Annotated in this window: 55 protein-coding genes (1 of these 55 only partly in view); 18 read left to right on the forward strand and 37 right to left on the reverse strand. The window is 62.5% G+C overall.

The annotated features are described in order from the left end of the window. The 5 genes from V1292_RS01405 to V1292_RS01425 form a co-directional block, all read right to left on the reverse strand. Positions 1–905 carry the start of a 3-hydroxyacyl-CoA dehydrogenase NAD-binding domain-containing protein gene (locus V1292_RS01405; protein ID WP_334369975.1) on the reverse strand. It extends 1,192 nt beyond the left edge of the window, so 905 of the gene's 2,097 nt are visible here — the first part of the coding sequence; its start codon is at positions 903–905; its stop codon lies off the left edge, out of view. A 2-nt stretch (positions 906–907) separates the two neighbouring features. Continuing rightward, complete coding sequence (locus tag V1292_RS01410) at positions 908–2,191, reverse strand: acetyl-CoA C-acetyltransferase (RefSeq protein ID WP_334369976.1); 1,284 nt, start codon at positions 2,189–2,191, stop codon at positions 908–910. After that, complete coding sequence (locus V1292_RS01415; protein ID WP_334369977.1) at positions 2,191–4,458, reverse strand: acyl-CoA dehydrogenase; 2,268 nt, start codon at positions 4,456–4,458, stop codon at positions 2,191–2,193. Before V1292_RS01415 ends, V1292_RS01410 begins: the two co-directional genes overlap by 1 nt. 253 nt (positions 4,459–4,711) lie before the next feature. Beyond that, positions 4,712–4,978, reverse strand: coding sequence for a hypothetical protein (locus V1292_RS01420; protein WP_334369978.1), 267 nt, complete (start codon positions 4,976–4,978; stop codon positions 4,712–4,714). Positions 4,979–5,243: 265 nt separating this feature from the next. After that, positions 5,244–6,482: an SMP-30/gluconolactonase/LRE family protein gene (locus tag V1292_RS01425; protein WP_334369979.1), complete on the reverse strand. Its 1,239-nt coding sequence runs from the start codon at positions 6,480–6,482 to the stop codon at positions 5,244–5,246. A gap of 378 nt (positions 6,483–6,860) precedes the next feature. Here V1292_RS01425 and V1292_RS01430 point away from each other — a divergent pair, with 378 nt between their 5' ends. After that, positions 6,861–8,075: a serine hydrolase domain-containing protein gene (locus V1292_RS01430; protein WP_334376908.1), complete on the forward strand. Its 1,215-nt coding sequence runs from the start codon at positions 6,861–6,863 to the stop codon at positions 8,073–8,075. 16 nt (positions 8,076–8,091) lie between these two features. On the opposite strand, the gene V1292_RS01435 is transcribed toward V1292_RS01430, so the two are convergent. The 9 genes from V1292_RS01435 to V1292_RS01475 form a co-directional block, all read right to left on the reverse strand. Continuing rightward, on the reverse strand, positions 8,092–8,868 hold the full coding sequence (locus V1292_RS01435) for a potassium channel family protein (protein ID WP_334369980.1): 777 nt from the start codon (positions 8,866–8,868) through the stop codon (positions 8,092–8,094). A gap of 89 nt (positions 8,869–8,957) precedes the next feature. Beyond that, positions 8,958–9,950, reverse strand: coding sequence for a L,D-transpeptidase family protein (locus V1292_RS01440; RefSeq protein WP_334369981.1), 993 nt, complete (start codon positions 9,948–9,950; stop codon positions 8,958–8,960). A 109-nt stretch (positions 9,951–10,059) separates the two neighbouring features. Then, positions 10,060–10,692 carry a flavin reductase family protein gene (locus V1292_RS01445; RefSeq protein ID WP_334369982.1) on the reverse strand — a complete coding sequence of 211 codons (633 nt, stop codon included), beginning with the start codon at positions 10,690–10,692 and terminating at the stop codon, positions 10,060–10,062. 174 nt (positions 10,693–10,866) lie between these two features. Beyond that, entirely contained in the window at positions 10,867–11,475 is a 609-nt protein-coding gene (locus V1292_RS01450) for a TetR/AcrR family transcriptional regulator (RefSeq protein WP_334369983.1), read from the reverse strand. A gap of 19 nt (positions 11,476–11,494) precedes the next feature. Then, positions 11,495–14,647, reverse strand: coding sequence for an efflux RND transporter permease subunit (locus V1292_RS01455; RefSeq protein ID WP_334369984.1), 3,153 nt, complete (start codon positions 14,645–14,647; stop codon positions 11,495–11,497). Between the two features lie 90 nt (positions 14,648–14,737). Beyond that, entirely contained in the window at positions 14,738–15,844 is a 1,107-nt protein-coding gene (locus V1292_RS01460; protein WP_334369985.1) for an efflux RND transporter periplasmic adaptor subunit, read from the reverse strand. Positions 15,845–16,066: 222 nt separating this feature from the next. Beyond that, on the reverse strand, positions 16,067–16,573 hold the full coding sequence (locus V1292_RS01465; protein WP_334369986.1) for a hypothetical protein: 507 nt from the start codon (positions 16,571–16,573) through the stop codon (positions 16,067–16,069). A gap of 68 nt (positions 16,574–16,641) precedes the next feature. Beyond that, a complete protein-coding gene (locus V1292_RS01470; protein ID WP_334369987.1) occupies positions 16,642–17,814 on the reverse strand; it encodes a winged helix-turn-helix domain-containing protein in 1,173 nt (390 codons plus the stop codon). A 78-nt stretch (positions 17,815–17,892) separates the two neighbouring features. Next, positions 17,893–18,123, reverse strand: a complete 231-nt coding sequence (locus tag V1292_RS01475; protein ID WP_334369988.1) for a hypothetical protein — start codon at positions 18,121–18,123, stop codon at positions 17,893–17,895. A 466-nt stretch (positions 18,124–18,589) separates the two neighbouring features. On the opposite strand from V1292_RS01475, the gene V1292_RS01480 reads away from it, so the two are divergent. Beyond that, the gene (locus tag V1292_RS01480; protein WP_334369989.1) at positions 18,590–19,222 is read left to right on the forward strand and encodes an OmpA family protein; all 633 of its coding nucleotides are present in this window, start codon (positions 18,590–18,592) and stop codon (positions 19,220–19,222) included. Positions 19,223–19,311: 89 nt separating this feature from the next. Here the strand turns inward: V1292_RS01480 and V1292_RS01485 are convergent, their stop codons facing one another. The 7 genes from V1292_RS01485 to ggt all read right to left on the reverse strand — a co-directional run bounded on the left by V1292_RS01485 (position 19,312) and on the right by ggt (position 26,002). After that, positions 19,312–20,571 (reverse strand): phospholipid carrier-dependent glycosyltransferase, encoded by a 1,260-nt coding sequence (locus V1292_RS01485; protein WP_442895485.1) that lies wholly within the window; start codon positions 20,569–20,571, stop codon positions 19,312–19,314. A 353-nt stretch (positions 20,572–20,924) separates the two neighbouring features. Next, positions 20,925–21,350 carry a VOC family protein gene (locus V1292_RS01490; RefSeq protein WP_334369991.1) on the reverse strand — a complete coding sequence of 142 codons (426 nt, stop codon included), beginning with the start codon at positions 21,348–21,350 and terminating at the stop codon, positions 20,925–20,927. A gap of 131 nt (positions 21,351–21,481) precedes the next feature. Further along, positions 21,482–22,219, reverse strand: coding sequence for an enoyl-CoA hydratase/isomerase family protein (locus tag V1292_RS01495; RefSeq protein WP_334369992.1), 738 nt, complete (start codon positions 22,217–22,219; stop codon positions 21,482–21,484). Between the two features lie 44 nt (positions 22,220–22,263). Then, positions 22,264–22,779, reverse strand: a complete 516-nt coding sequence (locus tag V1292_RS01500) for a cupin domain-containing protein (RefSeq protein ID WP_028349528.1) — start codon at positions 22,777–22,779, stop codon at positions 22,264–22,266. 130 nt (positions 22,780–22,909) lie between these two features. Further along, a complete protein-coding gene (locus tag V1292_RS01505; RefSeq protein ID WP_334369993.1) occupies positions 22,910–23,890 on the reverse strand; it encodes a D-2-hydroxyacid dehydrogenase family protein in 981 nt (326 codons plus the stop codon). A gap of 26 nt (positions 23,891–23,916) precedes the next feature. Next, positions 23,917–24,330 carry an FKBP-type peptidyl-prolyl cis-trans isomerase gene (locus tag V1292_RS01510; RefSeq protein WP_334376909.1) on the reverse strand — a complete coding sequence of 138 codons (414 nt, stop codon included), beginning with the start codon at positions 24,328–24,330 and terminating at the stop codon, positions 23,917–23,919. 85 nt (positions 24,331–24,415) lie between these two features. Next, positions 24,416–26,002, reverse strand: a complete 1,587-nt coding sequence (gene ggt, locus V1292_RS01515; RefSeq protein WP_334369994.1) for a gamma-glutamyltransferase — start codon at positions 26,000–26,002, stop codon at positions 24,416–24,418. 192 nt (positions 26,003–26,194) lie between these two features. On the opposite strand from ggt, the gene trhO reads away from it, so the two are divergent. Next, positions 26,195–26,947, forward strand: a complete 753-nt coding sequence (gene trhO / locus V1292_RS01520) for an oxygen-dependent tRNA uridine(34) hydroxylase TrhO (protein ID WP_334369995.1) — start codon at positions 26,195–26,197, stop codon at positions 26,945–26,947. Beyond that, positions 26,931–27,155, forward strand: coding sequence for a SlyX family protein (locus V1292_RS01525; RefSeq protein WP_334369996.1), 225 nt, complete (start codon positions 26,931–26,933; stop codon positions 27,153–27,155). Before trhO ends, V1292_RS01525 begins: the two co-directional genes overlap by 17 nt. Positions 27,156–27,224: 69 nt before the next feature. Here the strand turns inward: V1292_RS01525 and V1292_RS01530 are convergent, their stop codons facing one another. Then, positions 27,225–27,419 (reverse strand): hypothetical protein, encoded by a 195-nt coding sequence (locus V1292_RS01530; protein WP_334369997.1) that lies wholly within the window; start codon positions 27,417–27,419, stop codon positions 27,225–27,227. A 132-nt stretch (positions 27,420–27,551) separates the two neighbouring features. Between V1292_RS01530 and hemE the strand changes: the two genes are divergently transcribed. Beyond that, entirely contained in the window at positions 27,552–28,598 is a 1,047-nt protein-coding gene (hemE, locus tag V1292_RS01535; RefSeq protein WP_334369998.1) for a uroporphyrinogen decarboxylase, read from the forward strand. A gap of 137 nt (positions 28,599–28,735) precedes the next feature. Here hemE and V1292_RS01540 read toward each other — a convergent pair whose 3' ends face one another. From V1292_RS01540 to V1292_RS01550, 3 genes are all read right to left on the reverse strand, one after another. Further along, positions 28,736–30,349, reverse strand: a complete 1,614-nt coding sequence (locus tag V1292_RS01540; RefSeq protein WP_334369999.1) for a GMC family oxidoreductase — start codon at positions 30,347–30,349, stop codon at positions 28,736–28,738. A 107-nt stretch (positions 30,350–30,456) separates the two neighbouring features. After that, entirely contained in the window at positions 30,457–31,230 is a 774-nt protein-coding gene (locus V1292_RS01545; RefSeq protein ID WP_334370000.1) for an enoyl-CoA hydratase, read from the reverse strand. Then, positions 31,227–31,667: a MarR family winged helix-turn-helix transcriptional regulator gene (locus V1292_RS01550; protein ID WP_334370001.1), complete on the reverse strand. Its 441-nt coding sequence runs from the start codon at positions 31,665–31,667 to the stop codon at positions 31,227–31,229. Before V1292_RS01550 ends, V1292_RS01545 begins: the two co-directional genes overlap by 4 nt. A 174-nt stretch (positions 31,668–31,841) precedes the next feature. On the opposite strand from V1292_RS01550, the gene V1292_RS01555 reads away from it, so the two are divergent. Genes V1292_RS01555 through V1292_RS01590 form a run of 8 tightly spaced genes read left to right on the forward strand, consistent with a single transcriptional unit; the run spans position 31,842 to position 38,602 of the window. Continuing rightward, positions 31,842–32,606 (forward strand): GntR family transcriptional regulator, encoded by a 765-nt coding sequence (locus V1292_RS01555; RefSeq protein ID WP_334370002.1) that lies wholly within the window; start codon positions 31,842–31,844, stop codon positions 32,604–32,606. 53 nt (positions 32,607–32,659) lie between these two features. After that, positions 32,660–33,631: an ABC transporter substrate-binding protein gene (locus V1292_RS01560; protein ID WP_334370003.1), complete on the forward strand. Its 972-nt coding sequence runs from the start codon at positions 32,660–32,662 to the stop codon at positions 33,629–33,631. Positions 33,632–33,641: 10 nt separating this feature from the next. Further along, positions 33,642–34,397: an ABC transporter permease gene (locus V1292_RS01565; RefSeq protein WP_334370004.1), complete on the forward strand. Its 756-nt coding sequence runs from the start codon at positions 33,642–33,644 to the stop codon at positions 34,395–34,397. Next, a complete protein-coding gene (locus V1292_RS01570; protein WP_334370005.1) occupies positions 34,376–35,173 on the forward strand; it encodes an ABC transporter ATP-binding protein in 798 nt (265 codons plus the stop codon). The genes V1292_RS01565 and V1292_RS01570 overlap by 22 nt, the downstream gene beginning before the upstream one ends. Before the next feature lie 7 nt (positions 35,174–35,180). Then, on the forward strand, positions 35,181–35,981 hold the full coding sequence (locus V1292_RS01575) for an ABC transporter permease (RefSeq protein WP_247513737.1): 801 nt from the start codon (positions 35,181–35,183) through the stop codon (positions 35,979–35,981). A 12-nt stretch (positions 35,982–35,993) separates the two neighbouring features. Then, entirely contained in the window at positions 35,994–36,659 is a 666-nt protein-coding gene (locus V1292_RS01580) for a polysaccharide deacetylase family protein (RefSeq protein ID WP_334370006.1), read from the forward strand. Further along, positions 36,656–37,525 (forward strand): fumarylacetoacetate hydrolase family protein, encoded by an 870-nt coding sequence (locus V1292_RS01585; RefSeq protein WP_334370007.1) that lies wholly within the window; start codon positions 36,656–36,658, stop codon positions 37,523–37,525. Before V1292_RS01580 ends, V1292_RS01585 begins: the two co-directional genes overlap by 4 nt. 36 nt (positions 37,526–37,561) lie before the next feature. Then, the gene (locus V1292_RS01590; RefSeq protein ID WP_334370008.1) at positions 37,562–38,602 is read left to right on the forward strand and encodes a 5-methyltetrahydropteroyltriglutamate--homocysteine methyltransferase; all 1,041 of its coding nucleotides are present in this window, start codon (positions 37,562–37,564) and stop codon (positions 38,600–38,602) included. A gap of 132 nt (positions 38,603–38,734) precedes the next feature. On the opposite strand, the gene V1292_RS01595 is transcribed toward V1292_RS01590, so the two are convergent. The 7 genes from V1292_RS01595 to V1292_RS01625 form a co-directional block, all read right to left on the reverse strand. Then, positions 38,735–39,343: a nuclear transport factor 2 family protein gene (locus tag V1292_RS01595; RefSeq protein ID WP_334370009.1), complete on the reverse strand. Its 609-nt coding sequence runs from the start codon at positions 39,341–39,343 to the stop codon at positions 38,735–38,737. Between the two features lie 111 nt (positions 39,344–39,454). Beyond that, positions 39,455–39,724 carry a hypothetical protein gene (locus tag V1292_RS01600; RefSeq protein WP_334370010.1) on the reverse strand — a complete coding sequence of 90 codons (270 nt, stop codon included), beginning with the start codon at positions 39,722–39,724 and terminating at the stop codon, positions 39,455–39,457. Next, positions 39,721–40,722, reverse strand: a complete 1,002-nt coding sequence (locus V1292_RS01605) for a DUF2778 domain-containing protein (protein ID WP_334370011.1) — start codon at positions 40,720–40,722, stop codon at positions 39,721–39,723. The genes V1292_RS01600 and V1292_RS01605 overlap by 4 nt, the downstream gene beginning before the upstream one ends. Before the next feature lie 189 nt (positions 40,723–40,911). After that, positions 40,912–41,337: a DOPA 4,5-dioxygenase family protein gene (locus V1292_RS01610; protein ID WP_334370012.1), complete on the reverse strand. Its 426-nt coding sequence runs from the start codon at positions 41,335–41,337 to the stop codon at positions 40,912–40,914. A gap of 63 nt (positions 41,338–41,400) precedes the next feature. Further along, positions 41,401–41,961, reverse strand: coding sequence for a carboxymuconolactone decarboxylase family protein (locus tag V1292_RS01615; RefSeq protein ID WP_334370013.1), 561 nt, complete (start codon positions 41,959–41,961; stop codon positions 41,401–41,403). 94 nt (positions 41,962–42,055) lie between these two features. Next, positions 42,056–42,589: a VOC family protein gene (locus V1292_RS01620; protein WP_334370014.1), complete on the reverse strand. Its 534-nt coding sequence runs from the start codon at positions 42,587–42,589 to the stop codon at positions 42,056–42,058. A gap of 54 nt (positions 42,590–42,643) precedes the next feature. Next, on the reverse strand, positions 42,644–43,441 hold the full coding sequence (locus V1292_RS01625; RefSeq protein ID WP_334370015.1) for an SDR family NAD(P)-dependent oxidoreductase: 798 nt from the start codon (positions 43,439–43,441) through the stop codon (positions 42,644–42,646). A 211-nt stretch (positions 43,442–43,652) separates the two neighbouring features. Between V1292_RS01625 and V1292_RS01630 the strand changes: the two genes are divergently transcribed. Beyond that, entirely contained in the window at positions 43,653–44,690 is a 1,038-nt protein-coding gene (locus V1292_RS01630; protein WP_334370016.1) for a LacI family DNA-binding transcriptional regulator, read from the forward strand. 94 nt (positions 44,691–44,784) lie between these two features. Further along, positions 44,785–45,753 (forward strand): Bug family tripartite tricarboxylate transporter substrate binding protein, encoded by a 969-nt coding sequence (locus V1292_RS01635; protein WP_334370017.1) that lies wholly within the window; start codon positions 44,785–44,787, stop codon positions 45,751–45,753. A gap of 146 nt (positions 45,754–45,899) precedes the next feature. Here the strand turns inward: V1292_RS01635 and V1292_RS01640 are convergent, their stop codons facing one another. Together V1292_RS01640 and V1292_RS01645 are read right to left on the reverse strand one after the other, a co-directional pair. Next, positions 45,900–47,120 carry a cytochrome P450 gene (locus V1292_RS01640; protein ID WP_334370018.1) on the reverse strand — a complete coding sequence of 407 codons (1,221 nt, stop codon included), beginning with the start codon at positions 47,118–47,120 and terminating at the stop codon, positions 45,900–45,902. A gap of 64 nt (positions 47,121–47,184) precedes the next feature. Continuing rightward, complete coding sequence (locus V1292_RS01645; RefSeq protein WP_334370019.1) at positions 47,185–47,394, reverse strand: ferredoxin; 210 nt, start codon at positions 47,392–47,394, stop codon at positions 47,185–47,187. Positions 47,395–47,549: 155 nt separating this feature from the next. Here V1292_RS01645 and V1292_RS01650 point away from each other — a divergent pair, with 155 nt between their 5' ends. The 3 genes from V1292_RS01650 to V1292_RS01660 all read left to right on the forward strand — a co-directional run bounded on the left by V1292_RS01650 (position 47,550) and on the right by V1292_RS01660 (position 50,508). Further along, on the forward strand, positions 47,550–48,188 hold the full coding sequence (locus tag V1292_RS01650) for a TetR/AcrR family transcriptional regulator (RefSeq protein WP_334367310.1): 639 nt from the start codon (positions 47,550–47,552) through the stop codon (positions 48,186–48,188). After that, positions 48,185–49,363, forward strand: coding sequence for a Na+/H+ antiporter NhaA (gene nhaA / locus V1292_RS01655; RefSeq protein WP_334370020.1), 1,179 nt, complete (start codon positions 48,185–48,187; stop codon positions 49,361–49,363). The genes V1292_RS01650 and nhaA overlap by 4 nt, the downstream gene beginning before the upstream one ends. Positions 49,364–49,641: 278 nt before the next feature. Then, on the forward strand, positions 49,642–50,508 hold the full coding sequence (locus V1292_RS01660) for a hypothetical protein (protein ID WP_334370021.1): 867 nt from the start codon (positions 49,642–49,644) through the stop codon (positions 50,506–50,508). An 18-nt stretch (positions 50,509–50,526) separates the two neighbouring features. On the opposite strand, the gene V1292_RS01665 is transcribed toward V1292_RS01660, so the two are convergent. Genes V1292_RS01665 through nirB form a run of 3 tightly spaced genes read right to left on the reverse strand, consistent with a single transcriptional unit; the run spans position 50,527 to position 55,988 of the window. Next, on the reverse strand, positions 50,527–53,184 hold the full coding sequence (locus tag V1292_RS01665; RefSeq protein WP_334370022.1) for a nitrate reductase: 2,658 nt from the start codon (positions 53,182–53,184) through the stop codon (positions 50,527–50,529). Between the two features lie 12 nt (positions 53,185–53,196). Beyond that, positions 53,197–53,532 (reverse strand): nitrite reductase small subunit NirD, encoded by a 336-nt coding sequence (gene nirD, locus V1292_RS01670; RefSeq protein WP_334370023.1) that lies wholly within the window; start codon positions 53,530–53,532, stop codon positions 53,197–53,199. After that, positions 53,529–55,988, reverse strand: a complete 2,460-nt coding sequence (gene nirB, locus V1292_RS01675; RefSeq protein ID WP_334370024.1) for a nitrite reductase large subunit NirB — start codon at positions 55,986–55,988, stop codon at positions 53,529–53,531. The genes nirD and nirB overlap by 4 nt, the downstream gene beginning before the upstream one ends. Positions 55,989–56,487 lie beyond the last annotated feature (499 nt).

Here is a 56,487-nt window from a genome sequence, read left to right on the forward strand (position 1 = left end):
TTCTGCGCGGTCGGCGTCACCATTAGTCTGGCGAAAGACGCTTTCTCCGCATTCAGCATCGCCCGCCGGTCGCCGCCGTGCTTTTCCCAGAGATCGATCAGCGCATAGGGCGCGGGATAATGCTCCTCGCGCGCCGCCTTGCCGGCTTCGCGGCGCATGCGCGAGGCGAGAAAGCCCTTGATCGGGCCGAGGCTGAGAACGGAATTGAGAAACGCGGGCCGCGCGCGGTTCAAGCGGCCGGACACGGCATCCTTCACGGCATTCAAGACATGCCGCTCCTGCGTCACGGCATCGACCAGCCCGAGCGATTTTGCGCGGCGGGCGTCGATGGTCTTGCCGGTCAGCATCAGCGGCATCGCCTGCATCGGATTGACGAGCTGCGTGAAGCGCACGGTGCCGCCGAGACCGGGGTGCAGGCCGAGCATCACCTCGGGGAAGCCAAACCGCGCGTCCTCGATCGCGATCCGCATCTGGCAGGCCAGCGCCACCTCTAAGCCGCCGCCCAGGCAGAAGCCGTGGATCACGGCCACGCTCGGAATCCGCAGGGCTTCGAGCCGATCGATCACCGCATGCGCGCGGCCGATCTCGGCCTCGACGGCGGCCGCATCAGAGGCGCCGCGAAACGCGTTGACGTCAGCGCCGGCGATGAAGCCGGATTTTTTGGCGGAGCGAATCACGAGACCGGTAGGCCGCGCGGTTTCCAGCTCGGACAAGATCTTGCTGAGTTCCTCGATTAGGTCAGCGGACAGCGTGTTGGCGCTGGTGCCTTCGCGATCGAACAAGAGCCAGGCGACGCCGTCGCCATCGCGGGTCAGCCTGAAATTCTTATACGGGCTCTCAGCGTCAGGCTTCGGCCCGAGTTCGAGCACGCGATCGCCGAGAACGTTCATGATCTGGCTATCCATGCTCACACCGTCTCTATCAACATCGCGCCGCCCTGCCCGCCGCCGATACATTCGGTGGCCATGCCGCGCCTGGTGCCCAATCGCTTCATGGCGTTGACCAAATGCAGCACGATGCGGTTGCCGCTGCAGCCTACGGGATGGCCGAGGCTGATCGCGCCGCCATCGACGTTCAACTTTGTCTGATCGAGCTCGCCCGCAGCGCCGTCGAGGCCGAGAATCTCCTTGCAGAATTTTTCGTCGTTCCAGGCGGCGAGACAGCCCAGCACCTGCGTCGCAAACGCCTCGTTCAATTCCCAGCTCTCGATATCCGAAAGTGTCAGCTTGTTTCGCTTGAGAAGCTCCGTCGCCGACAGCACCGGCCCCAGGCCCATGATGCCGGGATCGAGCGCCGACCACTGGCTGTCAAGGATGACCGCCTTCGGCGTCAGGCCGTGCTTGGCGACGGCCTCTTCGGAAGCCAGGATCACCCAGGACGCGCCGTCGGTGATCTGCGAGGAATTGCCGGCGGTGACCTTACCCCAGGGACGCTCGAACACCGGCTTCAGCTTTGCCAAGCTCTCCGGTGTCGAGTCCGGCCGCACGCCGTCGTCGTAATCGTAGAACTTTCCGTCGCGCGCGAACGCGGTTTCGACCTCGCCCTTGAGCCAACCTTGCGACTGCGCCTTTGCGAGTCGCTTGTGACTTTCGGCAGCATAGGTATCCGACTGCGCGCGGGTGATGCCGAAGAGATGGCCGACCACCTCGGCGGTCTGACCCATATTGAGTTCGGTGATGGGATCGGTCAGGCCGCGCTCAAGCCCGATGATCGGCTTGAAATAGCCGGGCTTCACTTTCAGCGCCGCCATGACTTTCGCGCCGATGCCTTTTGCCCCTGCAAGCCCTGCGAACCAGCGCACGCCCTGTTGCGGCCAGACCAGCGGGGCATGGCTTAGCGCTTCGGCGCCGCCTGCCAGGATCAGGTCGGAGACGCCCTCGCGGATGTAACGATAGCCCGTGTCGATCGACTGCATGCCGGAGCCGCAATTGATCTGCACCGTGAAGGCGACCATCTTCTCGCCCATGCCGAGCCGCAGCGCGGCGACACGGGCCGGATTCATCTCGTCGGCGATGACGTTGACGCAGCCGAGGATGACTTGATCAAAGGCGGTCGGTGCGAATGGCTGCCGCGCCAGAAGCGGCCGGCCGCATTGCACGGCGAGATCGACCGGCGTGAAGGGTCCGGGGCCGGAGCGCGCTTTCAAGAACGGCGTCCGGCTGCCGTCGACGATAAAGACCGGTCGCGCCATCAGCTTGCCGCCCTCTGTTCACCCAGTTCCTGGAAGAACTGATGCACGTCGGCCCCCTTGCTGTAAATCGGCGACAACGCCTCGGGCGCGAAATCGTCGACCTCGATCACCTTGGCAACGGCTTCATGTGCAGCCTGCAGCTTCTCGCCCTGGGCCTGAGTGATGACACCCTTTTTCACCGCCTCTTTCCAGTCATGCAGCCGCGCGGCGCGCATCTGCTTTGCGACGTCGTCCGCAGCCGTCACCAGCCGGAACGCCTTCTCCAGCCGGGCGATGCCGCCGTCATCATCGACGGCTGACAGATCGGAGGTGAGCCGGTCACGCGCGGCCGATGGCTCCAGCACGAGCTGCGCGCATTGGTGCACGATGCGGTCGGAGGGGCCGAGCACGCGCGCACCGAACGGCTGGATCAGGAATTTCAGGATCACCGCCACGAACCGGTTCGGCAGGTTGGCGAGGATTTCGGCAAAGCGGTTCTCGATGGTGCGAAAGCCCGTCGCCATGCACCATTCAAGCGCTGCGAAATCGGCTTGCTGCCGTCCCTCGTCCTGCCAGCGTTTCAGCGCGGCGGACAGCAGATAGAGTTCGGACAGAATGTCGCCGAACCGGGCCGAGAGCATTTCCTTGCGTTTGAGCGCGCCGCCAAGCGTCAACAGCGCCATGTCGGCGCACAGCGCGAACGCCGACGAGTAGCGGGAGAGCTGGCGGTAGAACCGCGTCGCCTCGCCGGCATCGGGCGCTGGCGCAAACAGGCCGAAGGTCCAGCACCTGGCCCAGGCACGGAACATGGTCTTGAAGCTGTGGCCGACATGACTCCAGAATGCCTTGTCGAAGGCTTCCAAGCCCTTAGGCCGGTCGGCTTCACCCAACGCATTCATTTCGTCGAGCAGGAATGGATGAGCGCGGATCGCACCTTGCCCGAACACGATGAGATTTCGCGTGAGGATATTGGCGCCTTCAACGGTGATGCCAACCGGCACCGCGCGATAGAGGCTGCCCATGTAGTTCTGCGGTCCGTCGATCACGGCCTTGCCGCCATGGATATCCATGGCGTCGTCGATCACGGTACGCATCCGATCGGTGGCGTGCAGCTTCATGATGCCGGAGATGACGGCGGGATGATGCCCCTGGTTCAGCGCCGCGCAGGTCAGCCGCCGCGCGGCATCGAGCAGATAGGCGGTGCCGGCGATGCGCGCGAGCGGCTCCTCGATGCCTTCGAACTTGCCGATGGAGATGCCGAACTGTTCGCGGATGCGGGCATAGGCGCCGGTGGTGCGTGCCGCATACGCCGCCCCCGCGGCCGACAGCGACGGCAGCGAGATGCCGCGGCCGGCAGCCAGCGCGGTCATCAGCATCTTCCAGCCCTGCCCGAGCCGCTCTTGCCCGCCGATGATGTAATCCATCGGGATGAAGACATCGCGACCCCAGTTCGGACCGTTCTGGAACATCTGCATCGCCGGCAGATGGCGGCGGCCGATCTCGACGCCGGGCAGATGGGTCGGGATCAGGGCGACGGTAATGCCGAGCTCTTCCTGCTGGCCCACGAGATGATCGGGATCATAGGCCTTGAACGCGAGGCCGAGCAGCGTCGCGACGGGACCGAGCGTGATGTATCGCTTGTGCCAGTTCAGGCGCAGGCCGAGCACTTCCTTGCCTTCGAAGTTGCCCTTGCAGATGATCCCAGTGTCGATCATCGAGGCCGCGTCCGAGCCGGCCTCCGGGCTGGTCAGGCCGAAGCAAGGAATGTCGGTGCCTTCGGCGAGCCGCGGCAGCCATCTATCCTGCTGCTCCTTGGTACCGAAGCGCATCAACAACTCGCCGGGGCCGAGCGAATTCGGCACCATCACGGTGACGGCCGCGGTCAGCGAGCGCGACGAAAGCTTTCGCACCACTTCCGAATGCGCATAGGGCGAAAAGCCGAGCCCACCAAACTCCTTCGGAATGATCATGCCGAAGAACTTGTGGCGCTTGATGAAGGACCATACCTCCGGCGGAAGATCGCGCCATTCCCAATTGATCTTCCACTCGTCGAGCATGGCGCAAAGTTCGTCGACGGGACCGTTGAGAAAGGCCTTTTCTTCTTCGGTCAGCGTCGCCGGCGCGACAGCCAGAAATTTCGACCAGTCGGGATTGCCGGTGAAGAGATCGGCATCCCACCAGACGTCGCCCGCCTCCAGCGCCTCACGCTCGGTATCGGACATCGCGGGCATAGCTCTGCGCGCGAAGGCGAAGATCGGTTTGCTGATGAAATCGCGGCGGAAGCTCATGGCGACCTCCTCATGATCAAGGCGCGACGTCTCGCCTCACCTATACCAAACATGGGTTCATCCTAGCTGAAAAGCACGGGTTTCGGAGACGCTTCGCATCGGGAAATGAAGCGAAACTGAACTTGGAGATAACGGCGGAGGCCCGGGCCCGTTCCCAAAATGCCTGCATTGTCCAGCGCTTAGAGACCGGCAACGTTGCCGGACGGATGCCGCTCCGGAGTGCCCACCGGTCTCAACCGCGAGCATACCGGTGTTATGAATCACGCTTGTTGCGGCGTCGCTCATTGGGGACGAACACGGCAAATACTTCCCTGACGCGAACGGCAGGCGTGACATCGCGGGTAAAGCGAAGCTCCGCGGTCGCTCGGGTTTCTGCCACACGAGGCGCGTAAAGCGCGCTCCCGTACAGCGATCCATCGAAGCGCAAATTGCTTTCGTCGTCAGTGAGGTAAGCGTTCGAAACAAACAGGAATACGAGCAGTGTCGATCCCACGACGGCAAAATATTTGAATATGGGCATTGGTGGACGGGCCTCCCTTCTTGCGAAGAAGGGTGGACCGTTCGCAATAAACGCTCAGTTTAAGCGTGCCCAACTTTCGCCGGAGCGGTTGGTTGGCGGTTGCGAATTTGTAGCTAATTTTAATGAATCGCCTTCTTCGTCATTCCGGGCTCGCGAAGCGAGAGCCCGGAATCCATCCCGACGCGGGTAATGCGGCCCAATGGATTCCGGGTCTGCGCCCATGCGGGCGCATCCCGGAATGACCGAGCGGCGAGGCAAACCCAAGCTAGCCCGGTCCGGCACCCTGCGTTGCCGTGTACACGGCGTAGAGCGACTGGCTCGCGGCCATGAACAGGCGGTTGCGCTTGGGGCCGCCGAAGCAGATGTTGCCGCACACTTCGGGCAAACGGATGCGGCCGATCAGCTTGCCCTCCGGGGACCATACCGTCACGCCGCTGTAGCCGACGGCGCGGCCGGCATTGCTGGAGCACCAGACATTGCCGTTGACGTCGCAGCGCACGCCGTCCGGTCCGCACTTCACGCCATCGACCATGAAATCGCTGAACCGCTTGTGGTTGGTCAGCTTGTTGTCGGTGCCGACGTCGAACACGAACATGTCGCCCTTGCCGCCCGGACCGGTGTCGCCCGGCCCCTTGCCGGTAGAGGCGACATACAGCTTTTTGTAGTCGGGCGAGAAGCAGAGGCCGTTGGGATCGGGCACCTGTTCCTCGGTCACGACGAGGTCGACGCGGCCGGACGGATCGATGCGATAGCAGTTGGTCGGCAGTTCGCGCTTGCCCGGCACGAAGCCTGCCGGCTGGCCGATCCGCGGATTGAGCTTGCCGGCAGAATTGCTCGGCCCACCCGCGACGTCAGGCTCACCCTCATAGAGCATGCCACCATAGGGCGGATCGGTGAACCAGTAGCTGCCGTCCGGATGCGCGACGACATCGTTCGGCGAGTTCAGCTTCTTGCCGTTATAGGAATCAGCCAGCACGGTTGCGGTGCCGTCATGCTCATAGCGCACGACGCGCCGGGCGAGATGCTCGCAGGAAAGCTGTCGTCCCTGGAAATCGAACGAGTTGCCGTTACTGTTGTTGGACGGCGCACGGAAGACGCTGACATGACCGTCATCCTCCGACCATCGCATCTGCCTGTTATTGGGAATGTCGCTCCACAGGAGATAGCGCCCCTGCGCGCTCCAGGCGGGGCCTTCGGCCCACAACAGGCCAGTGTAGAGGCGCTTGATCGCCGTATTGGGTTGGGCGAGATTGTTGAAGGATGGATCGACGGCGATGATGTCGGGGTCCCAGAAATAGGTGGTGGGGGCACCGCGCGGACTGAAATCGCGCGGCGGGCTGGTGACTGTTGACGGGGGCGCCACAGGACCGGTCTGGGCCAATGCGCTGCCGGCCCCCGCGACGGTAGCACCAGCGCATACCGCCAAACCCTGGACAAGCGTTCGTCGTGAAATCGCGACTTCTGGATCATGCTGTGGTGAATCGCGCCGCTCCTGGCGTGTCATCGCATCCTCCCAATCTGTTCGCCGGCCGTTGATCCGGCCTGGCAACTTGAGGTTAGTCCGGTCCGTGCCCGGTTGCGAGAGCTGCTTTTGATTTCAGCCCCGGTTCAAGCTTGCAGCCGATAATGGCATCAACTCGTCCAATGCATGTCTGTCAGGAGGCTCCGCCCATCATCGCGCTTGGGGGCAATTGCCCACGTGGCGACAAGGTGCGCAACATGCTAGTCATTCGAGAGTTGGTCGAATTCTCCGGCAAATCAGTCGGTCCGCAGGGCGCAAATCAAAATGAAGACGCCGACCCGGCAGATATTGCATTGCACCGCTGGATCTCGCGGCAAGCGACTTTTTGCTGCGGCCTTGTCATTGGCAATCTGGACGGACATGGCAGCAGCCAACCAAGCGGCCAAAGTCCCCGCGCCATCGCCGAGCAAGCTCGAACCTATCACCGAATTTTTCAACAACGAAGTTGCAACGGGGCGGTTGCCGGGCGCCGTCGTATTGATTCAGCAACACGGCAGGCCGGTCTATCTGAAATGTTTCGGCGTTCAGGACGTCGAGACCAAGGCTCCGATGACATCAGATACGATCTTTGCGCTTCATTCGATGACGAAGCCGATCACCAGTGTCGCGGCGATGATGCTGATCGATGCAGGCAAGCTCTCGCCCGCCGATCCCGCGTCCAAATTCATTCCGGGGTTTGCTGACGCGAAGGTACTTGTCGATTCTGACATTCTTGACGGCAAGAACGTTCTAACGCTTGTCCCGGCAGATCGGCCGGTGACCATTATGGATCTACTACGCCATACGTCGGGCATCACGTACGATTACATCGGCGGCAAGCTGATCATGAAGGCCTATTCGGAATCGGGCCTTTTCGATGGGCGTTACACCAACAAGGTGTTTGCCGATCGCATCGCCAGATTGCCCCTGGCACGACAACCCGGAACGCTTTGGCGTTACGGACATTCAACCGACGTCCTCGGACGCATCATCGAGATCGTATCCGGGCAGACACTCTATCAGTTTGAAAAGCGGCATATCTTCGATCCGCTCGGCATGACCAGCACGAAATTCGTGCTGGAAAGTGCCGACGAACGCGCGCGGATGGCGGAGCCGCTGCCAAGCGATACCATCCTGAAACTTTCGGAGGCTGAACGCCGTGCCCATCCGGAATGGGAATCCGGCGGCGGCGGGTTGCTCTCGACGCTGAACGACTATGCCCGTTTTGCCCAGATGATCCTCAACGGCGGGCAACTCGATGGCAAACGGTACCTCAGCCCGGCCGCATTCAAGTCGATGACGTCAGACCATATCGGGCCTGGCTCCGGCGTCGCGCGGGATTATTACTACTTTCCAGGAGATGGCTTTGGCTACGGCTATGGCTTTGCCGTACGCACCGATCCGGGAAATGCCAAGCCGCCGCCGCCAGGTTCGATCGGCGAACTCAAATGGGATAGCGGCAGCGGTACCTATTTCGGTGTCGACCCGAAGCTGGACATGATCTACATCCTGCTGGAGCAGACCCAGAACGAACGTGGACGCATCACACCCGCGTTCAGAAAACTGGTTTACGACGCGTTTGCCACGGACGAATGATCCGGTGGCAGCCGCGCTACGTCAAACCTTCATCGGGAATATTCAACACCGTACCGCAGGCCTTGCAGTGAACCGCATCGCTGTCATGGCGCTGTAATCCGCAGGTGGGACAAGCAAACCGCACCTTGTTGGGCGAGAGCAGCGCGCGGGCAAGATTGAAAAACAGGGTGACTCCGAAAATCATGATGACGACCGAGATCATGCGGCCGACAGTCCCGTGCAGGGTGATGTCGCCAAAGCCGGTCGTCGTGAGCGCGGTGACGGTGAAATAGAGCGCGTCGGCATAATTCGATATCTGAGGGTTACGGAATTTTTGGGTCTCATAGACGATCGCAGTCATCACGAAGATGAAGACCGCCAGATTGGTCACCGCGAAGATCACTTCCTCGTTGCGCCGGAAGAATGAACTATCCTGGCGCAGCCGCACCAGCATCTGGTAGTCGCGCAGCAGCCGCAGCGTTCGCAGTATCCGCAGAAAACCACCGGCCTCTCCGGCCAGCGGCGCCAGGAATGAAATGATCGCGACGACATCCGTCCATGTCGAGAAGCGCGTGAACTCCAGCATTCGATGCCGGCTGACGAGCAGCCGCGCGGAAAAATCCACCAGGATCACGATGCCGAACAGGACATCGAGTATTTCAGTGATATTGTTGGAGGGGAAAAACGACGTCGCGATGATGAACAGGACGGTTACGGTATCGAACGTCAGTAGTGCGTAGCGAAAACGGACGCCTTCCGGCGTTGCACCCACGTAGAGCTGTCGGACATCGTTCTGGAACGAGGCAAATGACATGGCGCATATTCACCGCTCACATGCGTCATTGCAAATGATGTTGGTGGCGACCATGAAAAACTGCGTGCCAGCCCTCCTCCCACCAGACGTCACTTCCTGTTGGCCGCCTCGCGCTCGATGAAAGCAATCTCTACGCCTTTCTTCAGCAGCTTGGCCAGCTTGTCTGCATCCCAGTTGGTGAGACGAACGCAGCCGTGCGATTCCGCCTTGCTTATTTTCGACGGATTTGCCGTGCCGTGAATGCCGTAGCCTTCCGCGGAAAGTCCGATCCACTGCGTTCCGACGGGATTGTTCGGCCCGGGCTTGATCGTGAAGGCGCGCCTGGATCTGACTTCCTTGAACTTATAATCCGGGTTGTAGCGGTAGTACGGGCGGGCATCGATCGAGATCACCTTGAGCACGCCGCTCGGGGTCGGCTTTTCCTCGCTTCCGACGGTTGCGGGAAAGAAGGCGATCAGGTCGGAATTCGCGAACGCCTTGACGGTCTGGGAGCTCTTGTCGACCTCGACACGGGTTGCAATTGGTTTCGTCTCTTTCGCCATCACATTGATTACCGAGATCGTTTGGTCGGCCTGGTCGAATTTCTTGCCGGGGTTGAGGGCCGCGAGCAGTGCCTCGCTCATGTGAAATTTTTCGGCGATGGCCTCGCGCGGGCTGGTGTAATTGAGCGCCTTCAGCCCTTTCATGTTTTCCATCCTGGCGGGCAGCTTCTTTAGGAACGGCCCCTTCACGTCTGCCGCTGCGATCTTGTAGTCGACGACGATGGCATCCGCGCTGGTCGCGATCAAAGCGCGCCAGACCTCCGGGGTCAGTGGCTGCTTGTTGACGATGAGGCCTTTGGCTTCGGCGAACGCCCGCAAGGCTTTCTGGGCGTTCTCGCCGAGCTTGCCGTCGATCTCGCCCGGCGAAAAATTAGCGCGGTCGAGCAGCACCTGGGCCTTGACGACAATGGGATCGATCTTGTCGTTGGCCGGCGGCTTGCCCCTGAACTCCGCGTTGTTGACCGCCGCCGCATCGGGGCCCGCGAAGGCTGGGTGGACAAAGCAGGCGAGCAGGATCAGCCCGGCAAACAAGCGGATCATCGGCAATCTCCGAAATACAGACGATAAGCATTTCGGCGCGTCAGAGTTCCGTGTTGCCGAGGGGGCGCGCATCCGCGCGACCTATAGGCTGCTGCATCCGGACATTCGCTTAATCAGGCCGGATCATCTCGAACATGTTTTCCGGCTTGATCTCGAAATAGTCGCCGCGGCGGCCGGCGCGGACGATCGGATGGGCAAGCCCGGTCTGGTAGACGCCGTCCTTGATAAAAGCCTTGTCGATATGGACGGCAACGACTTCGCCCAGCGTCAGCCAAGCCTGCGCCTTTTCGCCGTCCTTGCCCTGCAACTGGATGATCTGCGTCAGCTTGCATTCGAAGGCAACAGGGCTTTCCGCCACCCGGGGCACGTTGACGAGCTTGCAAGACGCGGCCGTAAGGCCTGCGAGCTTGAACTCATCGACTTCAGGGGCAACGTGGGCCGCCGTCGCGTTCATCTGCTTCGCCAGATCCATCGTGGCGAGATTCCAGACGAACTCCCCGGTCTCCTGGATATTACCCGCGCTGTCTTTCCAGTTGGTGGAGGAAAAGCCAATGATCGGCGGGTGATAGCAGAAGGCGTTGAAGAAGCTGTAAGGCGCCAGATTGATGTTGCCCTTGCCATCGCGCGAGGAAATCCACCCGATCGGGCGCGGCGCGATGATGGCGTTGAAGGGGTCGTGCTTGAGGCCGTGGCCGTTCTTCGGCTCGTAGAAATGCAGGTCTTTTGGGCTCTTGGCGTCCATTCCGGCTCTTCCTTTTCCGTCATTGCGACGACTTGTCCGCCGAAGCTCAACGAACGAAGGCGGAAGCAATCCATGTCACGGCACGCGGCGCGATGGATTGCTTCCGCCTTCGCTAAAGCTACGGCGGACAAGTCGCTTCGCTCGCAATGACGGTGGAGTCAAGTGGCGAAGAGCTCAATTCGCCTTGGCGCGTGGCGAGAGGCCGGCAATGACGAAATCGATCATTTCGTCGATCGTCGGGCCGGGCTTGGTGGCGCATTGCGCGATCATCTGCGGGTGGAAGAACCGCATCATCGCGGTGCAGGCGCACAGCGAGGCGAGCTGCAAATCGACAACCTCGAACTCGCCGGAGGCGGCGCCCTGCCCGATCACCTGGCCGATGGTCCGGGCAACCATCTCCATATGAGCGACGCAGACGCCCCAGTCCTCCTGCATCGCGATCTCGACCATCTCATGCAGCTTGGAATCGCCGACATAGCGCTCGGTGTTCATGCGATTGATGGTCTTGATCATCTGGCGGAGGCGGACCGACGCCGGCCCGGCCGCCTGCGCGATCCGTTGCGCCTCGACCTCGACCTCGCCCATCAGGGTCCGCGCCACGCCTTCGTGGATCGCCTTCTTCGAATCGAAGAAGCGATAGACGTTGGCGGGGCTCATCCGCAATTCCTTGGCGATGTCGGCGACCGTCGTCTTCTGGTAGCCGATCTGCCTGAACAGACGCTCCGCCACCACGAGGATCTTCTCGCGGGTGTCAGTCTCGATGTGTTCCGAAATCAGCGTCATGTCAGCTCTCAATGTTCAATTATTCTGCGGCGTCGGCAAGCGGAATTGCGTGCGGTACGGCCGGATGCAACTTGGGCTCATGTTGCGCCGCAAGATCGGATTGATCGGCCTGGCCGCTTTCATCCAGGCTCTTCCTGAACCACAGGGCGTAAAGACCCGGCAGGTACAGCAGGGTCAGGAAGGTTGCAACGAACAAGCCGCCCATGATGGTGATCGCCATCGGCCCCCAGAAGGCGGAACGCGACAGCGGGATCATGGCCAGGATCGCCGCCAGCGCCGTCAGCACCACCGGCCGGGCGCGCCGGACGGTGGCTTCGACGATGGCCTCCTTCCGCGTCAGGCCTTGGGAAACGTCGGCCTCAATCTGATCGACCAGGATGACGGCGTTGCGCATGATCATGCCGGCCAGCGCGATCAGTCCGAGCAGCGCCACGAAGCCGAACGGCTGGTTGGCAATGTTGAGACCGAGCGAGGCGCCGACGATGCCGAGCGGCGCGGTCAGGAACACCAGGATCAGACGCGAGAAGCTCTGCAACTGGATCATCAGCAGGGTAAGCATCACCAGCGCCATCAGCGGAAACAGCAGGGCGATCGAAGCGTTGCCCTTCTCGGATTCCTCGAACGCGCCGCCCGGCTCTATCCGGTAGGCCGGCTCGAGTTGGTCGCGGATTTCCTTCAGTTTCGGCCAGATCTGGTTGGTGACGTCGGGCGCCTGCACGCCGTCGACGACGTCGGTACGCACCGTGATCGCCATATCGCGGTTGCGCCGCCACATGATCGGCTCCTCATGGGAATATTCGATCCTGGCAATCTGCTGCAGCGGGACGGCGACGCCGTTGCGCGACGTCACGGTCAGTTCGCCGACGCGGCCGAGGTCCAGCCGCTCCGACGGTACCGCGCGCGCGACCACGCCGACCTTCTCGATGCCGTCGCGGATGGTGGTGACCGGCGCACCGGAGATCAGCATGGCGAGCGCCTGCGAGACGTCCTGCGGGGTGAGGCCGAGCGCCCTCGCCCGGTCCTGATCGACCACGAGCTTCAGGTAAGGCGACTGCTCGTTCCAGTCGAGTTGCGGTTCCACGACATTGGGATTTTGCTTCATGACATCGCGGACCTTGTAGGCGATGTCACGCACGGTGTTGGCGTCGGGGCCGATCACGCGGAACTGGACGGGGAAACCGACCGGCGGGCCGAAATTGAAGCGGTCGATGCGAACGCGCGCTTCGGACAGTTCGCCCTCGGTGACCGCCTTCTCCAGCCGCGCCTTGATCCGCTCACGGGCCTCGACGTCCTTGGAGACGATCACGATCTCGGCAAAGGCCTCGTTGGGCAGTTGCGGATTGAGGCCGAGCCAGAAGCGGGGCGAACCCTGACCGACATAGGCGGTGTAGGTCGCGATATCCTTGTCGTCCTTCAAGAGCGCCTCGGCCTTCTTGACGGACTTTTCCGTGACGTTGAAGGCGGTTCCTTCCGGCAGGCGTAGCTGCAGGAACAGCTCAGGCCGTTCGGAAAGCGGGAAGAACTGCTGCTGCACATTGCCGAAGCCCACGATCGACAGCGCGAACACGCCGACCGTCGCTGCCACCACCTTGATACGGTGGTCGACGCACCACTGCACCACGGCGCGCAAGCCGCGATACATCCGCGTCTCGTAGATCGCGTGCGGATCGTGGTTGTGGTGGACCGCAATGTTGGGCAACAGCTTCACGCCGATATAGGGCGTGAAGATCACCGCGACAAACCAGGAGGCGACCAGCGAGATCGCCACGATCCAGAAGATGCCGCCGGCATATTCGCCGACCGCCGAATTGGCAAAGCCGATGGGGAGGAAGCCAGCGGCCGTGACCAGCGTTCCCGTGAGCATCGGAAACGCAGTTGATTCCCAGGCAAAAGCGGCCGCGCGAACGCGGTCCCAGCCCTGCTCCATTTTTACTACCATCATCTCGACTGCGATGATGGCGTCGTCGACCAGAAGGCCGAGCGCGATGATCAAGGCGCCAAGCGTGATGCGGTGCAGGTCGATCGACATCGCGTTCATGACGATGAAGACGATCGCCAGCACCAGCGGCACCGACGTTGCCACCACGATGCCGGTGCGCCAGCCGAGCGCGACGAACGAGACGAACAGCACGATCGCCAGCGCCTCGATGAAGGAATGCACGAACTCGCCAACCGCGCGCTCGACCACCTTTGGCTGGTCGGCGATCTGTTCGACCTCGATGCCCTGCGGCACGGCTTTCATGAAATCGTTAGTCGCCTTCTCGACATCCTCGCCGAGCTGAAGGATGTTGGCACCCTTGGTGGTGACGATGCCGATGCCGATCGCGGGCTTGCCTTCCTGGCGGGCGACGAAGGTCGGGGGATCGACGAAGCCGTGGGTGACGGTCGCGATATCGCCGAGCCGAAACACGCGGCCGTTGCTTTCAACCGGGGTTTCCGCAACTGCCTTGACGCCATCGAGCGCGCCGGTGACGCGCAATGGCACGCGCTGCGAGGAAGTCTCCACGGTGCCCGCGGGCGTGACGTTGTTCTGCTTGGCGAGCGAATCGAACAGCGCCTGCGGCGTGATGCCGAGCGTTGCGAGCTTGGCGTGGGAGAATTCGACGAAGATGCGCTCGTCCTGGGTGCCGTAGAGATTGACCTTGGTGACGCCGGGAACCTTCAACAGGCGCTGGCGCATGCCTTCGGCAGCCTTCTTCAATTGCGCGTAGTCGGCGCCGTCGCCGGTCATCATGTAGAGAATGGAATCGACGTCGGAGAATTCGTCGTTGACGTTCGGCCCGAGCAGCCCTGCGGGCAACTGGCCCTGCACGTCAGCGAGCTTCTTGCGCAACAGATAAAACAGATAGGGCACGTCCTTCGGCGGCGTCGAATCCTTGAAGGTGACCTGCAGCGCCGTGAACGACGGCTTGGAATAGGTCTGCACCTTCTCGAAGAACGGCAATTCCTGCAGCTTCTTTTCGATGGGGTCGGCGACCTGGGTCTGCATTTCGTGCGCGGTCGCGCCCGGCCAGATCGCAGAAACGTTCACCACCTTCACGGTGAAGAACGGGTCCTCGGCGCGGCCGAGCCGCTGATAGGAGAAGAAGCCGGCGACGCCGAGCACGATCATCAGGAACAGAATCAGGGTCGGATGGCTTACCGCCCAGCCCGAAAGATTGAAGCGCTTCATGTCACTCTCCAACTTCGAAATACGTTTGCACTTCCACCGTCATTGCGAGCGTTCGCTCCTCGCAATGACGGCGCGGGTTAATTGACGGGGCTAGAACGACAGCGACGAGACCACCCGAACCTTCTGGGCTGGATCGAGCTTCTGCACGCCGAGCGCAACCACCTTGGCGCCTTCGTTGACGCCGCCTGAAATCACGACGGCATTGCTCTCGTAGGATTTCACGACGACCGGCTTCAGTGCGATCGCGCCGGAATCGTCGACGATATAGAGCGCGGGATTGCTGCCCTGGCTGAACAGCGCCGACAGCGGCAGTTTTGCCACACGCTCGCTGGCGGCATCGGCAAGCGTCAGGGTGGCGGTCATGCCAAGCGAGACCTTGTCGTCGGCTTCCGGCAGCGAGAATTTGGCAAGATAGGTCCGCGTCGCGGGGTCTGCGGAAGGCGCGATCTCGCGCAACTTCGCGGCATATTTCTTTTCCGAATCCGTCCACAGCGTCACGGTGGCGGTGCCGGACTTGGCGCGGCCGACCAGCGTCTCGGGAATCGCGACCACGGCCTCCTTCTCGGCAAAGCGGGCGACGCGGACTGCGGTCTGGCCGGCGGCGACGACCTGGCCGGGGTCGATCAAGGTCGCGGTGACCACGCCGCGGGTATCGGCGACCAGCGTTGCATAAGACAGCGAGTTCTTGGTGAGTTCGACCTGCCGCTCGGCCCGATTGAGGCGTGCGCGCGCTTCGTCGGCGGCGGCGCGGCTCTGATCCATCTGGGCGTCGGTGGTCCAGCCCTTGGCGCGCAGATCCTTGGCGCGCTGCTCGGCGGCGCCAGCCTGCGCCAGCACGCCGGTGGCGGCGCGGAATTCGGCCTCCGCCTGCTCGGCCTGCAGCTTCAGATCGACCTCATCGAGGGTGGCGAGCGGCTGGCCGACATCTACGGTCTGGCCGACCTCGACCAGACGCCGGGCAACCTTGCCGGGGACGCGAAAACCCATGTCGGTCTCAATCCGGGGACGGATGGTGCCGACGAAACTGCGTTCCGGCGTCTCGGCCGCATAGTGCACGGTGGCAACCAGAACCGGGCGCCCGGGAGCGGCCGCCTCGGTCGCCTTTTCATTGCAGCCAGCCAGCACGAACACCGCAAGCGCCAGAAAGGCTCCCGTCAAGAGCCTGTAATAGCTAGAGAAAATGGACCGGGCGAACATTGAACTCTCCATCGCGGAAACTGATGAGGAGTATCGAATGGCGAATGACGAATGTCAATATTCGTCAGCGATCATGAATTCGTGAGGGAACGTGAGGTTAAGAGTTAATGGCGTCCTAAGGGGAATTGGCTCCGGACCGGCCTGCTCCTCAGGCAGTCCTCGCGCCGAACGCCGCACTGGAGCAGTCCCCGACCCGGCCATGCGGCTTTCGCCCCGCCCGCATTAAGCGCGTCGAGCTTTACTGCGAGACTTCTTTGCGGTGGCCTTCTTCGCGCTTCTCGCGGCCTTGCTCGCCAGCCTTGATTTCTGGCTGCTCGATTTCCTTGCGGCCGACCTTTTCGCCGTCTTCGTGGCGCTCCGCGCCTGTGCGATTCGAGTCTTGGCGGCTCCGGCCTTCGCAGCTCGAGTCTTCGCAGTCCGAGTCTTGGCTGCTCGAGACTTGGCCGTTCGAGACTTGGCAGCTCTGGCTTTCGCGGCCCTGGCCACCGGCGCGCTGCGCCGTTGTTTCGTTGCGCGCTTCCGCCGTGCAGGCGCGGCTGCGGTCGGCGGCACCATCAGCGGATCGGACACAAGACCGTCGGCGGCAAGCGGCACGTAGGCCGCCGCGCGTTCGTCGACCTTCACGCCCGGCTCGTCGGCTTTCAGTGCCTGGCTGGCAGCTTCCGTTGCGGTGTTCGCAATCTCCTTCACCGTGTCGGTGAATTTCTCCAGAACCGATTTCTTGCCCATGTCGCCCTCCCGGGCTGTGGCACATGGAACTAACCGATGAGACAAAGTCGGGTTCCCGAACGCAAACGCTACTCCCCCAACTGAAAGCGCTCGAAGCGATCCAGCTCTTCCTCGATACGCCGCTTGTAGTCCTTGCGCGCCGCCCTCACCGCGCCCTTGCCGACCCAGCTCCATTTCTGCATCAGGAGTTTCTTGTTCTGGCGGTCGGTTTTGAGATCGATGGCGGCGACGATGTCTTCGTCGACCAGCACCGGCAGCGCAAAATAGCCGAACAGGCGCTTCTCCTTCGGCACATAGGCCTCGAAGCGGTGGCCGTAGTCAAAGAACAGTTCGGTGCGCTTGCGCTGGATGATCAGGGGATCGAACGGCGAGAGGATGTGCACCGGGCCATCGCTTACATCCGCCGTCCCATTCGCCTCCAGCACTTCCGGCCGGGCCCAATGCTCCTGCTTGCCTGCGCCTTCGAGCGCGACCGGTACCAGTTCCTTGCGCCGCACCCGCGCCTCGATCAGGCGCCGCACCGCGGGCTTGCTCGGCGCGTCGAGATGGCAGACGGAATCCAGGCTGACGACGCCTTGGGAGCGAAGCGCGCGGTCGAGCAGATAGGCGGTGATGTCAGCGGAGGGAGCCGGCTTTGGCGGCTTGTCCCAACCGAAATGCCGCGTCATCAGCTCGTAGGTCTTGAGCATGCCGGTGCGTTCGGAGATCGTCACCTCGCCGGTGTAGAACGCAAGCTGCAGCGCCCGCTTCGAGGGTTTTCGGCTCTGCCACAGATGCTCTTTCTCGGTCAGAATGTCGTCCTCGATGTCGCGGATCGTGAGTGCGCCGTCGCGCCGCAACAGCCGCATCACTTTGCGGGTGTCCTCCGGCTTGACGGAAGCAAACCACCGGTGGCCTTCGCGCCGGTGCTCTCGCATCGCCGGAACGAAGAAGCGAAAATCCTTCGCCGGCACATAGGAAAGCGCGTGGGTCCAGTATTCGAACACGCTCTTGTCGACGCTCTGCGCCTGGCGCAGGTCGGCGCGGGCGTAGGCCGGGATGCGGCTATAGAGAATGTGGTGATGACAGCGCTCGATGACGTGGATGGTGTCGATCTGCACATAGCCCAGATGGTCTACCGCGGCCGCGACCGCCTGCGGTCCGGCGCCGAACGGTTCGCTGGTATCGAGCCGTTGAGCGTGCAGCCAGATTCGCCGGGCTTCCAGCTTGGTCAGGGGATGGGGTTTAGTCGCGCGGGGCATCGCACGGCAATGTAGCGGGATTCGCGCGCGTGGGGAGTCCCGGGTTCCCTGACCGCCGCCTCGCGGCGCGGACTCACCTCACCGCTTCTGCTGGTCTCCGACGCTGCCGGTTGCGATCTCGGCCTCGCAGGAGGCGCGACCGGGCTGCGGCGCGTGGCATTTGTAGACATGGCCGGTCAGACGATCGACCAGCCACGCGCTCTCCTCCGTCGGGCTTTCGAACCCGACATAGCGGCTGCCGAGCGCGTTGAGCAGCGTCGACAGCAAGATTGCAGCGGCGATCATCGCCGCGCCGATCAGTGTTGGCATTGAACTTCCGGAACCGGCTGGCTCCGATGCGCTGGTGCGATGACTCAGATACTCACGCTGACGTTTGACTGACTGTAACACCCGGCCCGCCCGTTTGGTTGCCCCGAACGAATTCTTCTTCAGATTTTTTGCGAGTAGTTTTGCTAGACGCGCATCTGGCCGATTTGTTGTCCACAGATCGGCGCCGGCGCGACGAGCCGCTTTTTCTTTTCCGAAGTCAGCGGTGGGAAGTGACGGAGCGGTCCGTTATCCGGCGGAGCGTCGTTGCCACCTGCTTGGACCGTTCAGTCCCGACAGCGCAGCTAGCGCGCCGCGACCTCCGCCGTCACCGGCCTCGACTTCGACATCAGGCAGCCTTTACCAATGTGATTTGAATCACATTGCCTGCTTTGAACCCGTCCTATCGTCGCAGCATCAAAACGTCATGCACGCCAGTTTGCAGGCGTTAACAGTGAGGATTACGACAATGACCCGCTTTCTCTCGATCATGACTATCGGCGCCGCGCTCTCGATGACGGCGGGGCTAGCCGTCGCCGGCGAGACCGTCTCGGCCGACAAGATCCTGGACGCTCTGAAGCCGAAGCCGGGCGCGACCCGCGGCCTTTCGAGCGGCTCGCAGCAGCCGGTGGATGCTGCCGCAAAGGCCAAGGAGATCGGCTTCGTCGATACCCTACGCAACCGCAAGACCCGGTCGCTGTCGCTCGGCGAGCGCCAGGAAATCGCGGAACTTGCCGCGAGCAAGCCGAAGATCGATCTCGAAATTCAGTTCGACTACAACTCGGCCGACATCAGCAAGAACTCGGTTTCCGCGGTGCAGGAACTCGGCAAGGCGCTCTCCGATTCGAGCCTGAAGGGTTCGACCTTTGTGGTCGCCGGTCATACCGACGCGATCGGCAGCGAGGCCTACAACCAGGATCTTTCCGAGCGCCGTGCCGATACGATCAAGAAGTACCTGACCGAGAAGTACGGCATCGCCGGTTCCAATCTCGTGACGGTCGGTTACGGCGAGACCAAGCCGAAGGATGCGAACGCGCCGATGGACCCTACCAACCGCCGCGTTCAGGTTGTCAACATGGATAGCAAGACCGCCTCCAAGTGAGGTTTTGAAAGGTGAGGTCTTGAAAGCCGATCCGCCTGCCGCCAGCGGCAGGCGGATTTTCCATTGGCTAAACAGCGCGAATGGCCGCCTCAAATCCAGTTCTGGAAGATCATCAGGCGGCTGAACGTCGCCATCGAAGTACCTATGAACGCGGCCGATATCGGCAACATTGCGACAAAGCCGGCAAAGCCGATTGCGACATAGGCCCATAGCACCCAACCGGGCATGCTGCCGCGTTTCAAGGCATACACCAGCGCAAAGCTCGCCGTGGTCGCCGCCGGCATATAGTAGTAGATGAAGCCGAGCGTTCGCGGCAGCAATGCCCATGCGAGGTATGGGCCGAAATAGAACGCCAATATCAGGAAGGCATCGACCCGTCGCGTCACGATCCAGTCGCGCAGGCAGATCGCGACCGCAATCAGCGCCGGCCACAGGATCAGCGGGTTGCCGAGGAAGACCACGGCGGCGATACGGTCTTCGTCGATCTTGTCGAACAGATACCAGACCGGACGCACCAGGAACGGCCACGACGGCCATGAACTCATGTAAGTGTGCCCCGCGATCGCGGTCGTCGTGTTGTCGCTGAGGATGCGTCTCTGGGCTTCCAGAATATCCGCGATCGATAGTCCATAAAGCGGAATGAAGGTCGCGACATAAACCACCGTCGGAACCAAAACGAAGCACACGGCGAAATGCCAGGCGTTGAAGCCGGACCAGAGATCGGGCCGGTACCAATCCTCCGGCCGGGCATCCGCGAAGTGAGTGCGCCAGCTTTGCAGCAGTCGGATCACGGCGACGATGACGATACAGACCGCGAGCGCGAACATCCCGCTCCATTTGCAGCCTGTCGACAGACCAAAGCCGATCCCGGCAAGCGCGAACCACAGATGCGGCCGCTCTCTTCGAAAGCCATGCATGAATGCCGCGATGGCGAACAGGCCGAAAGCGAGCGCGAAAATATCCAGCATCGCGATCCGCGATTGCACGAACAGCATCTGATTGAAAAAGGCGAGCAGGCTCGCCGCAATCGCCGGGCCCTGAGCGGCGAACAGCGCCAGGCCGCACAGATACACCCCTACAACAGCGAGGGATCCGAACAGTACGGCGGGATACCGCCAGCCCAGCGGTCCGTCGCCGAATGAATGGATCGACAGAGCGATGAACTGCTTGGCGAGCGGTGGATGCATCGGATTGAGCATCGGCTCTCGCATCACCGGCTCAAGCATCTGCCGCGCCGCCGGAACGTAATGCACCTCGTCGAAGTAGAATTTTTCCGGTGCGGTGACGCCGATCAGCATCGCAAAGTGCGCGAGAACAAAAAGAAGTCCCGCGGTGATGCCCGTGCGCATCATCGAATCGGACAGAACAGAATGCGATGGGGCCAATGGCTTCACGGACAATCTGGCACGGAATCACGGAACGACATTGCGGCACAATTTAGTGTGGCCGCTCCAGACTTTTATGTCCATCGCGTTGAACGCATTTCGATCGCGACCACCAACCGGCGGCCGAGGAGCCGCGTGCGCCTTCCGTCGTCATGCCCCGCTTCAAGCGGGGCATCCAGTATTTCGCGGCGTCAGTTCCTTCGCAACAATCGGCGGCACGGCCTACTGGATCGCCCGGTCAAGGCCGGGCGATGACACACTGGGGCGAGCTACGAGACGGAGAGATTTGCAGCCTGATTGCTGAGGGGTTCTACTTGTCACGCAGTGGCGGATTGCGCGGCGGTTGCGGCGGCGACATCCATCCACATCACTTCCCAATGGTGGCCGTCGGGATCTTCAAAACTGCGGCCATACATGAAGCCGTAATCCTGCTTCGGACCCGGATCGGCTCCGCCGCCTGCGCCTTGTGCCTTGCCGACCATGTCGTCCACCGCCTCACGGCCGTCGGCGGTAAGGCAGAGCAGGACCTGGCTGGTGGCCTTGGCGTCGGCGATCTTCTTCGAGGTGAACTGGCGATACTTGTCGTGGGTCAACAGCATCACGTAGATGCTTTCGGACACCACCATGCAGGATGCGGTGTCGTCGGAGAATTGCGGGCTCTTTTCAGCGCCGATCGCCTGATAAAAGGCTGTCGAGCGGGCGAGATCGCTGACCGGCAGGTTGACAAAGATCATTTTGGCCATAAGGGGCTCCTTTTTTCGTGGGGTTCGTGCCGAGGACGAGCGGGCGAGAGCGGACCCGACATCCCTTCTCGAATTATTTTTCGCGCTGGGAAAGGGCGCGTGGTTCGCCAGCGTCCGGCGGCGAATGGCCGCTACTTGCCCTTGAAGTCAGGCTTGCGCTTTTCGGCAAACGCCTTGACGCCTTCCCGGAGGTCGTCGCTGTCGCGCACGACGTCAAGCAGCCGGCGCACCTCGGCGACCGTCTCCAGGGGTCCCTTCGGCATCGCATCGCGGGCGAGCTTCTTCAGGGCCCGAACCACCAGCGGCGCGTTGGCGGCGATTTTTGCGGCCATCTCCTGGGCGAGCACGACATGCTGCCCCTTCGGCGCGACCTTGTTGACGAAGCCAATCTGATAGGCCCGCTCCGCCGACATTTCCTCACCGACCAGCAGGAATTCCATGGCGATCTTGTGCGGCATGCGCGCCATCACCGAGGAGACGCCGCCGGCGGTGGTGCCGATCTTGCCCTCGGGGTAGATGAAGCGCGTCGTCTCCGAGGCCACGCACATGTCGGCCATCTGCACCAGCACGAAGGCGCCGCCGACGACCCATCCGGATGTGGCGGCAATGACCGGCTTGTCCAGCTCGACGCCCAAGCCGGGCACCGCGTGCCACATGTTGACAGGGAGATCGTTCACGTCGGCGCCGACCGAGAAATATTTCTCTTCCGATGATGCAAGGACCGCCACGCGGTCGTCGCTGTCGTGAAAACGCTGCCAGGCCTGCCGCAGTTCGTCGCACAAGGCGTTGTTGAGCGCGTTGTGTGAAGATCTGCGATCCATCGTGATGGTGGCGACGTGGCCCGTGCTCTCGTAGCGAACAAGCGTCATGGGATTCTCTCAAGCAGCGGCGATTCCAGGTAACGTTGCAATCGTCACTTCTTCTCGGCGGGATCGCGGTGCACGGGATCGACCCACAGCACGGTCTCCGGCTTTTCCACCGGCTCGATGTCGAGATTGATCGCCACCGCCTCGCCGTCAGAGCGCACCAGCACGCATTCCAGCACCTCGTCGCGGCTGGCATTGATCTCCTGGTGCGGAACGTAGGGCGGCACGAAGATGAAATCGCCGGGGCCGGCCTCTGCGGTGAACTGCAGATGTTCGCCCCAGCGCATCCGTGCCTTGCCCTTCACGACATAGATGATGCTTTCGAGATGGCCGTGGTGATGCGCGCCTGTCTTGGCATCAGGCCGGATCGTCACCGTGCCTGCCCACAATTTCTGCGCGCCGACGCGGGCGAAATTGATCGCGGCCTTGCGGTCCATGCCCGCGGTCGAGGGCACGTTGGGATCGAGCTGATTACCGGGAATCACGCGGACGCCGTCATGCTTCCAGCGCTCGTCGTGATCGTGGGAGTGATGTGAATGGGTGTGGTCATGCGTGCCGGTCATTGGGCGCCTTCTCGAAATATCGTTTGTCCCGGACGGTATCGAAAACCGGGGCTGCAAACCAGAAGATTAAGGGAGCCGGCGGCGCATAGGCGTCCCGGTTTTCGTCATGGCCGGGGCTCACCCCGCCTATTCAACGCCGTCCGGACATCACATCCGGATTGACGACATTCGTCGGTGTTCCGGCGGCATACGCAACGATCTGATCGAAGATATCGGTGAACTGGATTTCGTATTCGTCGCGCGAGACGTAGCCGAGATGCGGCGTGCAGACCACGTTGTCCATGTTCAGGAGCGGATCGTTGACGTCGCGGAGCGGCTCTTTTTCATAGACGTCCACGGCCGCCATGCCAGGTCTTCCGGCGCGCAGTGCGTTGACCAGCGCGTTCGGCTCGATCAGCGGCGCACGGCTGGTGTTGACCAGAAGCGCCGACGGTTTCATGCGCGCCAGATCTTCTGCTTTCACGATGCCGCGCGTGGCATCGACGAGCCGCATGTGCAGCGAAAGCACGTCGCATCGTTCGAAGAAATCAGCCTTGCTTGCGGCAGTCTCGTATCCGTCGGCGCGGGCCTTCGCCATGGCCGGTTCTCGCGCCCATACCAGCACGTTCATGCCGAACGCCTTGCCGTAGCCGGCGACAACGGCACCGATCCGCCCATAGCCATAAATGCCGAGCGTCTTGCCACGCACGGTGTGGCCGACGCCGATCTGCCATTTGCCGGCCTTGAGCGCCGCCATCTGCTGCGGAATGGCGCGCATCGCCGCCAGGATCAGGCCCCAGGTGAATTCGGCGGTCGCATAGGACGGCGTATCGGCATGCTGGCTCGACGACACGATGATGCCGAGCCGGGTGCAGGTATCGATGTCGATATGGGGATAGACGCTGCGCTGGCTGATCAGTTTTAGCTTTGGCAAGCGTTCCAGCAGCGGCGTGCGGATCTGTGTCCGCTCGCGGATCAAAACCAGCGCTTCGGTATCGCGCAGGCGCTCCCCCAGCACGTCGACATCCTGGACATGATCGTTCCAGATCGTGACGTCGTGTCCGGCCAGCTTGCCGAAACAATCGAGGGTGCGCAGCGTGTCGAAATAGTCGTCGAGGATCGAGACCTTCACGATGCGCTCCCTCGTTCAGTGTGCGGCTACTTCACCGCCAGCAATTCGACGTCGAACATCAGCGTCGCGTTCGGCGGAATGACACCGCCGGCGCCACGCGCGCCGTAACCGAGCGCGGGCGGAATGATAAGCGTGCGCTTGCCGCCGACGTTCATCGACGCGACGCCTTCGTCCCAGCCGGCGATCACCTGGCGCTGGCCGATCTTGAACTCGAACGGCTCGTTACGGTCGACGGAGGAATCGAACTTCTTGCCCTTCTGGCCGTTCTCGTAGAGCCAGCCGGTGTAATGCATGACGCAGGTCTGGCCGGTCTTGGGCGAGGCGCCGGTGCCGACCTTGCTGTCGATGATCTGCAAGCCTGAAGCTGTGGTCATGGGTTTTCCTGCAGTCTGGGCCGATGCCATTCTGATGGCAGCGGGCGTGGAAACCGCGGCTGCCATGGCGGCAAATGCGGTCCGGAAGATCGTGCGTCGCGAGAAGCGCATCTATTGAACCTCTTTCTGGAGAGACGGAGCTTCTAGACGCTCAGTAACCCAGCGCGCAACCGTCCTTGCGGGGATCGGAACCGCCGGTCAGCGTACCCTTGTCCCAGTCGATCCAGATAGCCTGGCCGCCGCCGAGCGGACCGACCACGCTCGTGGTCTTGTGGCCGATCTTCTTCAAGCCCTCGACGATCTCGGCCGGCACGCTGTCCTCGAGCTGGTAGACGCCTTCGTAATGCAGGCCGCGCGGCATATCGATGGCTTCCTGCACATCGCAGCCATAGTCCAGAATGTTGGTCAGCACATGGGTCTGCCCCACCGGCTGATACTGTCCGCCCATCACCCCGAACGGCATCACCGCGCGGCCGTTCTTGGTCGCGAGCGACGGGATGATGGTGTGCAGCGGCCGCTTGCCCGGCGCGATGCAGTTGGGATGGCCGGGCTGGATCCGGAAACCGCCGGCGCGATTCTGCAGGAGGATGCCGGTCTTGTTCGAAGCGATCGCCGAACCGAACGAATGTGCGATCGAGTTGATGAACGAGCAGACGTTGCGGTCCTTGTCGACTACGGTGATGTAGACGGTAGATGGATTCATTGGCGGCGCGACGTTCGGCAGGTCGAGCAGCCGGTCCATCTTGATATTCTTGATGTGCTCCTCGGCGAACTCCTTGGCGAGAATTCCGGCTACATCGACATGAACATGCTGCGGATCGGCGACGTGCTGCTCGCGCATCATGTAGGCGATGCGCGCGGCTTCCGCCTCCAGATGGAAGCGCTCCACGCTGAGCGGCGCGAATTTCGTCAAATCGAAGCGGGAGAGGATGTTCAGCATCACCAGCATGGTGATGCCAGGACCGTTCGGCGGGCACTGCCAGACATCGTGACCCTTGTACATCGTGCCGATCGGCGATGTCGTCTCGGTCGAATGTGCGGCGAAATCTTCCAGCGTGTGCAGGCCGCCGATGCCGCGCAGCGTCTCCACCATATCCGCGGCGATCTCGCCGGTATAAAACGCGTCGCGTCCGTTCTTGGCGATCGCACGCAGGGTCTTTCCCAGTTCGGGCTGGTGGATCACGTCGCCGGCAACCGCGGGCTTGCCGTGCGGCAGCAGATAGCGCTCGGTGTTGGTGCCGTTTTTCAGCTTCTCGAACTGGTTCTTCCAGTCGAAAGCAATACGGGGCGCGACGACATAACCTTCCTCGGCAGCCTTGATCGCGGGCTGCAGAAGCGTGTCGAGTCCCATCTTGCCGTGGTCGCGCAGGATGGTCTCCCAGGCGTCGATCGCGCCGGGAATGCTCACCGCATGCGCCGAGGTCAGCGGCACCGAATGGATCTTGCGTTCGAGATACCATTCGGCCTTGGCCGCCATTGGCGCGCGGCCGGAGCCGTTATAGGCAACTATCTTGCCCTCGCCCTTGGGCTGGATCAGCGCGAAGCAATCGCCCCCGATGCCAGTCGATTGCGGCTCGATGACGCCGAGCAGCGCGCAAGCCGCGACCGCGGCGTCCGCCGCCGTGCCGCCCGCCCGCATCACGTCGATTGCGGCCAATGCGGCCTCCGGATGCGACGTTGCTACCATCGCGTTCTGGGCATGGACCGTCGAGCGGCCGGCGAAATGGAAATTCCTCATCGCGAGTGCTTTCTTTTCAGCGTTTCTTGAGCATCCCGCGGGAGCATCGGGCGGGTTTACAGACGGTTCTTTGGCATATTCATCCCCGGCAGGGCAATGGTTGGCATGCCAATAGGACGTCAGGGGCAATGCGCGGAATATGCAAGGCTTTACGGGGTTTCCCCTGCGCGGCCCGCCTGATAAACGATCGCCATGCCGCTCAAGGTCGCCGCCTTCTATCAATTCGCCGCGCTACCGGACTTCCGGGAGTTGCGCGAGCCGCTGCGCTCGTTTGCTGCAGGCCTTGGGCTGAAGGGCAGCGTGCTGCTGGCGCATGAGGGCATCAACGGCACGGTTGCGGGCGGCGATGCGAGCATCGACGCGTTCGTCGGCGAATTGCAGCACGGCGCCCTATTCGGGGGGCGGCTCGGTAATCTCGAACTCAAATTTTCGACCGCTTCCGAGATGCCGTTTCGGCGGCTGAAGATCCGGCTGAAGAAGGAAATCGTCACGCTCGGAGATATAGCGGTCGATCCGACGCAACAGGTCGGCATCTATGTCGAGCCGTCCGACTGGAACGAATTGATCGCAGCGCCCGACACGCTGGTGATCGATACCCGCAACGCCTTCGAAGTGGCGATGGGGACGTTTGAGGGCGCCGTCGACCCCGGCATCAAGAGCTTTGGGCAGTTCAAGGAATTCGCCGCACAGAAGCTCGATCCGGCGAAGCACAAGAAGATAGCCATGTTCTGCACCGGCGGTATCCGATGCGAGAAGGCCAGCGCCTATCTGCTGGCGCACGGATTTGACGAGGTCTATCATCTCAAGGGCGGCATCCTCCGTTACCTCGAGGGCGTATCGGAGAATGAGAGCCGCTGGCGCGGTGAATGCTTCGTGTTCGACGAACGCGTGGCGCTGGGCCACGGCCTGCGGCAGCGGCGAGGGAACGATGGCGCGCACGAATGACGTCACCGCACTGAGCGAGCGCCTCGACGCACTGGAAATACGGGCGACGTTCCAGGATGAGACGATCGAGGTGCTGAACCACACGATTACCGCACAGTGGCACCAGATCGACGCGTTGACGCGCCAATTGGCTGAACTGAAGGAGCGTCTGCGGGAGGCCGAAAGCAACTTGCCCGGTCCGGCGAACGAGCCGCCGCCGCATTATTGAAGTACAAACAGAAGCGGGCCTCCCTTGGGGAGGCCCTTCGCCACGTGAGACATTCGCGCCATCCTTGCATTAGCGCGATGGCTTCTGATGTTCGTGATCGGCTTTCGACGGCGCCGGTTGCGCAGCGCTCACGGGGTCCGATGCAGGAAACGTGTCGACCAGCCCGGCCTCGAGTTCTTCATGGATTTCCCGGTCGGCCTTCAGCGCTTCGCGGGGATCGTCGGCGTGCTTGTCATGCGCAGCAGGATTGAACTTCTGGGCCATAGGAACCTCCATGAATGAGATAACGGTCCCGTTTTGCGCCGGTTCCACGTTTGCCTTCGCTATCCGTCCTTGGCCTCGAGGGAACCTGCGTGTATCAGAAGCGCATCAGCCGCGCCCGCAGGAATCCACGTTTTGTCTCAGAAATCCGTCGTGAAACCTTTTGTCGAAGTGCTCTCCGGTCGCAGGCAGAAAGTGCCGCCCGTCTGGATGATGCGACAGGCCGGCCGCTATCTGCCGGAGTATCGCGAGCTGCGCGCCAAGGCGGGAAGCTTTCTCGACCTGTGCTTTACGCCGGAATATGCTGCCGAGGTAACGCTGCAGCCGATCCGCCGTTTCAACTTCGATGCTGCGATCATCTTTTCCGACATTCTCGTAATTCCCTACGCGCTCGGCCGCTCCGTGCGCTTCGAGGCCGGCGAAGGTCCGCGGCTCGATCCGCTCGATACTCCGGAGCAAGTGGCGGCGCTCGCGCGTCATGCCGATTTCGGCAAGCTCGAACCGGTCTACGAAGCGCTACGCCGCGTGAAGCGCGAGCTCGCACCTGAGATCGCGCTGATCGGTTTCTGCGGCGCGCCCTGGACGGTCGCAACCTACATGGTTGCAGGACAGGGCACGCCGGACCAGGCGCCGGCGCGGATGATGGCCTATCGTCATCCCGAGGCGTTCGCTGAAATCATCGACGTGCTGGTGGAGAATTCGATCCAGTATCTGCTCGGCCAGCTCAGGGCCGGCGCCGATTGCTTGCAGATCTTCGACACCTGGGCCGGCGTGCTGCCGCCGCGGGAATTTCAGCGCTGGTCGATCGAGCCCGCGAAGCGCATCATTGCCGGCGTACGCGCGCAAGTGCCGGACGCCAAGATCATCGGCTTTCCCCGCGGCGCCGGTGCGCTGCTGCCGGCCTATGTGGAGGCAACGGGCGTGAACGCGGTGAGTATCGACTGGGCAGCCGAACCTTCCATGATCCGCGAGCGCGTGCAGAACCGTGTCGCCGTGCAGGGCAATCTCGATCCGCTGGCGTTGATCGCAGGCGGCGCCGCACTCGACCGCGCCGTCGACGACGTGCTGGCGAACTACGCGCAAGGACGGCTGATCTTCAACCTCGGCCACGGCATCCAGCCGGAAACCCCGATCGCCCATGTCGAGCAGATGCTCAAGCGGGTGCGGGGGTATAGGGGATAGCGAAAGTCGGCCGTCATGCCCCGCGAAGGCGGGGCATCCAGTAACCGCCGCCTTGCGTTAGAATCGAGAGTTCACGGAGTACTGGATCATCCGCCTTCGCGGATGATGACAGCTATGTTTGCCGCTCGTGTTGTCCCCTACCTTGCATCCTCCAAAATCATATCGGAGGCCTTCTCCGCGATCATAATCGTCGGCGCGTTGGTATTGCCCGACATCAGGTCCGGCATGATCGAGGCGTCGACCACGCGAAGGCCCTCGATGCCGCGCACGCGCAAGCGCTGGTCGACGACCGCGAGCGCATCGCTGCCCATGCGGCAAGTCGAGGTCGGGTGATAGACCGTGCTGCCGGTGCGGCGGCAGAAGTCGAGCAATTCGTCGTCGCTCTGCACCTTCGAACCCGGATCGACTTCTGAGACCGCGTAAGCCTTCAGCGCAGGGGCTGCGAGGATCTTGCGCAGGATGCGGATGCCGTCGATGAAAGCGCGGCGATCGGTTTCGGTGGCGAGGTAGTTGATGCGGATTTCCGGCGGTTGGGAAGGATCGGCGCTCCTGATGCGCAGCGAGCCGCGGCTTTCGGGGCGCAATTGGCAGACTGATGCGGTGAAGCCGGAAAGCGCATGCAGCTTCTCGCCCATCTTGTCGGTCGAGAACGGCAGGAAGTGGATCTGAATGTCGGGCGACGCCAGCCGTGGGCTGGTCTTGAAGAAAGCGCCTGACGTGCCGGCGGCGATCGTCAACGGTCCCTTGCGCAAGGCTGCGTACTGAATGCCCGCCATCATCTTGCGGATCGGATTGTTAACGACATCGTTGAGCGTGCACTTTTGCGAACAGCGGGTGATCAGGCGGACCTGCATGTGGTCCTGCAGATCGTTGCCGACGCCGGGCGCGTCGAGCACGATTTCGATGCCATGCTGCTTCAACAGATCCGCCGGTCCGACGCCGGAGAGCTGCAGTAGTTGCGGCGAGTTGTATGCGCCGCTGGAGACCAGAATTTCCTTGCGCGCCCGTGCAGTGCGCACGCGGCCTTCCTGCTTGTACTCGACCGCTTTGGCGCGGCGGCCTTCGAACAGGATGCGCTGTGCCAGCGCGGAAGTCTCGATGTGCAGGTTGGGCCGCTTCCTGGCGGGACGAAGATACGAGAACGCCGTGCTGGCCCGGCGCCCACGCCTTGTCGTGGTCTGGAAGAAGCCTGCGCCCTCCTGGGTCGCGCCATTGAAATCGGGGTTGGTCGGAATGCCGGTCTCGGCCGCAGCGATCACAAAGGCTTCCGACAGGGGATCATGATGCCGCCAGTCGGATACCGGCAGCGGACCGTCGGCGCCGTGATATTTGTCGGCGCCGCGCTGCTGGTTCTCGGCCTTCTTGAAATAGGGCAGCACGTCGTCATAGCCCCACCCGGCATTGCCGCGCTGCCGCCAGCGATCGTAGTCCTCATGCTGGCCGCGCACATAGAGCAGGCCGTTGATGGAACTGGAGCCGCCGAGCACCTTGCCGCGCGGCTGGAACACCTGCCTCCCGTTCAAGCCCGGTTCCGGCTCGGTCTGGTACATCCAGTTGACGGATTTTTCCTTGAACAGTTTGCCGTAGCCGAGCGGCACGTGGATCCAGAGATTGGTGTCCTTCGGCCCGGCCTCCAGCAACAGGACGGAGTACTTGCCGTCGGCCGTCAATCGATTGGCGAGCACGCATCCGGCCGAGCCAGCGCCGACGATGACGTAATCGAATTCGGAAGTGTCATTGTTCTTGTTCATTTGTTTCCCCCGCGGGCGGCCCAAAGAGGTAGCTGGGCCGCCACGGGCGGTCAATTGCCTCGCCGTCGCAAGCAAGGAAAAACGATCTTCAATGCGGCCGGCGCCGGCTAGCTTGCCAGTTTCAAAAAGTCCGGCGGCCGGCGCTCGGCGAACGCGACAAAGGCTTCTCGCGCCTCCATCGTCTTTAAGCGAGCAGCGAACTGCTCGCTCTCGGACTTGATCTGCGCCATCAGGAGTTCCGGATTGCGCATCAGCCGTTTGGTCGTGCTGACGGCGCCTGCCGGCTGTTTCGCCAACCGGGACGCGAAAGCCTTCGCTTCCGCATCGAGCTTGTCGAGCGGCACCACGCGGTTGGCAAGTCCCCAGGCGAATGCGGATTTGGCATCGACCGCCTCACCGAGCGCGAACATCTCGAAGGCGCGGGCATAGCCGATGCGAAGCGGCATGAGCAGGCTGGAGGCGGCTTCCGGCACCAGCGCAAGGTTGACGAACGGCGTCGACAGCAGTGCATTCTCGGCTAACACGACCAGATCGCAATGCAACAGCATGGTGGTGCCGATGCCGACGGCGCGGCCCTGAACGGCTGCGACCAGCGGGCGGCTTGAATGTGCAAGCGCCTGCAGGAAGCGGCCGACATGGCGCTCGCCCTGAAGTGCGCCGGTCGCAATGGCTGCAAACTCGCCGACGTCGTTGCCGGCGGTGAACATGTCGCCCTCCCCGCGGATCAGCAGCACGCGGACGGATGAATCCGTCTCGGCGGCTTCGATCGCGTCCGCAAGCGCGCCGTACATCGCGTTGGTCAATGCGTTTTTCTTGTCGGGGCGAGCCATCGTCAGGCTCAAAATCCCGTCGCTCTTCTCGATCTTGATGTGCTCGGTCATTCGTCTTCTCCTCTGGGAAATCTGCTTTGCATCGTGGAGAGCCAGCGCGCAACGATATCGATCTCGGCGTCGGTGAACCCTTCCGTGAGCCGCGCGTTGACGTCGGCGAGCCCGGCTTTCGACTGCGCCATCGCCGCGCGGCCGCCCGGCGTTAGCCAAAGACGCCACGCGCGACCGTCATCCGGATCGGCCCGTCGTTCGATCAGGTTCGCCGTCGTCATCCGGTCGACCAATCCACTGATACCGGGCGGACCGAGATCGAGTGCCGCCCCCGCTTCGCCCATCAGCACGCCGTCGCGTTGGCCCAGGATGAACAGCAACCCAGACTGCGCGGCGGTGACGCCGCTGTTCTGCGTCCGCGCCGCCATCCAGCGCTGCAGCCGGCGTTGCGCGACGTTGAGCAGGAACACGAGCCGGTGCTCGCGACGCCCACTCATATCGATGAGGTCAATTTATTTCGCATGCGAACTATCTAAGGCAAGTGCAGGAGGCTGTCACGATGATTTTGATCCGGCTCATCGCGAGATATTCGGGGCTCGTCGGCTTGAAGCGAACTGGCGAGGATGAAAATCAAGCATAGACAGCGGCTTAGCCGAAAAATCGATTTTCGATTGACGATCCCACCTACTCTCGCCAAGCTGCCCGCCATGAACAGTATCGGATTGAGTTTTGGCGAGCGCCCTGCCGACGAACGGCCGCGAAGCCTGACCTCCGCCGTTCAGGAACGGCTGCGCGCGGATATTCTCTCGACCCGGCTGCTACCCGGCCAGAAGCTGCATATCGCCGGTCTCGCCAAACAGTTTTCGGTCAGCCTCGCCGCCGTGCGCGAAGCACTGTCGCGGCTGGTCGCGGACGGGTTGGTGCAGGCCTCCGACCAGCGCGGCTTTCGTGTCAGCCCGGTATCGCCCGCCGACCTCAGGGACGTGACGCAGACCCGCGTCGATATCGAAGGGCTGGCGTTGCGCCGTTCGATCGAGCGTGGCGATGCGGCATGGCTTGCCTCGGTGGAGAAATCTTTCGCGGCACTCTGCGCCGTGCCCTACACCTACCCCGACGATCCGACCCATCACTATGAGGAATGGGTGGTGCGGCACAGAGTCTTCCACCGCACGCTGGTGAACGCCTGCGGCTCGCAATGGTTGTTGGGCTTCCGCGACGTCCTGCACGAGCAGAGCGAACGCTATCGAAGGCTTGCGATCCGGCGCAACAGCGAAGAATCCCGCAATGTCGAGGCCGAACACGCGGCAATCGTGCATGCCGTGCTCAAGCGCGATGCCGATGCCGCGGTCGCGGCGCTCTCGAAGCATTTCATGACGACCATGCACCTCGTCGAGCTCGCTACGCCGAAAACGTTCGGAGGTGGCGACACCGCCTGATCGACCGTTCGAAGAACAAATCAAATCAAGAAAAAGCAAAGGGAAACGTCACCATGAGAATAACGCGACGCCATATATTGGGAACGATTGCGGCCGCCACCGTGCTTGGCGCATCAGACATGGCGCAAGCTGCCGATACCGTCCGCATCGGACTTCCGACGAAAACCTACTGGCCGACGACGATCGCGGAAACCGCGGTACGCCAAAAACTGTTCGAGAAGGAAGGCATCGCGGCCGAACTCACGATCTATCGCGGCGGCGCCGAGACCTTCGAGGCGATGGCGGCGGGCGCCGCCGACGTCATTCTCGACGCCACTTCGCTGGTATCGGCCGGACGCAAGAAGGGCGTGAACTCCAAAGTGCTCGCGAGCGCCGCAACGGGCTACTACGGCTGGCAGTTGATGACGCTTTCGAAATCGACGCTTGGGGTGAAGGATCTGAGCGGCAAGAAGGTCGCCATCACCTCCGCCGGCTCCGGCTCCGACCTGCTGGCGTTGTGGACCCAGCAGGACAAGAAGATCGAATTCACCCGCGTACCCGTCGGCGGCGGCGGCCTGGTGCCGAACCTGCTCGCCGGTAATGTCGATGCGGCCGTCGTCTATTCGCCGCTGAGCTTCCAGATCTCAAAATCAGGGGAAGCGCGCACCATCCTTGACTTCTCCAAGGAAGTGCCGCCGAACCTCGCCGCCGGGTGGATCGCGCTCGACAAATACGTGCAGGACAAACCGCAGCTCGTACAGAAGACGCTGAACGCGCTCTATGGCGCACTGATGTACATGCGCGCCAACAAGGACGCTTCCGTCAAGCTGATTACCGAACTCTATGAAATTCCCGCCGAGATCGCGGCGCTGGAATATGAGAACACCATCATGAAGCTGGAAACCGACGGCAGCATGGACGGGCCGAAAATTCCGGAACAGCTCCAGCTCGCGCTCGACATGGCCAAGGCGGGCGGCATGAAGGATCTCGGGCCCGCGTCAGAAATTATCTCGACGCAGTTCAAGCCGGTTCCGACCAAGTTCTGAGACACGCGCGATGCAAGGCGGGTTAGCGGTAAAGGCGGCGCGGGTTGCCATTGTGGTGGCGCTGTTTGCGATATGGGAAATCCTGTCGCGAACCGGCATCGTCAATCCGCGCCTGCTTCCCTCCGCCTCCGATACGCTGTCAACGCTCGGCGAGCTCTTGCAGCGCGCGAGCGTGCGCAAGGATCTCGCGGTCACCGCAACCGAGGTGGTGACCGCCTTCGCCCTCGCCGTTCCCGTCGGCGCGCTGATCGGTTTCCTGATCGCGGAGAACCGCTATTTTGCCGAGGTGGCAAAGCCGCTGCTGTTCTTCGCCTTCAGCATTCCGAAGTCGATCTTCCTGCCGATGTTCATCCTGGTGTTCGGCGTCGGCTTTTCGCAGAAGGTGGGCTTCGGCTTCTTCTCGACGATCTTCATCGTGATCATGTCGACCACGACGGCGGTGGAGTCGGTCAAGGTCGAGCATTTGACGGTCGCCCGCTCCTATGGCGCGACACCTGTTCAGACCGCGTTCCGCGTCTACCTGCCGAGCATGCTTCCCGTCCTGCTGGAAGCGCTGCGGATCTCGATGATCTTCAACCTCACCGGCGTCATTCTCGCCGAAATGTACGCCTCACGCGACGGGATCGGGCACCAGATTGCGACCTGGGGCGAGAACTTCCAGATGAAGCAATTGCTGGCCGGCGTGGTGATGATCGCCGCCATCGCGATTGCCTTCAATGAACTGGTCAGATGGGTGGAAACACGATGCAGCCATTGGCGAACATAACCCCGCTGAAGCCGGCCGGCGCGATCGAAGTCCGCAATGTCGGGCAGATCTTCAAGACCACGACGCAAGACGTTGTCGCGCTGGAAGACGTTTCGCTCGACGTCAAGCCTGGCCGCTTCGTGGTGCTGGTCGGCCCGAGCGGTTGCGGCAAGTCGACGCTTCTGATGATGATGGCCGGCCTGCTCCAGCAGACCTCCGGCACCATCACCATCAGCGGCGCGCCGATCCCCGAGCCCGATCCGAACCGGGTCGGCGTGGTGTTTCAGGAAGCCAGCCTGTTTCCCTGGCTGACGGCAGAAGAAAATGTCGAGTTTCCGCTGGCGCTGCGCGGCGTCACCAAGAGCGATCGACGCGCCAGAGCGCAGGACGCCTTGAAACTTGTGGGCCTCGAAGGCTTCGGCAAGCGCCATCCGCATGAGCTGTCGGGCGGCATGAAACAGCGCGTCTCGATCGCGCGCGGCCTGGTGCAGGATCCGCCAGTGCTGCTGATGGACGAACCGTTCGCGGCGCTCGACGAACAGACCCGCATGACCATGGGCGACGAGTTGCTGCGCATCTGGGCGGCGACCGGCAAGACGGTGGTATTCGTTACCCATAGCCTGACGGAGGCGGTCTATCTCGCCGACGAGGTGATCGTGATGTCGCCGCGCCCCGGCCGCATCGTCGATCATCTGCAGGTCTCGCTGCCCCGCCCGCGCACCTATGAGATGCTGAGCGGCGACGCGTTCGGCAGCCTGCGCGACCGCATCTGGCGGCACATCCGCAAATCGGCGTGAGGTAGGCATGAGCGCGGCAACACTTCGCAGACTGATCGTGATCGGGCTCATTGCGCTGTGGGAAATCCTGCCGCGTGCCGGCTTCATTCCGGAACTGTTTCTGCCGTCGCTGTCCTCCACGCTCGCCGCCGGATGGAACGAGGCGGGCGAATACGGCCACGCCCTTGCCGTCACGCTCTACGAGGTCGCGATCTCGATGGCGTTCGCCTGCGGCGGCGGCATCCTGCTCGGCGCCATTGTCGGCAGCCTGCCGCGGCCCCGCATCCTGATCATGCCGATGGTCTCGAGCCTCTATGCGGTGCCGCTGGTCATCCTCTATCCCGTCTTCACGGTCTGGCTCGGCATTGGCTCGGAATCCAAGATCGCATTCGCTTCGATCTATGGTTTTCTGCCGACGATGCTGGCGACTGCCGCAGGCATCCAGACCATCGATCCGCAGTTGCTGCTGGCCGCCCGCAGCATGGGCGCCACGCTGAGCCAGCGGCTGGTTCGCGTCATCATTCCGGCAGCGATCCCGACCGTGCTGTCGGGATTGCGCGTCGGTGGCGCGCTCGTGATCGTCGGTGTGGTGGTGTCGGAAATGCTGATCTCGTCCGCGGGCATCGGTTATCTGATCTCGCGCTACCGCACCATTCTCGATAGCCCCCACGTTTTCGCCGGCGTACTGCTGGTACTGGCGATGGCGATCGCCTTCAACGCCGCCATCAAATGGATCGAGCGCAAGGCCGCGATCTGGCAGACCGGTACACGCGCCGGGCAAGACTCCGCGGGCGAAGTCGCGCCGACTGCCCTGCAGCCTGCGACCTGACGGAGTGTGAGCGTGTTCGACCTGACGCTGACATTCGACAACGGCCCCGAGCCCGGCGTCACGCCGCGCGTACTCGATACCTTACGCGAACGCGGCATCAAGACGACGTTCTTTGTGATCGGCGAAAAGCTCGGCGATGGCGAGCGTCGCCGGCTGGCCGCACGCGCGCATGATGAAGGCCACTGGATCGGCAATCACACCTTTACGCACTCCGTGCCGCTCGGGCAGCAACGCGATCCGGAAGCGGCACAAAACGAGATCGGCCGGACGCAGGACGCGATCGGCAACCTCGCCCATGCAGAGCGCTGGTTCAGGCCGTTCGGCGGCGGCGGCAATCTCGATCAGCGGCTCTTGAAGCCCTCCATCGTCGACTACCTCGTTCGCAACAGGCATAGCTGCGTACTCTGGAATGCGATCCCGCGCGACTGGGACGATCCCGATGGCTGGGTCGACCGAGCCCTCGACCTGTGCCGCTCGCAGCCGTGGAGCCTGATGGTGCTGCACGATCTGCCTGGCGGCGCCATGGATCACCTTGAGCGCTTTCTCGACCGAGCAGAGGAAGCCGGCGCGCGCTTCCGCCAGGACTTTCCGCCCGACTGCGTCCCGATCCGATCGGGCAAGATCGTGCTGCCCATCCAGCCCTACGTTTCCAACATCGAAGAGAGTGTCACAACATGAGGATCGCGAGTTTCAAGGCCGGTCAAACGGCAACCTACGGCCTGGTCACGAACGCAGGCATTATCGACGCCGGAAAACGGCTCAAGGCTTATCCGACCCTGAAGTCGCTGCTCGCCAACGGATTGCTCGACGAATTGAAAGCGCTGCAGGGTGAGCGTCCCGATTACGCATTGGCCGAAATCGAGCTGCTGCCGACCGTGCCCGACCCGGACAAGATCTTCTGCATCGGCGTCAACTACGCCACACACCTTGCCGAAAGCGGCCATCCCACGCCGCCGCATCCGATGATCTTCACGCGTTTCGCCAACAGCCAGGTCGGTGGCGGCCAGCCAATGATCCGGCCGCTGGAGTCCGAGCGTTTCGACTTTGAGGGCGAGATGGCCGTGATCATCGGCAAGGCCGGCCGCCGGATTTCGCGGGAAGAGGCGCTCGCGCATGTTGCGGGCTATGCGTGCTACAATGACGGCAGCATCCGCGACTGGCAGCGCCACACCTCGCAATTCGCACCGGGCAAGAATTTTGTCGGCACCGGCGCATTCGGACCGTGGATGGTCACGACGGACGAAATCCCCGATATCAGCAAGCAGACCATTGCGACCCGCCTCAACGGCGCCGAAGTGCAGGCCGCGCCGATCTCGGACCTCGTGTTCGATGTCCCTGCCCTGATCGCCTACTGCTCGACTTTCACCGAACTGGTTCCGGGCGACGTCATCGTTACCGGCACGACCGGCGGCGTCGGCGCCTATCGCACGCCGCCGCTGTGGATGAAGGATGGCGACGTGGTCGAGGTCGAGGTGTCCGGCATCGGCATCTTGCGCAATCCGGTCAAGGATGAGGTCGCGGCTGCGGCGACGCGCGCGGCTTGAAACGAGAGACATAATAACAAGAGCACGGAGACAATAATGAACCTGCCGAAACATCTGCTGCCGACCACCGTCGTCGGCAGCTACCCGCAGCCGGAATGGCTGGTCGATCGCGCGATGTTGTCAAAGGTGGTGCCGCGCACCCGCCTGCACGCGATGTGGCGGCTGCCTGCGGAGCACCTGGAAGAAGCGCAGGACGACGCCACCATCGTTGCGATCAGGGACATGGAGCGCGCCGGCATCGACATTGTGACCGACGGCGAAATCCGCCGCGAGAGCTATTCCAATCGCTTCGCCACCGCGCTTGACGGCATCGATGACGAAAATCCGGCGATGATCACCTCGCGCAGCGGACACGAAACGCCGGTGCCGCGTGTGGTCGGTCCGGTAAAACGCCGCGGCCCGGTCGAGCTGCACGACATGGAATTTCTGCGCCAGAATACCGATCGCGCGGCCAAGATCACCCTGCCCGGACCGTTCACGATGAGCCAGCAGGCGAAGAACGAGTACTACAAGGACGATGAAGAGCTCGCGATGGCATTTGCCGAAGCCGTCAACGGCGAAGCGCTCGATTTGCAGAACGCCGGCGCTGACGTGATCCAGCTCGACGAGCCCTGGGTGCGCAACAACCCGGACCTTGCCCGCCGCTACGCCGTCAAGGCGATCAACCGCGCCCTGCAAGGCATCACCGTGCCGACCGTGGTGCATCTGTGCTTCGGCTATGCCGCGGTCGTCCCCGGCTCGACCAAGCCGGCCGGCTACTCCTTCCTTGCTGAACTTGCCGACACCAGTGCCGAGCAGATTTCGATCGAGGCGGCGCAGCCGAAGCTCGATCTCGGCGTGCTCAAGGATTTATCGTCGAAGAAGATCATGCTTGGCGTGCTCGACCTCGGCAATCCCGAGATCGAATCTGCCGATGTGGTGGCCGGCCGCATCCGCAACGGCCTCAAGCACGTCGACGCCGACCGGCTGGTCATCGCGCCCGACTGCGGCATGAAGTACATGCCGCGCCATGTCGCGTTTGGGAAACTGAAGGCGATGTGCGAGGCGGCAGCGACGGTGCGCAAGGAGATCAGCTAGGTTCGGGCACCCGATCGATCAGGCCGACAAAATTGCTCGGAACGGTTGCCTATCTACTTTGCATGGGGTTGTTTTCGAGATTTGTGTATGGGCCTGCGGTGCGCTGGGTCCCCGAGCGGCGAGATCGTCAACCTATATCGAACTACCTTTCAGCCACGCCGCGCCGCGCGCATATAAAGCCTCGACTTCGGGCCCTTTCAGGCCCGGCATGTCGCGCTTCACCGTGTAGCCGATGCGGGTCTGCAGATAGGCGAGATGGCGGTAGCCCGGCGGGAATTGCTCGAGGAGAGCCTTGTCCAGCACCGGCGCCGTACCCGGCGTGACGGGGTCCATGCGATCCTTCTCATAGATCGGCTGGCGCAGCACGATGCCCCAGCGTCCATCCCGCTTTTCGAGAAAATCGTAGAATCTCCCGGTGCAGAGCACATCGCACAGCACGCCTTCGACCTCGTCGCGCTGCGAGATCGTCATCTTGGTCTGCGCGACCGCGCGATTTCCCGCTAAATCGACCGAGATGCCGCCGAGGAAATGCAGGATGCTGACGCCCTTGGCCCAGGCCTGCTTGCTGATTTCGATGAACTCGTCGCCGGTGCCCTGCGTCCAGGTCGCCATCATGCGGCCGTCCGGATGCCAGACCGTGCGGAAACGCTCCCAGTCGCCGGCATCGCGCCAGATCGCCCAGTTCTGCAGCAATTCCCGGATCAGGCGATTGTCTTCAATCTCGGCGTCACTTGCGGGCATGCGGGCGTTTCCCTTGGGACATATCTTCTCGAGCGTCCATGAGACATACCCGCCGTGGGCATCCACTGACAAGCCGGGTAAACAAAGGCGTTGGCTGGCGGCTCGGCGCCTTCACAACAGCTTCGCGCGGACGAACAGCGCACGCAAAGCGTTGGTCGCCTGTACGGTCAGCATCGCATTATCAGCGGCGCCCTGCAGTGCTTGCACGGCCTCGGCATGCAGCGCGCGGAATTCGATCCATTCGATCGATGAGAGATTGGTGATGAAGCGATAGGCCTGGCCGACGGTGGCGATCGACACCGTCTTGCCGTTCAAGTTGATCTTGAAGACCGCCCGCAGCGGGGTGTCGGAATCGGCGGCATCGCCCGCAACTGCGGTCATGACGGAGATGGCGAACGCCGCGACGCGGTGAGGCCTTCGCGCAGACTCGGCACGACAACGAGCCGCTTGACCTCGCCGTTCCGGTAGGCCTGCAGGAACCTGTCGTAGTCCTTGATCGAGACGCAGCCGTTAGAATCACCGTTGGGCCCGAGCAGGTAGCTGTGCACGAGCAGGCCCGTTCGCCCGTGCATTTCGTTTTCGCCAATCGGGGTCATGCGCAGCGCCGCGACACCGTGAAACAGTTTCTCGCGCGGCTTCAAATCGTAAACGTTCGGCGGGGTCGCGCCGACCATGCGCTGGTCGACATGTGCCGGATTGTCCATCAGGCTGCCCAGGCCTGAGTGTGCCTCGAGCTTGGTGCCGCCCGGCAGGTAAACGGCGCGGGCCGAAATGTCATAGACGGCGGTCTGACTGTCATAGCCTAGCGCCGCCAGATCCTTGCGCTCGCTGAGCAGCCCATCCCCCGGCGTCAACGAGGCTAGCGAGAAGCGCATCGGCACCAGATCGGCAAGCTTCTCGAACATGGTGCGGTTGTCGGACGAGACCGGCTGCGGATCGCTTCTCGCCGACTGAAGGTTGGCCAGGACCGGCCGGGACCTCGGGAGCGGGATGGCCGCTTCGACTGTCGGAGCCGGCGGCGGAGGCTGCACGTTCTCCTCACGCGGCTGCTCCTCGCGCGATTGCCCGCCCAACAGGATTTCGATGTAGGCGAACTCCGCATCGAAGTCCGCGCGCTGCGGGCGGGCGGCGGCACGCCAGGGATAGTTGATGGTCAGCGAACGCCGCACCGAGGCGGGGCCGAAGCGCTCGTCGAATGAGGATGTGCTGGCGACATTCGCGGATGCGGGCTTGACCAAGCCGACCACGTCGAAATCGGTCACCCAGGCGGCCAACCCCAATGCCATGGCGAGCGCCGCCGTGCCGAATGCCATCTCACGGAGCAATCGGCTACCGCGGCTTGACGCAAGCCCGGCTGCGCTGGTCTTGGCTCTATCCATTCGTCCCCGGATCGGCGCTTCGGAATCGAATGATTCCTAAGGGATTCACCGAATAAGTCCCACCATAATGCAAACCAAAGTAAGGCATAATCGAGACAGGCGCTCACGGCTATCATGACCGGCCGAATTCACAGGTTCAAGCCTTGTATTGGTAAACGGGCCGGGGTTTTCGACCGGCGGAGCCGCGGCTCAAGGCCGGAGAATTGGATTGGTATTCGGTGCCGGCGCCTCTTCCATCTCGGCGTGCTCTGGCAGCTTGTCGCCATGTACGGCCAGCGCCGGTCCGATCCAGATCGGATCGACCAGATGGTCCCGCCGCGGATTGGTCGTATTCGGATGGACCAGGACGCTCAATTTGCCATGGTTGAGCATCAGCCAAGGGACCAGCTCAGAAAATACCTCGCGGGCAAAGGCGACCTGGTACATGGCCTGATCGTGCGGGCCGACCTTGACGTCGTGCCACCGTCCGAGCGTGACCGAGAAGCGCTCGCCGATCCACGTACGCAGTTGCTCGGCCTCGGCCCGCGTGGTCGCCGGATCGTAGTAGATGTGGGCGTGATAGCTGGCGATTTCGCCTAGTGGTCGCGGACCGCTCGAACCGGGCTCACTCGTCATCCCTGTGCTCCACGCTATCGTTGGACCGGCTGATGATCGCTGCAACCGGGGGCGGGGTCAATGTCAGCCCGTTCGCTTCTGGCCACCCTCAAAGACCGCCATACCAGCGGCGGGGTCGAGATCAACCTCGGTCGCTTCCGTCAGCCGCGCCATCGTCATGTAGAAGCCGATCGCGAGGATCGATTCGACGATCTCCTGCTCGCTGAAATGCTTGCGCATGGTGGCAAAGACCGGTTCAGCGACGCGCACGTTCTCGATCACTTCGCGGCCGAACGCCAGCAGCGCCTTTTCGGCGGCATTGAAGGCGGCGTCCTCGTATTTGCCCTGTTCGATGCAGTCGATCTGCCGCTGGGTCACGCCGACGCCGAGCGCGATCGGAACATGCTGCCGCCACTCATATTCGCCGTGCTCCCATTGCGCGACTTGAAGAATCAGCAACTCACGATTGACGTGGCTGAGCTTCTGGCGGTGCAGGATCGAATTGGCGAATCGCATCGCCGGAATGAAATTGGCCTCGGCATGCGCCATCATCCGAAAGATGTTCAATACGACCGGCATCCGATCGAAGGACGCGCGCACGTCGCCGCTGGTTGCCGCCGGATCGATCAGGGGAAGTCTGGCCATTCGCCTCTCCTTGCGCTTGCTGTTCTTATTGCCGTTGCGGCCGCTTCCGCGCTTTGGTCGTAACTTACTTCATAGTTGCCGAATCGCGCATCGCTCAGCGGCCACCGACTTCGCGGATCGGATCGGAGCCGTCCCAATCGGCGGCAACCCGGCGGATGTGCTCGAAGAAACTTCCCTTGCTTCCGCTGATGTCTGAAATCTCCACCACGGTGCCGGGATGGGCTTGGGTATCGAAATAGGCGAAGCGGCCTTTTTCGCCGCCGATCTGGCCCTCGTGTCCCACTTTATGGCCAAGTGACAGTGCGCGGTCGTAGAGGGCCTGATATTCGCGGGTCCAGTACGAGATGTGCTGCAAGCCCTCGCAGCCGGAATCGAGAAACTCCTTGTACATCGAGGGCGCGTCGTTGCGCTGCTGGATCAGCTCGATCTGGAGATCGCCGGAATTGGCGAGCGCCACGCTCATCTCCATGGCGGAGTCCTGGCCGCGGTGGCGGAAGTAATCGGTCTTGACCCTGTCGATGTAGTACCAGGGCCCGACGCCCATCACATTGACCCAATGATCCATGGCGGCGCGGATATCTCGCACCACATATCCGTTCTGGCAGACTGCACCAAAGATACGGCTCATCACGACCTCCGTCTGCTGCCTCTCTCCGCCCCTAGTTTCTATTTGTCCCGCCGTTCAGCCGATCGACCGGCCGCCATCGATCACAAGTTCCGTGCCGGTAACGTAGCGGCTCTCGTCGCTGGCAAGCCACAGAATGCCGTTGGCGATATCTTCCGGCGCGGCCTTGTAGCCGAGCGGCACGGCACGTTCGGTGAGCTTGTCCAGCGTCGGCCCGCGCTCCCGTCCGCCATCCGAGCCGTCTTCGACCGTGCCGATCAGCGTGTCCCAGATCGCGGTTTCGGTGATGCCGGGGTGCAGCGAGTTGACGCGTACGCCGTCCTTGGCGGCTGCGCACTCCAGCGCGACCGATTTCGTGAACAGCCGCACGCCGCCCTTGGTCGCGCAATAACCGGAGACGTTCGCTGACGCCTTGATTCCCGCAATCGAGGAAACGTTGATGATGCTGCCGCCCCCGCCTGCCCGCATCAGCGGGAGCGAATATTTTACGCCGAGGAAGACGCCGTCGAGGTTGACGGCCACCTGTCGCTTCCAGTCGGCAAACGCCATGTCGACGACCGAACCCGACAGGCCGATCCCGGCATTGTTGACGAGAACATCAAGCCTGCCGAATTTGGCCCGGGTCTCGGTCACGACCGACTGCCAGTCTTCCTCACGCGTCACATCGTGATGGTAATACGCGCACTCGCATCCACCGGCGCGCAATTCGCGCTGCAGGCTCTCGCCCTTCTCGTCTTGCAGATCGGTTGCGACGATCCTGGCGCCCTCGCGCGCCAGCAACAGGACTGCGCTTCGCCCAATGCCGTTGGCGGCGCCGGTCACCAGAACGACTTTTCCTTCGACACGCCGCGTCATCGCTGGGTTCGCTTCCTCGTTGTGATCGGCTGTTCAGCCGCTTTGTTATCGCCCGGAGCACAGTGGTTCGCTTTGGAAACGTTCCCATATCCTAGACGATACTGAATCGCAATAAGGATGTTTTCAGGTAAAATACCTTATATATCGTTTCCAGAACACGTTAGATTTCCGCGGCCTTCGTCCGAACGGTGACGCTCAAGGGAGTCCTGCAATGTCGTTGCGCCAGGCCCAGCCTGCACGGCCCACAATTCGTGACGTTGCGGCCCAGGCCGGCGTGTCGGTCAGCAGTGTCAGCCGCGTCTTGAACGGCGAGCCGCATACCAGCCCGGAACTGCATGCCCGGATCATGCGGGCGGTGAACCGCCTGCGCTTCGAGCCGCATTCGGCGGCGCAGGCCTTGCGGTCGCGCGAGAGCAAGACGATCGGCTGCATGGTCTCCGACCTCTCCAACCCGCTCTACAGCGAGATGATTAATGGCGCGGAGGAGGAATTGCAGCGTGCTGGCTACGTGCTGATGCTGGCCGCGACCCGGCACGAGGAGGACCGCGAGACGGCGTTCGTATCAGCGGTACGAAGGCGACGGATGGACGGGTTGCTGTTGTTCGCCGGCGACAACGCCCATACGGAGTTCACCGGCGCGCTGGCAAATCTGGACCTGCCCTGCGTGGCGATCGACCGCGAGGTACCCGGCGTCCCCTCGGTGCGCGCGGACCATCGCGGCGGCGGCCTCGAGATCACGCGGTATCTCATCGGGCTCGGCCACCGCCGCATCGCACTTCTCACCGGACGCGCCGCGTTGCTGCCGAGTTCGGAGCGCCTTGCCGGCTATCGTCAGGCCCATGCCGAAGCCAAGCTCAAGGTCGACCCCGACCTGATCCGGCCGCAGACGCAAGGGTCCAGCATTGCGTTCAGCGACGTCTGTCAATTGCTGCGGGACCCGAACCGGCCGACCGCGATCATTACGCTTGGCACGCACATGCTGGCCGGCGTGATGGATGCGCTCTCCAGTAGCGGCCTGCGCTATCCCGACGATGTGTCGCTGGTGTGCATCGGCGACACTGATCTCGCGCGGCATGCAACGCCGGGGATCTCGGCGCTGACCTGGGATCTGGACCAGATGGGCCGGGTCGCCGCCAACATCCTGCTCGATCGGATTCGCGGCGGCGGCGAAGCGCGGAAGGCCCGGCCGGTCTATCTACCGACACGATTCATCCTTCGACATTCCGGCGCCAAGCCTTGCGCGCCCTGATTGCGAACCCCGCCCATTTCCACGCCCGGCAAACGATGCCCGGCGACGAACGACCAAAACAAAAAAGCAAACGGGAAACCCAGGGAGTGAGTAAATGAAGTTACGCGCGGTCATGCTTTCGCTGCTTGCGCTTGCGTCAGCGGCAGTTTCGGTCCATGCCGAGGACGCGGCCGACTATCCCACCAAGAAGATCAAGATGCTGTTGCCGTTCGGGGCCGGTGGTGGCGGCGACGTGCTTGGCCGGCTGCTTGCCGACCGGATGGGCAAACGGCTCGGCCAAACCATCTACGTCGAAAACCGAATCGGCGCAGCCGGAACGATCGGCGCGCAACAGGCGGCAAGCTCTCCACCCGACGGTTACACCATCACGATCGGCGGCATGACCACCCACGTGCTCGCGCCGGCAGTCTATCCGAACCTGCCCTATGATCCGATCAAGGATTTCACAACCATCGGCCGTATCGGAACGTCATCCATCCTGCTCATTGCGACGAAGGATTTTCCCGCCAGCGACCTGCGCGGGCTGGCCGAGCTATCGAAGAAGAGCGAGCCGATCCAGTATGGAAGCTGGGGCGTCGGCTCGACCGGACATTTCTGCGGTGAAATCCTTTCTCAGAAAGCCAGCGTCCGCCTGCAACATGTCCCGTTCAGCGGTGCAGCGAAGCTTGCAAACGACCTGATGGGCGGTCACATCTCGGTGGGGCTGGTCGATATGGCGACCGGAACGCCGCTGGTGAAGGACGGAAAGCTGAAGGCGCTTGCGGTATGCGGGGGCCGGTCGCCGAGCCTGCCGGAGGTTGCGAGCTATAAGGAGCAAGGCGTCGATTTCGAACGGAGCCTGTCCTGGGTGATGTACGCGCCCGCGGGTCTGCCCGCTCCGATCACGCAGAAGATTTCCGTCGCGTTGAAGGAATCGCTGGCCGAAGCTGACATCACCGAAAAGCTGCTGGCGCTCGGCATCACGGCGGAGTTCATCGCAGGAGACCAGCAGCGCGACATCAACGTCCGCGACATCGAAGCCTGGAAGAAGGTCGCCAGCGATGCGAAGATCGAGGCCAAGTAGCGGAACGATGTCCCGGACGCGGGTGCAGCGCCTGTTCGGCGCCGCAGAGCCGGGACCCATCTCAATGCGCAGGAACGGGTCCCGGCTCAGCAGCGCAGCACTTCGTGCCGCGCTGCGTCCGGGACACGATGCCCGTCCTCGAGCACTCAGCTCGCCTTCCCGAACAGCAGGGGCAACTGACGCGGGCCTCGGACGGTGCCTTCCGACCATGTGACCTTGCCGGCCGGATCGAGCCTGAAATCAGGAATCCGTTTCAGCCATTCCTCGATCGCAACCGTCATTTCCATGCGGGCGAGGTTGGAGCCGACGCAGCGATGAATGCCGAGGCCGAACGCGGCGTGGCGGTTCTCCTTGCGGTCGATGACCACCTTGTCGGCATCGGGGAACATGGCGGGATCGCGGTTGGCGGCCGGGAACGACAGCAGCACCATGTTGCCGGGCTTGACGGGGCAGCCACTGACCGTCGTCTCCTTCATCACCTCACGTGCCATCGTCACCGGTGAGTAGGCGCGCAGCAATTCCTCAACTGCGAGCGGCATCAGCTCCGGCTCATTGACCAAGCGCTCGCGGTCCGCGGGTGTTTTCGCCAAATGCCACAGCGAGGACCCGATCGCGCTCCAGGTGGTGTCGATGCCGGCGATCAACAGCAGCCGCAGCGAACCCAGCACATGTTCGTCCGTGAGCGGGTTTCCGTCCTTGTCCCTTGCCTTCATCAAGGTCGAGATCAGATCGTCGGCCGGATTCTTCCTGCGCTGCTCGATATGGCCGGCGAAATAGCCGGTCATCTCCTTCACCGCCTCCATCAGCGCGTTGTCGTCCTTGATGCCGAGTTCAAGGATGCCGTGAATCCATTTGATGAAGAGGTCGCCGTCCTTCTCGGGAATCCCGAGCATGTGCGCGATGGCGCGGACCGGAATGTGCTTGGTGTAGCGGGCGGCGGCGTCGCATTTGCCGTCGGCAATGAACTCGTCGATCAGTTCGTTGCAGATCGCGCGGACCCGCGGCTCCAGCTTCTTCATCGCATCCGGGGTGAAGGGCGGCAGCAGAATTTGCTTGGCCGGCTTGTGCTCGGGCGGGTCTGAGGTGATCGGCGGCGCGCGGGCCGTGATCTCCGGGCGAACGTCGCGCACGATCACGCGTCGGGAAGAAAAGTGCTCGGTGTCGTAGGCGATTTCTTTCACCGCCTGGTAGGTGGTCGGCATGTAGCAGCCGAGAAAGCGCTCGGTGTGAACGATCGGCGAAGCGGCACGCAGCTCTTCCCAGATCGGAAACGGATCTTCCGTCCACACCGGGTCGGTATGGTCGAAATCGTTGATCCAGTCGGTGACTGGCGGATGCTCGGGCATGATGCTGGCGGAATCGGACATCGGAGCAAATCCTCTGTTTGGTTCGTTCAGATCCAGATGGGGCTAAATCGGTTTTGGGACCGGGCTATTCCTCGGTCACCTCGATCGCGATCTCGGGACAGTTGCTCTGAGCAAGCCAGGCCTTGTCTTCCAGGCCCGCAGGCACGGAGCCGTCGCCGACTTCGTGCGCGTTGCCGAATTCGTCGAGCTCGAACAGTTCCGGTGCCAGTGATTTGCAGCGCGCGTGGCCCTGACATTTGTCCTGGTCGACGCGGATATTCAGCTTTCCGGCCATCGCAGCGTTTCCCCTTTTGCAGCGCGCTTATTTTCCGCGCGTATTTTTCTATCGGCACGGCGGCTCAAACTCGCCGGTCTACCGCGAAGTTATATCATATTACATTCGCGTTGCCGTTGTGCTGTCAAGGCAAAAGTTATAGATCATGGAACTGAATGTCGCCTCGACCCGCACGTAAAGCGCTGAATGCCTACCACCATGGGGATCTTCGTGATGCCCTGGTTCAAGCCGCGTTGCATGAAGTGGAACTGGGCGGTCCCGAGGCGATCAGCATCAGCGCACTGGCCAAGAAACTCGGCGTCTCGCAGCCGGCGCCCTACAAGCATTTTGCCGATCGCGAGACGCTGCTGACGGCTGTGACGGCCGAAGCGTTCCGCCAGTTCAGCGCCATGATGCGTGCGGCGCTTGAAAAGCCGTCGAAGCAGTCCAAGCTGTCGCGCTTCGCGCAGCTCACGCTTGATTTCGGCCTGCGGCGCAACGGCATCTATCGCCTGATGTTCGCGTCTCGAACCATGGCTTGCGCGCCGAAAGGCAGCGAGCTGCATAGTGCAGCAATGGAGACCTTCGAGCTCCTGGTGGAGGCGCTGGAGGCGCCCGCTGTAGAACTGTTGCGCGAGCGGAGCGCTCTGAAGGTCTGGGCCTCGCTACATGGCGTGGTCATGCTCGCTGAGCAGGGATTACTCACCGGTCAGGCTGCCCATGTCAGCCGGGAAGAATTGGTCGAGGACATCGTGGCGGAAACCAAGCTCGCGCTGTCCGTTGCCATCGAGAAGGCCGGCAAGGCTGGTTCATGACGGCCAAAGCTCCGACGGCCACGCCTCACACTGCCGACAATACCGACCTTTATGGCGGCATCGCGCTTGGCATCGCCGCAGCCGCAGCGCTCATCGTCGCTAACTCGCCGCTCGGGCCGCAGTATCAGGCGCTGTTGCACACGACCGGCGAGGTACGAATCGGATCGATCGGACTGAGCAAGACGCTCGAACACTGGATCAACGACGGCTTGATGGCGGTGTTCTTTCTGCTGGTCGGCCTCGAGATCAAACGCGAGGCGATCGAGGGTGCGCTGGCGAGCCCGAAGAAAGCGGCATTGCCCGTGATCGCCGCGTTCGGCGGATTTGTCACGCCGGCCGCCATTTTTGCCGCGGTCAACTGGGGCGATGCCGAGGCGTTACGCGGCTGGGCCATACCGGCAGCCACCGACATTGCCTTTGCGCTCGGCGTCTGCGCCATGCTGGGACGCAGGGTGCCGGCTTCGCTGAAGACTTTCCTGTTGGCGCTTGCGATCATCGACGACCTCATGGCTATAGTCGTCATCGCGATGTTCTATGCTGCCGACCTTTCGGTTCTGGCGCTGGGGCTCGGCGCACTCGGCATCGCTGCGCTCGTGGTTCTCAACCTGCTCGATGTGCGAAGGCCCGCATTCTATCTGATCGCCGGCCTTTTCACCTGGGTCTGCGTGCTCAAATCCGGCGTGCATGCGACCCTTGCCGGTGTCGCCGTCGGCTTAGCGATGCCGCTCACCCGGCACAATGGCCACAGCCTGCTCGAGGACACCGAACATGCACTCAAGCCGTGGGTCAGTTTCGTCATCGTGCCGCTCTTTGCCTTCGCCAATGCAGGCGTATCGTTTCACGGGCTGACTTTGGAAAAGCTGACAGGGCCGATACCACTTGGGATCATTGCAGGGCTGTTCATCGGCAAGCAGATCGGTGTCTTCGGCGCTTCGCTGCTTGCCGTCAGGCTGGGCCTTGCTGCCATGCCGGACGGGGCCACGACGACGAAATTCTATGCCACCGCCATCCTGACCGGCATCGGTTTCACCATGAGCCTCTTCATCGGAACGCTCGCGTTCGACGACGAAATCGTCCTCGCGCAGGTCCGCCTCGGCGTTCTCCTGGCGTCTGTGCTGTCCGGCATCGCGGCCGCGCTGATGTTCTTCGCCATCGGGAAGTCCAACGGAAAGTGATGACGGAAACATCCAACGAACCCGTCACAATTCCTGATCTGCTGTCTTTTTCTGAGCCACGGCCGCCGGAATCCCTTGACCCAGGTCAACTTGTCCACACGGCGCAAACGCGCCACACCTGCTGCGAGATCGACGCTCGCGCACTGGCCACTGCTTGTATTCGCCGCGGCCAAATGGTCATCTTGGCCGGCGAAAGGCGGCGTCGATTGAGCACGAATTTTACCAAACCCGCTGCACCTCGGCCTCTGAGGTTCGCCTCGGCGCGATCTGTCAGAAGCGTGGCTCTCGGCGTGCTGGTGTCGTTCTGCCTTTCAGGTCTGGCCCTCGGAAAAGACCAAGACGACGATGAAGAAGATGCGGCAACAACCAAGCCGGCCCTGCCGAACTTCTATCTCGACATGAGAACCATCTACTCGACGCTGCCCGCCGGTTCGCTCTCGATCGGATTCAGCACGCCTCCCTTGTTATCAAGGCTGGCGAACCTTTCCTCGCTCCGAACCCGGACTTCGCCGTCCAGCCAAAGCCTTTCGGTCGACCTGCCCTTGACCGTCGATGTCAATGATCAGCTCTCGGTCTATGGCGGCGTCAGCGGAGCCACTTCGCAGGCAGGCACCGATCCCTGGTCGACGTTCTCGGTCTATGCCTTTACCGTCGGATTCCAGGCCGACATCTATCAGCAGAACGGCGGAATGTTCCCGACCATCACCATCCAGTCCAACGCGACGCGGTCGATCTCGGACGCGCCACTGGCCACGACGACCTACAACACCATCCTCGAGGCGGACTACGCGCTGAACGCGGATGAGACGCGCGGGCTGCTCGCCGGCGCGCAGTACACCAGAGCCCTGGTCGATACTCCCCTCGCCCGCGTCAGCCCCGATATCATGGGCTATGTCGGCGGCTACTATCAGTGGGACAACAACTGGAAGCTCACCGGCCGCTTCGGCGTGCAATCCTTTGGCGGTGCGCAGCTTCTGAACCTGACGCCATTTCCCGCATTCACGCAGCCGATCGTGCGGTTCGACCTCGACCGCATGGACGACAACGACAATCGGCTGTTCGGCATCACCGCGCAGATCGCCTGGACACCGAAGCCATCGTACCAGCTAACGCTGCGAACGCCGCTCTACGCGATCAAGAATTAGCGACGGGTGCGGCCGGTTTCATGCCGGATGCGGGTCGCGCACGGCCGCGCCGCGCAATAGCTTCCCGATCTCTGGCTTGCAGGCGCCGCAATTGGTGCCGGCCTTCAGGCGCCGGCCGACGTCATCGACGCTGGCCGCACCTTTATGGATTTCGGCGGATATCTGATGCTGCCCGACACCGAAGCATGAGCAGACGATGGGCCCGATGTCGTCGCCTGTATCGAGCGGCTGGCCCGTCAGCAGCGACATCCGCGCACTCGGCGACAATTCCTGTTCCGCGAACAGGCCGGAGAGCCACGACCGCGAAACCAGCCTGTGATCGGGTGCGATGAACACGCAACCCTCCAGCCGGCCGTCGCGAACAGCGGCGTAGCGGAAGCGGCCAACCTTCGGATCGCGATAGGCGATCCACTCGATGTCGTGCCCGACGCGGAGTTGCGCCCGCGCCCAATCGCGCCAGCTCGACGGCCGCTCGTCGAAGGCCAACTCCATCCGCCAGCAGGTCCCTGAAAGCCCGCCGACCCAGTAACCCGCGGCAGGACGCTCGATCTCCCGGCGGCTGAGGATGAAGGCATGCCATTTCGGCAAGTAAGCGGCTGCCTTGACCGGCGTGTGCTTGGACTCTGGCTGTCCGGAGATCGGATCGGTCGCCGGATTGACCAGCGCGTTGACCCGACCGTCGCCGGCATACTCGCCGTTCCAGTGCATCGGCACGAACACGCAGCCGCGCCGCTGCTCGGCGGTGACGACGACGCGCGCCACCATCTCGCCCCACGGGCTGCTCAGCCGCGCGAGCCCGCCATTCTCGACGCCGGCTGCGCGTGCATCGTCGGGGTGGAATTCCGCACAGGGCTCGAAGATGTGTGCCAGTAGCCGCGGCGATTTCCCGGTCCGCGTCATGGTGTGCCATTGATCGCGGACCCGTCCGGTATTGAGCACCAGCGGATAGTCGCGGCTGGTCGCGTTGACGGCTGCGCGCGGCGTCACCGGCACGAAACGGGCTTTGCGGTCGGTAGTGAAGAATTCGCTCGTTTCGAACATCCGCGGCGTGCCGGTCGGATATTCCCGCGTCACAGGCCATTGGATCGGAGTAAGCGCATCGTAAGCGCGGTCGTCGAGCGTATTCAGGGCGGACAGATCGAAATCGCGCGTCCCGTTATTCTCGAAACTCGAAAGCCCGGCGTGCTCGCGGAAGATCGCCGCAGCGCCCGGATAGTCGAACCCCGAAAAGCCCATGCGCCGGGCGACATCGCAGACGGTCCGCCAATCGGCCCTTGCGGCGCCGGGCGCCGGCAGGAACGGTCGCTGCCGGGAAATGCGGCGTTCGGAGTTGGTGACGGTGCCGTCCTTTTCGCCCCAGGTGAGCGCCGGCAGCAACACGTGAGCATGACGCGTGGTGTCGGTATGCCGCATGCAATCGGACACGACAACGAGCTCGCATGCCTCGAGCGCGCGGCGCACGCGATCGGCATCCGGCAGGCTGACCAGCGGATTGGTGGACATGATCCAGACCGCCTTGATGCGCCGATCGGCGATCGCATCGAACATATCGATGGCCTTGAGGCCCTGCTTGTCTGCGATCACAGGCGATTGCCAGAACCGCTGGACGATATCGCGGTGCTGCGGGTTCTCGATCTCCATATGGGCGGCAAGCTGGTTGGCCAGCCCGCCGACTTCCCGGCCGCCCATGGCGTTGGGTTGTCCGGTCAGCGAGAACGGCCCCATACCGGGCCGCCCGATCCGGCCGGTCAACAAATGACAGTTGATGATCGAGTTGACCTTGTCGACGCCGCTGCTCGACTGGTTGATGCCTTGCGAATAGAGCGTGACGACCCGCTCGGTTTTGGCAAACCAGTCGAAGAACAACGCCACTGCGCCCTCGCCCAGCCCGCAGATGTCGGCCGTCTGTGCGACCGTCTGGCCGGCGACCTGCCGCAGCGCGGCTTCGGCGCCGGTGGTGAAGCCATCCACGAATGCGCGATCGATGGCGTTGCGCGATGCAAGATGCGCGAGCAACCCGTTGAACAGCACGGAGTCGCTGCCCGAGCGAAGCGGCAGGTGCAGATCGGCGCCGTCGCATGTCGCGGTCCGCCGCGGGTCGATCACGACGATGCGGCACGCGGGATTGCTGGCCTTGGCGGCCACCATGCGCTGGTAGAGGATCGGATGGCACCAGGCGGCATTGGAGCCGACGAGGACCAGGAGATCGGCGGTTTCGAGATCCTCATAGCAGCCCGGAACGGTGTCGCTGCCGAACGCACGCTTGTGGCCTGCCACGCTCGAGGCCATGCACAGCCGCGAGTTGGTGTCGATGTTCGCAGTGCCGATGAAGCCCTTGGCGAGCTTGTTGATGACGTAATAGTCCTCGGTGAGAATCTGGCCGGAGACATAGAACGCGATCGAATCCGGTCCATGCTCGCGGATGATTCTGCCAAATCCCTCCGCGACATGGTCGAGCGCCGTATCCCAGCTCGTTTCCTGCCCGTTGACCACAGGGGCGAGCAGCCGCCCCTCGAGGCCAATGGTCTCGGCGAGCGCCGAGCCTTTCGCGCACAGCCGCCCGAAATTGGCGGGATGAAGCGGATCGCCCCGGACGGTCACGGCGCCGGCAGGACCCCTGTCAGCGACAACGCCGCAGCCGACCCCGCAATACGGACAGGTTGTCTTCACTGCCACGGGCGATCAACCTCACTCGGCGGGCACAACCGCTGCCGTTTGGACGCTAAGCCAGACCATGCCGTTCTCCACCTTGGTCGGATGCGCGCGCGTGCACCCCTCGTCGGGCGCGACCGCCATGCCGCTCTTGAGTTCGATGACGAAATTGTGCAGCGGACACGTGACCCGCTTGTTGTGGACGATGCCTTGCGACAACGGTCCGCCCTTGTGCGGACAGCGGTCGTCGAGTGCGAACACCTCGTCCTCGCTGGTCCGGAACACCGCAATGTCTCCGGAGGCCGTCCTCACCACGCGCGAGCCGAGAACGGGAATATCGTTCAGCGCCCCGATTTCGATCCATTTGGTCATGCGAGTTCGAGCTCCGCCAGCGGGGTGAATTCGTTACGGTCGACGCCGCGCTGGGCGCGCGCCGCCCAGGGATCGCTCTGCGAGAATTGCTGCGAATAGGCGAAGCGGCTGAACAGCGCCTTGCGGTTGGCGACGTCGTCGACCACCTGCTTGCGGATCGCATCGAGGCCGACCCGATCGCACCACTTGTACATGCGCTCCAGATACCAGCCCTGTTCGCGATAGAGCTGCGTCAGCGCGGCGATGATTTCGAGCGTCTCCTCCTCCGTCGCGGCCTTGGCCAGGAACTCGGTTCCCTTGATGTGAAGACCGGCAGCGCCGGCGAAATGGATCTCGAATCCGGAATCGACGCAGACCACGCCGACGTCCTTGCAGGTCGCTTCCGCGCAGTTGCGCGGACAGCCGGAAACCGCGAGTTTCACCTTGGCCGGCGTCCACGAGCCCCACATGAACTTTTCGAGCTTGATGCCGAGACCGGTCGAATCCTGCGTGCCGAAACGGCACCATTCCGATCCGACACAGGTCTTCACCGTGCGCAATCCCTTGGCATAGGCATGGCCCGATACCATGCCTGCATCATTGAGATCGGCCCAGACCGCGGGCAGGTCCTCCTTCTTCACGCCGAGAAGATCGATGCGCTGTCCGCCGGTCACCTTGACGGTCGGAATCTTGAACTTGTCCGCGACGTCGGCGATAGCGCGCAATTCATCCGGCGTCGTTACGCCGCCCCACATCCGCGGCACGACAGAGTACGTTCCGTCCTTCTGGATATTGGCGTGAACGCGCTCGTTGATATAGCGCGACTGCTGATCGTCACGATACTCGCCGGGCCAGGTGGCGAGCAGATAATAGTTCAGGGCAGGACGGCAGGAGTGGCACCCGTTCGGCGTCTTCCAGTCCATGAACTTCATGACATCGGGGATCGTCTTCAATCCATTCTCGACGATCACGCGGCGCGCGTCATCGTGGCTGTGATCGGTGCACGCGCACATCGGCTTGACCTTCGGCGCCGCCGAATAGTCGCCGCCGAGCGTGAAAGCGAGAACCTGCTCGACCAGGCCGGTACAGGAGCCGCACGACGACGATGCCTTGGTGTGGGCGCGCACGTCGTCGATCGTGAAGAGTTTCTTTTCGCTGATTGCCTTGACGATCGTCCCCTTGCAGACGCCGTTGCATCCACAGATTTCCGTATCATCGCTCATGGCGGCGACCGAGTTCTTGCCGCTATGGCCGCCGTCGCCGAGATTGGCGGCGCCGAACACCAGTCGCTCGCGCATCTGCGAAACGTCAGTGCCGTCGCGCAGATGCTGGAAGTACCACGGGCCGTCGATGGTATCGCCATAGAGCACGGCGCCGACGATCTTCTTGTCGCGCAGGATGATGCGCTTGTAGACGCCGCGGGAGGCGTCCTGCATGACGATCTCTTCCTTGTCCGCACCCGGCGCGAAGTCGCCGGCGGAGAACAGGTCGATCCCGGTCACTTTCAGCTTGGTCGAAACCACCGACCCGTCATAGGTGGCGAAACCCTTCATAGCGAGGTGGTTGGCGCAGACCTTGGCCTGGTCGAACAAGGGAGCCACGAGCCCGTAGGTCTGGCGCCGGTGCTGCACGCATTCGCCGACGGCGTAGATTCGCCCGTCGTAGGTCTGCATGGTGTCGGAGACCACGATGCCGCGTTCGCAATAGAGGCCTGCCTTGCGCGCCAGCTCGACATTCGGGCGGATGCCGACCGCCATCACGACCAGATCCGCAGGGATCTCCTCGCCGTCGGCGAAGCGCACACCGGTTACGCGATCCTCGCCGAGAATCGCCTCCGTTTGCGCCGGCATCTTGAACACCATGCCGCGCTCTTCCAGCGACTTGCGCAGCAATCCCCCCGCGACCTGATCGAGCTGGCGCTCCATCAGCGTGTCGAGCAGGTGCACGACGGTGACGTTCATGCCGCGCTTCATCAGGCCGTTGGCCGCCTCGAGACCGAGCAGACCGCCGCCGATCACGACGGCATTCTTGAAGCTCGTCGAGGCTTGGACCATGTGCTCGACGTCCTGGATATCGCGAAAGCCGATGACGCCCCGGAGATCCTTGCCCGGAAGCGGCAACATGATCGGGTTCGAGCCGGTGGCGATCAGCAGGCGATCGTAGGGTACCCGCGCGCCCTCTCTCGTCACGACTTCGCAGGTACGCCGATCGATCATCTCGATCATTTCGCCCTTGCGCAGCGTAATTCCGTTGTCCTCGTACCACTGCTCCGTGTTGAGCATGATGTCGTCGACGGTCTTCTCGCCGGCAAGCACGGGCGACAGCAGAATTCGGTTGTAGTTGCCGTATGGCTCGGAGCCGAACACGGTGATGTCATAGAGATGGGGCGCACGGTCCAGCAGCAATTCCACCGTGCGGATGCCGGCCATGCCGTTGCCGATCACCACCAACTTCGGCTTGTTCACTTTGTCGAGCATGCTCTGCCTTCTAATTCAGGTTCCGATGGCCCCGCTCGGCGACGCAACTCTGCATCGTCGATTGGCGAGAACTATTGATGATTGAGGAGCGCCCATCGGCGGGCAGAGTATCGTCGACTATGACGATCGATATCTCATGTATTCAAGAGACGTGCCAACGCCGCGCCCGTAGTTCTTCGGGCGCAACACACGGCTTCAGCCGGTAAATCGCTAATTGGCTGCACTTGCGCGTGCATGGATGCCCAAAAAATCACCCGTAAGGGCTATCCATTGTGCACAACCCGAATACTTCACGGTGACTCGATGGCAATGTGCCCGTGGAAATAGCACGGCACCTACAGGGCGGCTTTGAGGAGAGCTTTTCCGTTAATACTTCGCACAGCATAATAAAACACCACACTGCACGTTCGAGCGGCTGGTTTTGCCAACAAACGGAGCAGCGGCCGCATTCGCGGCGGTTTAGGCGCACCTGGCAAGGTACTGCAAATACACGCTAAGT

It is taken from the genome of Bradyrhizobium sp. AZCC 1719, assembly GCF_036924525.1.
Classification (GTDB): Bacteria; Pseudomonadota; Alphaproteobacteria; order Rhizobiales; family Xanthobacteraceae; genus Bradyrhizobium.

Coding starts and splice junctions, on each gene's coding strand:
- V1292_RS01600 (WP_334370010.1), bottom strand. CDS start 39,724: ATGACCGCAGTTGCGGGCGATGCCGCCGATTCCGACACCCCGCTGCGG.
- V1292_RS01575 (WP_247513737.1), top strand. CDS start 35,181: ATGAGCGCGGCAACACTTCGCAGACTGATCGTGATCGGGCTCATTGCG.
- V1292_RS01590 (WP_334370008.1), top strand. CDS start 37,562: ATGAACCTGCCGAAACATCTGCTGCCGACCACCGTCGTCGGCAGCTAC.
- V1292_RS01450 (WP_334369983.1), bottom strand. CDS start 11,475: ATGACGCTGATTTCGGAACACATCGAGACTGACACCCGCGAGAAGATC.
- V1292_RS01605 (WP_334370011.1), bottom strand. CDS start 40,722: ATGGATAGAGCCAAGACCAGCGCAGCCGGGCTTGCGTCAAGCCGCGGT.
- V1292_RS01565 (WP_334370004.1), top strand. CDS start 33,642: ATGCAAGGCGGGTTAGCGGTAAAGGCGGCGCGGGTTGCCATTGTGGTG.
- V1292_RS01545 (WP_334370000.1), bottom strand. CDS start 31,230: ATGACCGAGCACATCAAGATCGAGAAGAGCGACGGGATTTTGAGCCTG.
- V1292_RS01470 (WP_334369987.1), bottom strand. CDS start 17,814: ATGCCCCGCGCGACTAAACCCCATCCCCTGACCAAGCTGGAAGCCCGG.
- V1292_RS01525 (WP_334369996.1), top strand. CDS start 26,931: ATGGCGCGCACGAATGACGTCACCGCACTGAGCGAGCGCCTCGACGCA.
- V1292_RS01615 (WP_334370013.1), bottom strand. CDS start 41,961: ATGGCCAGACTTCCCCTGATCGATCCGGCGGCAACCAGCGGCGACGTG.
- V1292_RS01415 (WP_334369977.1), bottom strand. CDS start 4,458: ATGAGCTTCCGCCGCGATTTCATCAGCAAACCGATCTTCGCCTTCGCG.
- V1292_RS01430 (WP_334376908.1), top strand. CDS start 6,861: ATGGCAGCAGCCAACCAAGCGGCCAAAGTCCCCGCGCCATCGCCGAGC.
- V1292_RS01425 (WP_334369979.1), bottom strand. CDS start 6,482: ATGACACGCCAGGAGCGGCGCGATTCACCACAGCATGATCCAGAAGTC.
- V1292_RS01635 (WP_334370017.1), top strand. CDS start 44,785: ATGAAGTTACGCGCGGTCATGCTTTCGCTGCTTGCGCTTGCGTCAGCG.
- V1292_RS01540 (WP_334369999.1), bottom strand. CDS start 30,349: ATGAACAAGAACAATGACACTTCCGAATTCGATTACGTCATCGTCGGC.
- V1292_RS01625 (WP_334370015.1), bottom strand. CDS start 43,441: ATGACGCGGCGTGTCGAAGGAAAAGTCGTTCTGGTGACCGGCGCCGCC.
- V1292_RS01650 (WP_334367310.1), top strand. CDS start 47,550: ATGTCGCCTCGACCCGCACGTAAAGCGCTGAATGCCTACCACCATGGG.
- V1292_RS01490 (WP_334369991.1), bottom strand. CDS start 21,350: ATGGCCAAAATGATCTTTGTCAACCTGCCGGTCAGCGATCTCGCCCGC.
- V1292_RS01585 (WP_334370007.1), top strand. CDS start 36,656: ATGAGGATCGCGAGTTTCAAGGCCGGTCAAACGGCAACCTACGGCCTG.
- V1292_RS01455 (WP_334369984.1), bottom strand. CDS start 14,647: ATGAAGCGCTTCAATCTTTCGGGCTGGGCGGTAAGCCATCCGACCCTG.
- V1292_RS01440 (WP_334369981.1), bottom strand. CDS start 9,950: ATGATCCGCTTGTTTGCCGGGCTGATCCTGCTCGCCTGCTTTGTCCAC.
- V1292_RS01645 (WP_334370019.1), bottom strand. CDS start 47,394: ATGGCCGGAAAGCTGAATATCCGCGTCGACCAGGACAAATGTCAGGGC.
- V1292_RS01570 (WP_334370005.1), top strand. CDS start 34,376: ATGCAGCCATTGGCGAACATAACCCCGCTGAAGCCGGCCGGCGCGATC.
- V1292_RS01485 (WP_442895485.1), bottom strand. CDS start 20,571: ATGCGCACGGGCATCACCGCGGGACTTCTTTTTGTTCTCGCGCACTTT.
- V1292_RS01550 (WP_334370001.1), bottom strand. CDS start 31,667: ATGAGTGGGCGTCGCGAGCACCGGCTCGTGTTCCTGCTCAACGTCGCG.
- V1292_RS01620 (WP_334370014.1), bottom strand. CDS start 42,589: ATGAGCCGTATCTTTGGTGCAGTCTGCCAGAACGGATATGTGGTGCGA.
- V1292_RS01445 (WP_334369982.1), bottom strand. CDS start 10,692: ATGGACGCCAAGAGCCCAAAAGACCTGCATTTCTACGAGCCGAAGAAC.
- V1292_RS01435 (WP_334369980.1), bottom strand. CDS start 8,868: ATGTCATTTGCCTCGTTCCAGAACGATGTCCGACAGCTCTACGTGGGT.
- trhO (WP_334369995.1), top strand. CDS start 26,195: ATGCCGCTCAAGGTCGCCGCCTTCTATCAATTCGCCGCGCTACCGGAC.
- V1292_RS01610 (WP_334370012.1), bottom strand. CDS start 41,337: ATGACGAGTGAGCCCGGTTCGAGCGGTCCGCGACCACTAGGCGAAATC.
- V1292_RS01630 (WP_334370016.1), top strand. CDS start 43,653: ATGTCGTTGCGCCAGGCCCAGCCTGCACGGCCCACAATTCGTGACGTT.
- V1292_RS01475 (WP_334369988.1), bottom strand. CDS start 18,123: ATGCCAACACTGATCGGCGCGGCGATGATCGCCGCTGCAATCTTGCTG.
- nirB (WP_334370024.1), bottom strand. CDS start 55,988: ATGCTCGACAAAGTGAACAAGCCGAAGTTGGTGGTGATCGGCAACGGC.
- V1292_RS01480 (WP_334369989.1), top strand. CDS start 18,590: ATGACCCGCTTTCTCTCGATCATGACTATCGGCGCCGCGCTCTCGATG.
- V1292_RS01560 (WP_334370003.1), top strand. CDS start 32,660: ATGAGAATAACGCGACGCCATATATTGGGAACGATTGCGGCCGCCACC.
- nirD (WP_334370023.1), bottom strand. CDS start 53,532: ATGACCAAATGGATCGAAATCGGGGCGCTGAACGATATTCCCGTTCTC.
- V1292_RS01460 (WP_334369985.1), bottom strand. CDS start 15,844: ATGTTCGCCCGGTCCATTTTCTCTAGCTATTACAGGCTCTTGACGGGA.
- V1292_RS01595 (WP_334370009.1), bottom strand. CDS start 39,343: ATGCCCGCAAGTGACGCCGAGATTGAAGACAATCGCCTGATCCGGGAA.
- ggt (WP_334369994.1), bottom strand. CDS start 26,002: ATGAGGAATTTCCATTTCGCCGGCCGCTCGACGGTCCATGCCCAGAAC.
- V1292_RS01495 (WP_334369992.1), bottom strand. CDS start 22,219: ATGACGCTTGTTCGCTACGAGAGCACGGGCCACGTCGCCACCATCACG.
- V1292_RS01500 (WP_028349528.1), bottom strand. CDS start 22,779: ATGACCGGCACGCATGACCACACCCATTCACATCACTCCCACGATCAC.
- V1292_RS01640 (WP_334370018.1), bottom strand. CDS start 47,120: ATGTCCGATTCCGCCAGCATCATGCCCGAGCATCCGCCAGTCACCGAC.
- V1292_RS01510 (WP_334376909.1), bottom strand. CDS start 24,330: ATGGCAGCCGCGGTTTCCACGCCCGCTGCCATCAGAATGGCATCGGCC.
- V1292_RS01465 (WP_334369986.1), bottom strand. CDS start 16,573: ATGGGCAAGAAATCGGTTCTGGAGAAATTCACCGACACGGTGAAGGAG.
- V1292_RS01530 (WP_334369997.1), bottom strand. CDS start 27,419: ATGGCCCAGAAGTTCAATCCTGCTGCGCATGACAAGCACGCCGACGAT.
- V1292_RS01410 (WP_334369976.1), bottom strand. CDS start 2,191: ATGGCGCGACCGGTCTTTATCGTCGACGGCAGCCGGACGCCGTTCTTG.
- V1292_RS01420 (WP_334369978.1), bottom strand. CDS start 4,978: ATGCCCATATTCAAATATTTTGCCGTCGTGGGATCGACACTGCTCGTA.
- nhaA (WP_334370020.1), top strand. CDS start 48,185: ATGACGGCCAAAGCTCCGACGGCCACGCCTCACACTGCCGACAATACC.